Raw genomic sequence first — 57,671 nt, 5'->3', positions numbered from 1 at the left:
TGTATCGTAATAGTAGATGAATAATAGATATACGGGTTGGTCGCAGTCGTCGAACTGCTGATGCCAATCAGTGAAATCCCACCTGCAGCATGAACAACACCCGTACCAAGCGGCAGCAATGTTGTTACCAGCAGCAAGAAAGAAAGAACAGCTGGGATCCAGGACATCTTGCGGAAAATGTTTCTAGGCACTGATTTCACCTCTCCTAAAAATATGTCTGAAACTTTCGGTTAAACGCCCCTTTTATGTTATCGGTAGATACTGAACGGAAGTTGAGGGGAATCCTCCGAAAAGGGGGAAAAAAGAACCCCCCGGTTTCCTTTTAACCGGAGGGTTGCTACTAATGACTGCGTCTTGTTTCGTAATACTTCAGTTTCAACTTCCTGTACGCATTGATAAGCGGGCGATGGCGGCGGCTTACCAGGCCGATCACTTCGGTCGCCATGTGAATGATGAAGAGCAGCGCCACAATCAGAATAATGGTCGTCCACAACCCGCTCGTCTTCGACAGGACGATGGCAATCGTCCCGAAGAAGATGCTGATCAAGTAGATGGTAATCACCGTCGCGCGATGGGAAAGACCCATCTTCAGCAGACAGTGATGCAGGTGCCCCTTGTCCGGGCTGGAGATCGGCTTCTTGTTGACGATGCGGCGCACGATCGCAAAGAAGGTATCCCACAGCGGCACGCCCAGCACCACGATGGGAATGATAAAGGAGACGAACACCGCTTCCTTGAAGCCCATGATCGACAGGGCCGCCAGGTTGAAGCCCAGGAACAGGGAACCGGTATCGCCCATGAAGATGCTTGCCGGATGAAAGTTGAAATACAGGAACCCGATGATCGCCCCGAGCAGCACGAAGCAATAGCTCGCCACGATCATGTCGTTCATCTGAATCGCCATGATGGCCATGGTTGCGGTGGCGATGGCGGATACCCCCGCCGACAAGCCGTCCAAGCCATCAATCAGGTTGATGGCGTTGGTCACGCCTACGATCCAGACCATCGTAATCGGAATGGCCAGCCAGAACAGCCAGCCGCTGGTGAAATCAATGTAGCCGCTGTAGGGGAGGTTGACGATCCCCACCTTCAGGCCGAAGGGAATGACGACGACCGCCGTGGCGATCAGCTGGCCCAGCAACTTCCACTTCGGCGAAAGCTGCATCTTGTCATCCAGCATCCCCACCAGCATGATGATGGTGCCGCCAATCAAAATCCCCAGCATTTCCGGCTTGCTCGTAAAGGGAACAAACAGGAAAAAGGAAACCACATAACCGATATAGATGGCCAATCCGCCCAACCGGGGCATGATGCGCGTGTGCACCTTGCGCTGGTTGGGCGCATCGACCGCTCCGATCTTTTCGGCAAGCTTTTTCACATATGGTGTTGCAATAAACGCTATCATCATCGCTGTTACGAGCCCATAGATCAGATTGGACATGAAAGGTTCTCCTCTCTCCTCAGGCACGAAAACATTCATGCTCTCCATTTTTCCCGCCAGACGGTCCACACAAACAGCGGAATGGCCAACTGCCTTCTCCATCGGGACGGCTGCTGCAACAGCCGGTACAACCATTCCAGATGCAGCCGCTGCCAGATCATGGGAGCCCGCTTGACAAGCCCGGCGATCACATCAAAGCTGCCGCCCACTCCCATCATCAGGGGAATGCCCAGTTCCTCTTGATGGGCCGCGATCCATTCCTCCTGCCTCGGCGCTCCCAGCGCGACAAACAGCAAGTCCGGGCGCAGACGGCCAATCTCTTTGACAATCTCCCGTTCTTCCTCCGGGCGGAAATAGCCGTCCCGCCGGCCGACGATCCGTGCGCGGGGATAACGCTCCTGCAGCCGCTCCGCCGCCAGACGGTTCGCTTCCGGCGACGCCCCCAGGAGGTACACCTTCCATCCGCGGGCATCCGCCTGCTCCATCATCGCTTCCAACAATTCAACCCCGGTAATTCGCTCGGTGATCGGTTGGTTTGTCCATTTCGCCGCATACACGATCCCGATCCCGTCCGGTACGACATAGGCTTGGTCCAAAAGCTTTCGAAAAGCAGGTTTTTCTTGTGCGATCATGACGATTTCCGGATTGGCGGTTACGACATGCGTCAATTGTCCCGCTTCCATCCGGTTGACAAGATCGGATACTGTTTCCTGAAAGCCGCGTGTCGAAAACGGCACACCCAGTATCGTCGCAACTTTATTGCCCAAATGGTTTCACCTTCGTTATTTAATAGACGTCATTTGGCAAGAGATTGTTGCACATTAGCCATTCTACTCGAAAAGAAGGGCACATACAAGATCAAATCATGTATGTGCCGCTGTGTTGGGAGCCAACGCGAACAGAATGTCGCCCTCCGCCACGATCTTGTCATTCACTTTTGCCACGCCATGCCCTTTGCCAATGGAGCCGCGAACGCGCGTCAGCTCCACTTCCAGGATCAAGGTATCCCCCGGTTTCACCTGTTCCTTGAAACGGAATTCGTCAATGCCGGCCAACAGCCCGATCTTGTTTTTGTTTTCTTCCAGGCTCAACACAGCCACAGCCCCTACCTGCGCAAGGGCCTCCACGATCAGAACGCCGGGCATTACCGGATAGCCGGGAAAATGCCCTTGAAAAAACGGCTCGTTGATGGTGACGTTTTTGACGCCGACCGCTTTTTTGCCTGCTTCCAGGCCAATGATCCGGTCAACCAGCAGAAACGGATACCGATGCGGCAAAATCGCTTGTACTTGGGTCACGTCCAGGATGTCGGTTACTTCCATGAGATCATCTCCATTTCCATCAATTTATCAGACGCTGTCTGCATGAAGGTCCTACCGCGTACTTAGACTAAAGACAACTCCCTTTCCTCTTGGGGGAACGGGGTTACGATAAAGGGGCACTTCCCGTCTGCGGAAAGTGCTCTTGTCTCGTCCCCCCGCTACATCAGCTTGTTCAGCAGGCGAACTTTGACCAGATAAACGGCGCTCGTCACAATGGAAAACCCGATCACCGTCCACAACACCTCTTCCCCGTAAGCATGCTGGAACATGACCAGCGTAAAGGCGATATAGAACAGCACCGTGGTTACCTTGCCGAACGCATTGGCCGGTACGGTTTTTTTGCCGCGCAAGTGAAAGACGGCGGAGGTTACGATCATGGCGAGATCGCGCATGAAAAACACGATTGTCGCCCATACGCTGATGCGGGATGTCAGGAACAGGGAGGCGATGACCGCCATCATCATCAGCTTGTCGGCGAGCGGGTCCATCATGGTGCCAAACGGGGTGACCAGCTTGTATTTTCGGGCGATATAGCCGTCAACGATATCGGTGATGCCCGCGATGATCAGGATCGCGTAGGCGATTTCCACATGGTACGGAAACGGATTGAAGAATATGTACAGGTAAGCAGGGATGAGTGCGATGCGAACAACCGTTAGCGCATTCGGAACGTTCACCGAATATCCCTCCGTATAGCCCCCTGCCCTACGCAAAAAGCAGGTGCCGTCATAGATCATGTAACGACCGACACTCCATCGCCAAAGACCGCTTTTCTCATTATACTCTCTCGATGGAAAAAACAGCAACTGACATGCAGCTATCTGCGAAAAAACCCCTCGCTGCCTTCTTGCCGGCAGGAGGGGTGTCATACGGGTAAATCATCTCAGGTTCCGGAAAAAATCAGATCGTACATGTGTTTGTACGTATTGAAATCGAACACTTCGGCCACAGGCAGCTTGCCGATGACGCTGTAGCCGATGATGAGGCCGATGACCAGGGAGAAAAACAGCAGGAAAGGAACCAGCAGCAGTTTGGACAGAAGCCTGAGCCACGGTTTGCCCGCCCGCCTCGGTTTTGCCTGTTCCTTCCCTGCGATCTCGCGGGTATAGCTCCGCCCTTTTACCTGATCCATGAAAGGGTTCCTCCGACTCCGACAAAATTAGCGGCTGCGCAGCGAATTGGCGATTCCCATCATCTGGTCGCTGATGGCGATCGCTCTCGCATTAAACTGATACGCCCGCTGGATTCCGATCAATTGGGTCATTTCCCTGGTCATGTCCACGTTGGATGCCTCGAGCGCGCCTTGGCGGATGGTTGCTGTTGAGAATGCAAAATTTGTTATAGGTTGGTTGGCCGGAACCAAAAATTCATTTTCGCCAACCTGCTGGTACTGGTCAGGGTTGTCCACCTTCCATACGCCAATGCGGGCAATTTCTTCTCCGTCATTTAACACGCGGCCTTCCGGTGTGATTGTAAGCTCTCCTACTTTGTCCATCAGTATGGGAATGCCATTTTCGTCAACGAGATAATCCCCGTTTGGTGTAGTCAAGGCATATTGGTTGTATTCAGGAGAAAGTTTGATCTGAAACCCGCCGTTGCGCGTGAGACGGAATTCTTCTCTCAGTCTGTTTGTGTCAGGATCCCGCGTTATCCGGCTGACAGCAAAATAGCCGTCCCCTTCGATCATCAGATCGGTCGGGATATCGGTAATCTTCACGCTTCCCTGCGACATGTCCAGCCGGGTCATTCCCACTCTCACGCCGCTGCCGATCCGCAGGCCGGGCGGAGAGGTGCGCTGCTTGTCCGTAAAGGGCTGCTCGCCCATGGTGTCCACAAGCAGTTCGGAGAAGGCGACGCCACGGCGCTTGTACCCGACTGTGTCCACATTGGCGAGATTGTTGGCCGTCGTATCGAGCGCATACTGAATGCTGCGCAAAGCCGCTGTCGATATGTTTAGCGATTGCATTCATCCCTCTCCTCTCTAGCCGGTGACACGGCCGATCTCGTTTGCCGCTTTTTCCAGCGTGCCATCCAGCGTGCTGATCACCCGCTGATTGGCTTCGTACGCACGGACGACCGTCATCATATCCGTCATCGCCTGCGTGGCGTTGACGTTGGAGCGTTCCACCCATCCCTGCTTGACGCCATAGAAGCCGTTGAGCTGCGGATCATCCGCCGCATTGGCCGGCTGATCCTGCCCTTGCTGGCCCGCCCAGCGGTACAGGTTGTTTCCTTCCCGCACCAGCTGGTTCGGATCGGTCACGACCTTCAGTCCCAGCCGGGTTTGTCCCGCCCCCAGCGACTGATAGGTGCCGTCCGGCTCGTTCGGGACAGGTGCCAGCAGTTCGCCCGTCTCGGAAATTTTCAGCTTCTGGCCGACGCTGGCTTCCGGATCTTGGGGATCATTTACCCGGATCGCGCTGTTGTTGCTGTCCAGCACATAATAGCCGTCGGACGTAACCAGATACCCCTTGGCATTGACCTGCCACTGGCCGTTGCGGGTATACCGGATCTCTTCCGGATTGGCGACCGGCTGGTTGTCCGGATCTGCCAGGCGCGCCACGCTGAAAAACAGGCGGCGTTCGGTCTGTTTGCCGTCCGGCTCCACTCTCGGCGGAATGTTGTCCAACAGCGCCACATCATACGGATTGTCCGTCTGTTCGATATCCCCCTGCCGGAAATTGGGCAGCGCTTCCGGCATGTAGACCCCGGTATGCAGCCTGCCGATCATGACGGGTTGTCCACCCAGCACAGGATAACCGTTTACCGATATTCCCTCTTTATCGCGTATGCGCGCGATCAGCTGTTCCGGAAAGGCGCGCAGTACGCCTTCGTCTTCCTTGTAACCCGGCGTATTGATGTTGGCGATATTGTTGGCCAGCGTCTCCTGGCGCCGCTGCAAGGCGAGCATGCCGGATGCGGCCGTGTACAGTCCCCTGATCAAGCGCGTCTGCCCCCTTCTTGTTTGGCGTCGATCCCATTCGGTCCTACACGTTGAATCGTTTTTTCCGTGACGCCGGCACCTTGTCCAAATACTCGAGCATGATCCCCGTCCCTTTGGCCACGCACATCATCGGATCTTCGGCCACCAGCACCGGCACCTTCAGTTCTTCGGCCAGCAGGTCATCCAGCCCATGCAAAAGCGCACCGCCGCCTGTCAGCGAAACGCCCTTATCTATGATATCGGCAGAAAGCTCCGGAGGTGTACGCTCCAATACGCTTTTGGCAGCTTGTACAATTGCGCTAACCGACTCTGCCAGGGCTTCCTGGACTTCGCGGGAGTGGATCGTGACGGTTTGCGGCAGCCCGCTTACCATGTCTCTTCCCCGAATGTCCATCTCGTCCTGGCGTCCGCCGGATACGGTTCCAATGTGAATCTTGATATCTTCAGCCGTACGCTCACCTATCAGGAGCTTATACTTGTTCTTTATGTACCGCATGATGGCAAGGTCAAACTTGTCGCCAGCCACTTTGATCGAAGAGGCGGTGACGATATCCCCCATGGAGAGAACCGCAACATCCGTTGTCCCTCCGCCAATATCGACCACCATGTTGCCGGAAGGTTGGAAAATATCCATTCCCGCCCCAATCGCCGCTACTTTCGGTTCTTCCTCAATAAATACTTCACGAGCGCCACCGCTGCGTTCAGCTGCCTCGCGGATGGCCTTTTGTTCCACTGGGGTAATGTTGGTCGGGCAGCAGATGAGGATGCGCGGCCGCGCAAACAGGTTCTTGCCCCCGATTTTTGCCAGAAAATGCTTCAACATGGATTCCGTTATCTCAAAATCAGCGATGACCCCCTCACGTAACGGGCGAATGGCCACAATGTTGCCGGGTGTCCGTCCCACCATACGGCGGGCTTCGTCGCCCACTGCCAAAACTTTCTTGGTCTGGTTATCGATTGCGACAACGGAAGGTTCATCCAGGACAATGCCTTTGCCTTTTACATAGATCAGGACATTGGCCGTGCCCAGATCGATCCCGATATCTTTCGTAAACATGAGAGGTCCTCCCTGCGATAAATACATACTCCTTCTCTTATCATAGGACTTATTTCGTGAGAGGACAAGGAAATCCTTTTGATATTTCCCAATTATTTCTTATACGCTTTCTTCCTGTTCGATGCGGACCTTTTTGTTTTTCCGTTTGTATTTGATCTTCGTCGCTTCCCCACCTCTCAAATGTCTGATGGCCTTGTGATATTCGAGAATCTCCTTTACCTGATTCGCCAACTCGGGATTTATCTCAGGCAGCCGCTCAGTCAAGTCTTTGTGCACTGTGCTTTTGGATACTCCGAACTCTTTGGCGATCATGCGAACCGTATTGCGTGTTTCCACTATATAACGCCCGATTTTGATGGTTCGCTCCTTGATGTAATCGTGCACACTCCTCGCCTCCTGTATCGAAATTGTCTGATACAATATATGGGTGGGGGAGGACACATATTCTACGTTTCCAAGCCTGACAAGCCAGCCAGACCACATCTTTTTTTCAGGGCGTGTACCAAAATAACCCCGCCGACTTAAGCTATGCTCAACCTCCAAAAGTGACGTTGACCTTCGATGTTTAATCCGAGTACTTTTTGGGGACCCCTGAATAAACAGTGTCGGCGGGGGCCTTTAAACATTAAAAAGAAACCTGTCGCATAGACAGGTTTCCCGTTTCTCTTGCGGTTATTGCGTTTTGGCTTCGGCAGACGTCAGGTATTGTTCCGGATTGACGGAGTTGCCGTCCACCCGCACCTCGAAGTGGAGGTGAATGCCGGCGTCTTTTTCATATTCGTTGCGTCCTGCGGTCCCGATCTTTTGACCCTGTGTCACTTCGTCACCGGGCTTGACCAGCACCTTGTCGAGGCTTTGATAGACCGTCACCATCTTGTCGGTGTGTTCGATCTCCACCAGGTACCCCGCGAGCGGATCGTTTTCCACCGTGAGCACCTTGCCGGAGAGGGCAGCGGTCACGTCAAACGCCTTGCCGTCTGTGGAGACGATGTCGATTCCTGTGTGCGGAATGAACGTGTTGTCATACTTGACCAGCGCTTTTTGCTGCTCTTCCTTGGGGAGCTGGTCGTCGAAGAAGGCCATTCCCTTCTGGTAGGTTACCCCCTGGGCCACCGGCCATGCGAGCTGCGGCGTCGTGCCGCTTGCCGGCACCGCTTCTTCCTTGTCCGTCTCGGGCGCTGGTGTTTCCGGACCCGGCTGAGTCACGGTGACGTCATTGGTCGTCTGCGACGGATCAACAGCGGTGTTCATCAAGCTGTTTTGGTACCACATCACGATTGCCAGAATGATTGCCGCAGTGCCGATGTAGATCGCCGGGAACGCCCATTTTTTTCCCAAAAAGCTTTTCCAGGCATTGGTTTTCCGAAATGGAATCGGTTGATTGGAATTTTTGTTTTCTTCCATTTTTTTCATCACCTCATCCCTCAGTATCACCAGTTTTTTACCGGTTAAACCTGAGGGAAGAGGAAAAATGATAAAATTTTGCAAATGGCGGCGCGGTTATCCGTGAATGATCCTGCCGTAATTTTGCAGCGAAATGCCTTGATAGAAGTACTTCACGATCTGTTCCGCCTTCTTGCCGCTCTTGGCCATGCCGTTGGCTCCCCACTGGCTCATCCCGACGCCGTGACCGTAGCCAAACGTCGTGATGATCACCTGATGCTGCGAAAGACGCATGGTAAAGGCGGATGAGTTCAAGCCCAGGCGTTCGCGTACCTCCTTGCCGGTAAATTCCTTGCTGCCGATCCGGATGCGGCCGATCCGGTTGCCGGTCGTTTTGTCCAGCACCTGATACCAGGCGCCTTTGCTCATGGCCTGCGCATCCAGCCGAACCCCCAGCTTCTGCTCTAGCTGCTCAACCGGCATGCTCACCTGTTCTTCAAAACGGGGCGATTCCACGTCCCAGGGGCTGGCGACGCTGCGCAGATAGGGAATCGATTTTTCCCAATATTCATTAGCGTTTTCGGTAAAGCCGTTGCTGGTGGAAAAGAACGTGGCGTCAATCGGCTCCCCCTGGTAGGTCAGCACGATCCCCGCCGTTGCACTGACCGCTTGGTGGATCTTGCTGTTTTTCCAGTCAAAATCCTCTCCCCACCGCTCTCTCCGCTGCTGTTCGTCCAGGTATGCCTGATGCTTGACGGTATCCAGAACCTGCGCACCTTGGGGCACATCATCGAATCGGCCGTCCCGCAGACGCTTGATGATATACGTGCGGGCTGCCAGCGCCTGGGCCTTCAGCGCTTCCAGTTCAAATTCGGCCGGCATTTCCGCCGCAACCACCCCTTCGACATACTGCTCCAGCGGGATGGATTCGATGACCTGTTTCTGCGTCCGGTAAACCTTTACCGTCATCTGCCGGGCCTGGCTGCCCTGGCTCTCCCCCTGGCCCAGCGGCTTTTTTTCCCCGCCATCGTGTGGAGAAAAATAAACCACAAGGGCGGCCGGAACCACCACCAGAAAAAGGGGCAGCACAAAGAGCAGTACGGTGAGATAACGCTTCATGACGATTCCTCCTCCAACCTGACCATGACGGTTTCCATGACTGTTACAATGTATGTCCGGCAATAGAGGAATAGAACGCATAGAATACGAGAGTCATAGAGATTCCGCCGCCGGCTGGCAAACGCTGTGACGAGGCCGGACGGAGCCTAAAAAACCCCGCCGACTTAAGCTTTGCTCAACCCCAAAAAGTGACGTCGGCCTTCGAAGATTAATCCGATTACTTTTCGAGGACCCCTGAAAAGTTGTCGGCGGGGGCCCCCAACTTTTCTCCGTCACTTTATCACTTGAAAGAACGTAAGCTTTCTTCTCTGATTAGAAAACTCGGCGAGCGCCGAGCCTTTGGCGATGGCGGAGCCGTAGTTGTGCTTATGCAGATAGGACAAAATTTTTAAATTCCTATCTGCCAAAAAAGGGACCTCCCTGGGGGAAGTCCCTTGCCTGTACTTTACGCGAAATTCGGCGATAAATTGATGCTTACGGTAGAGGGTTTGCTTTCCTTTTCCTGCACCGACTGCTCCTGCTGGCTGACGCGCTCCACTTGCGCCCCAAGGGCCTGGAGCTTTTCCGTGAAGTTGACGTAGCCCCTGTCCAGATGGTGCAGTCCGTATACTTCCGTTTCTCCTTCCGCGATCAATCCTGCCAGAATCAACGCCGCGCCTGCGCGCAGATCGGTCGCCGAGACCTTGCAGCCGGTCAGCTTGGCGCCGCCTTCCACAATCGCGCTGCGGCCCTCGATCTTGATATTGGCGTTCATCCGCCGGAATTCTTCCACATGCATGAAGCGGTTCTCGAAGACCGTTTCGGTCACGATGCTTGTCCCTTCGGACGCAAGCAGCAGCGCCATCATCTGCGACTGCATGTCCGTCGGGAAGCCCGGATACGGCAGGGTTTTGACGTCAACGGCTTTCAGCGTCCCGCTGCGCCGCACGCGCACGCCGTTTTCCTGTTCTTCCACTTCGACCCCCATCTCCCGCAGCTTGGCGGTGATGGATTTCAGGTGATCGTAAATGGCTCCTTCCACAAAGACATCTCCGCCGGTGATGGCGGCCGCGATCATGAACGTCCCGGCTTCGATCCGGTCGGGGATAACCGTATGCGTGCATCCCGTCAGCCGCTCCACGCCTTCAATGCGGATCGAACCGGTTCCCGCTCCCCGGATCTTCGCCCCCATCCCGTTGAGGAAGTTGGCCAGATCCACGATTTCGGGCTCTTCGGCCGCATTCTCGATGACGGTGATCCCTTCCGCGAGGGCGGCCGCCATCATGATATTTTCCGTCGCGCCCACACTGGCGACATCCAGATAAATCTTGGCGCCCTTCAAACGGCCGTCTACTTCCGCTTCGATGAAGCCCTGGCCGATCTCGATGTTGGCGCCCATCGCCTCAAAGCCTTTCAGGTGCTGATCGATGGCACGGGTGCCGATCGCGCAGCCGCCCGGGAGCGGAACCCGCGCCCGCCCTTTGCGCGCCAGCAGCGGACCGGTTACCAAAAAAGAGGCCCGCATCTTCCGGACCAACTCGTATGGAGCTTCCACCGTTGCGAGCGTGGAAGCATCGATTGTCAGCGTTTCACGTTCGTATGTAGTCGAAATCCCTAATGTATGAAGCAAATCGCAAAATGTGTGAACGTCAGCCAGCCCGGGTACATCGTGAATCACGCTTGTCCCTTCTTCTGCCAAGATTGACGCCGCAATAATCGGAAGAACCGCATTTTTTGCGCCGGATACTTTAACACTTCCCGCTAATGCCCTACCACCGCGGACAACGATCTTATCCAACATTTACCCCTCCGCGTGCTTAGTATTCCGCTGTGATGATTGGTGTCCCTACGGTGATCCACGTTCCCCCTGAAACGGTATCCTGATGTGTTGCCACCTGTAGATTCATTTTTTGGCCGTTCAGCTGAATGGACGGCTCCCACAGCCGGGTATAGCCCGAAATGCTTACCACCGTGTCATCCGCCAGACGCTCCAATTCATGGGCATGGAGTGCATGAAAAATCGACAAAATTTTGCCTCCCTGCTGATCAACACTCAGTTTATCACTGTACATTCCACGAATACAAGTGCTAAATTGCGGATTCGTGCCTGCCTGCTGCAAGGCCTTGGCGATCATCTGTTGCAGGGTTTCAAGATGTTGTATCTGCGCAGGTTTTCCATTCAGGGAAAACACTACATGTGCGGCATAATGGCCTTGCTCCGGTACACCGATCAATCGAAACAAAAGTCGAATTCCTTGAAAATCTGTCACATTTTGGTGAGCATACAACCCGTTTTCCCACTGGCCGGATTGAACCGTTTGGGGCAGACCCAAGCTGCTTTCCAAACCGGAGGCGAGGGACGCTAGTTCTTTCGCACCAGCCACATTCGCAAGCTTGACGCTCGTCCGCACTTCCACTTCAGTGGCTTCGGCGCCTGTGCCGTTCATCACCTGCAGCAGCCGGACTGCTGTGTTCGGCTGTTCGCTGGACGCGAGTGCCGGCAGATACCAGGCAGCCAGCATGGCCAGCAACAATCCGAATGACAAAAGAACCGCTGATTTCCCCCACACACAAAACCCCTCCAAACATTCCGTTCTCTATGTATCCCCTAGTTTGGACGGAATGCTGGAGGGATATACCCGTACTTGCAGCTTATTCTTGTTTAGGAAAACAGTCTTCCCAACAGCAGCGATGAGGAGAGATACTCCATGAAAAAGCGAGCGACGCCGCTGCCGAGGAAGATCGACAGCAGCACCTGCAGGAGCTTGGCCTGGGGACTGTCCGCTTTTTTCAGGAACAGATCAAAGCGGAACGCCTGCAGGCCCCACCAGCTCACCGCAATGCAGATGATGGTTATCACGATGTTGATGAGGGGATACGCATCGATCATCCGAAACTCCTCCTTCGTTAGGAAAAAAGGGCGGCTGTCCAAAAGCCGTCCCTTTTTTCTGCTTATCCGCGCTATTTGCTTGAACTGGTCATGCCGCCGAAATCAAACGACGGATTGAAATGGGCCTGCACAAAATCGAAGACCGCGCCCGGAACAATCCCCACCACAAATGTGGCAAGCGCCGTCAGCACGATGACAAAGGCGACGCCTTTCGGAAGCGGCAGCGGTGCCTCTGTCGCGCCGGGACGCATATACATCTGGCGGATGATCCCGAAATAGTAGTAGTACGAGATGACGCTGGTTGCGATCATCACGGCCGACAGCCAGTAATGATGCTGCAGAATGGCGCTCACAAACAGATAGAACTTGCCGATGAATCCGGCCGTTACCGGAATCCCCGCCATCGACAGCAGGAAGATGGTCATCGCCACCGCGACGAGCGGCGAACGGTGATACAGTCCGGCAAACGACTTCAACTCTTCCGACTGCTGATCGCGGAACACCAGCATCAGTACAGCAAACGCGCCGAAGCTGGCCAGCAGGTAAGCGAAGAGATAAAAGACGCTTTGCTCAAAAAAGAGGCTGGTCAGCGTGGCAAACGGAACGAGAATATACCCGGCCTGGGCAATCCCGGAGTAGGCCATCATGCGCTTCACATTGGTCTGGCGCAGCGCCATCGTATTGCCGATGATCATCGACGCCGCCGCGATGACGCTGATGTACGGGCTCAGATTTTCCATCAGCACGCTTCCTCCGGCCGGAGAAGCCAATCCGATGAAAGCGCCGAAGAGCAGGCGGAATACCATGGCAAATCCCGCCGTCTTGGAGACGACCGCCAGAAAAGCGGTGATCGGCGTCGGTGCTCCCTGATAGACATCGGGCGCCCACATGTGATTGGGCACGGCAGAGATCTTGAAGCTGAGGCCGATAACAACAAACGCGAAGGCCAGCAGCACCAGGAACGCATAGCCGCCCGCATACGCTTCGCTCAGCCGGTCGGCCAGCAGATACAGATTGGTCGTGCCCCCCAGACCGTACATGTAGGACATGCCGAACAGCGTAAAGGCTGTCGCAATCCCGCCCGACACGACGTATTTGAACGAGGATTCATTGGCGTTCAGCGATTTCTTCCGCAGTCCGACCAGAACGTACGACGAAAGGGAAAGCAGCTCCAGGCCCACGAACAGGGTGATGAGATCGGCCGACGAGGCCATCACCATCGCCCCGAGCAGCGCGGTAAGCAGCAGATAGTAATACTCGCCCTGATGGGTAATCTCCCCTTGCTTCATATAACAGACGGACAGGATCAGGGTAAAGGCCACCCCGCTCAGGAACAGCAGCTTGAACGCATTGCCGTAACCATCCACGCGCAGCATATCCGCCATATACGAGTATGGGGCATTGAGGGTGACCATGTTCACCACGACAAAAATGCCGGAGAGAAGGACGCCTGCAAGCGCCAGCCATGCCAACACCGCCCGATTGGTCCGCTTGCCCATCGCCAGATCCAGGAGGGACAGGGCCGTCGCGAATCCCAGGATGATCAGCTCGGGCAGAAGGTAGCTCCAATTATATGAAAATATATCCTTTACGTCCATGGCTTACCCCCCCATCCCCGGAACGATCGGCACAATGTTTTTCAATGTCTCCTGCAGCGGCTCGCTCAACACGGCCGGGTAGATCCCGATCAGGATGATGAAGCCGAGCAGCACCACCATGGGAATCACTTCGATCGGCTGTGCGTCCGCAGCCCCCTGATAACGATCCGGCATCGGGCCGAAGGTGGTGCGCAGGACTGCCCGCAGCAGGTAAACAGCGGTGAGAATGATCCCGAGCGTCCCCACGGCGGCCATGACGGGCTTCACGCCGAACAATCCCAGGAAGGCGAGAAATTCGCTGATGAAGCCCGACATCCCCGGCAATCCGAGGGAAGCCATGGCGGCCGCCAGCAGCACGCCGCTGATAAACGGCATCGATTTGGCCAAGCCGCCCAGCTCGCTGATCATCGAGGTCTCGGTTCTCTCCCAGATGACGCCGATCAGGAAGAACATCAGCGCGGAGATAAAGCCGTGGGAGATCACCTGGAAAATCGCCCCCTGGAAGCCGATCGAGTTCATCGCGGCGAAGCCGAGAAGCACGATACCCATATGGCTGATACTGGAGTAGGCCAGCACCATTTTCAAATCCTTTTGGACAAAGGCAAGCACGGCTCCGTACAGCACATTGATAAGGCCAAGAACCGCCATCCAGGTGGCGAATTGATAGGCCTGCTCCGGGAAAAAGCCGATCCCGATGCGCAGGAGACCATACGCCCCCATCTTCAGGAGAATCCCGGAGTGGATCATGACGATGGACGGCGGTGCCTGCACGTGCACTTTCAGCATCCACGTATGGAACGGAAAGACCGGCAGCTTGATGCCAAAGGCGATAAACAATGCCAGAAACAAACCGAACAACAGCGACGGCGATACATGCTGGAGCATCGGATTATTGGGGGTCGACAGCGCCGCAGCCAGCTCCCCGAAGTTCATCGTCGGATTGCCGTTTACTCCCGGAATCGTCAGATAGATGATCAAAAACGCGATCAGCATGATGGCCGAGCCCACCCCGTTGTACAGGAGGAACGTGTTGGCGGCCCGCTCCCGATCGGAATAGCCCCAGATGCCGATGAGGAAATACATGGGCACCAGCGTCAGTTCAAAGAAGATAAAGAACAAGAGCAGGTTCTGCGCGGCGAAGACGCCAAACATGCCGATCAGCAAGAGATGAAACAGGATGAAGTATTCCTTTAACCGCTTCTTGATCTGCCAGGAGGCGACAGCGGCCAGGGTGCCGATGATCGCCGTCAGCACGATCAGCGGCATGGAGACACCGTCTACCCCCATTTCATAGTTGATGGTAAAGGAGAACACTTCCCCCATCTGCGGATTGCCCACGGGGATGGAGATCCAGTTCACCTTTTCGACGAACTGCATGTGCGGATCGCCATAGTTGAAGTTGGCGAACAGCAGGAAAGAGAGAACCAGCGGCAGCAGCGTTCCGAGAATCCCGATCTGCTTCAGTATCCCGCCCTGATTCTTCGGCACAAAGGCCAGAATCACAATGGCCACCAACGGCGAAAGAGTAATGAGCGACAACAAGTAGCTATTTGGCAAACGGAACACCTCCTTGCACCGTCAGGGAATAGCCGATCAGGATCAGGACCATTCCGAGCAGCACGACAACCCCATAGGTTTGGACCTGTCCGTTCTGCAGGCGGGCGTGCAGCCAGCCGATGAAATTGGCGATTTTGGCGGTTAGCCCCACCAACCCGTCCACGACGAAACGGTCAAAGAACTGCAAGCCGTACCCGATCCACCCCAGCGGTCGGACAAACACAGCATGATAGATTTCGTCGATGTAATACTTGCGATAAGACAATTGATAGAGCCATGGCAGCGGCCGGACGATGGCTTCCGGCGCCACCGAGCGCTTGGCATACATCAGATAGGCAAGACCAATCCCCAGCAGGGAGACCAGAATCGCCGCAACCTGAACCCAGGCGGCCGCATGTTCCCCGGTCTCCTTGAAAAGAGCGCCGATGCTGCCATCCAGCAGCCACTCTCCCAGCACGGGCGCATACGGCGTGTTGACGAAACCGGCGATGACGGCCGGAACCGCCAGCAGCACCAGCGGTACGGTCATGACGGCCGGAGACTCGTGCACCTCATGATGCCCTTCGCCCCGCGGCTGTCCGACAAAGGTCAGGAAGAAGAGACGGAACATGTAGAAGGCGGTAAAGAAGGCCGCAATGATGCCGACCCACAACAGATCATAGCGATGAGCCGCATAGACGGCCCCCAGAATCTCTTCCTTGGACCAGTAGCCCGAGAATGGCGGTACGCCGGCAATCGCGAGACAGCCGATGAGAAAGACCCAGCCCGTAACCGGCATCTTTTTCCACAGACCGCCCATCTCGAACACATCCTGGGTGTGGACGGCGTGGATGACGCTGCCGGCTGCCAGGAACAGCAGCGCTTTGAAGAACGCATGGGTCATCAGATGGAACGTGCCTGCCACATAGCCGGCCGCCCCGGCCGCTCCCAGCGCCAGCATCATGTAGCCGAGCTGGCTTACCGTGGAATAGGCCAGAACCCGCTTGATATCCCGCTGGGTCAGCCCGATGGAGGCGGCAAAGATCGCGGTAAACCCGCCCACATAGGCAACGACGTTCAGCGCTGTTTCCGAAGCGAGGAACAGCGGATAGGCAGCCGCCACCAGGTACACCCCTGCCGCCACCATCGTCGCGGCGTGGATCAAGGCGGATACCGGCGTCGGGCCTTCCATCGCGTCCGGCAGCCAGGTATGCAGCGGGAATTGACCCGATTTGCCCACCGCGCCGATGAAGATCAGCACGGCCGTCAGCGTGATCATCCACGGCTCCAGTCTGCCCAGAGCGATCGCATTGAAGATGTCGGCGTAATCAAAGCTGCCGGTGCCCCAGAACAGCAGGGCGATCCCGATAAACAGGCCCACATCGCCGATCCGGGTGACGATGAACGCCTTTTTGGCGGCAGCCTTCGCTTCCGGTTTGAAGTAGTAGTAGCCGACGAGCAGGAAGGAGCAAACCCCCACCAGCTCCCAGAAAATATAGACCTGCAGCAGGTTGGGCGAGATCACAAGGCCCAGCATCGAGAAGGTGAAGAGCGACAGGTATTGGTAGAAAACCGGGAAACGCTCGTCACCATGCATGTAGCCTTTGGAGTAGATCTGCACCAGCAGGCTGACAAAGGTGACGATAACCAGCATCATCGCATTGAGCTGATTCACTTCAAAGCCCATGCGGACAACCTTGTCGAGCATTTCCAGCCAATCCACGGTCGTTTTCACATCGGTGGCACCCGGCTGGAAACGCGCCCAGAAGGTCATGGCCGCCAATACGAAGGAAATCCCCGTACAGAGAATTCCCACGTAGGCCGCTCCTTCTTTCAACTGACGACCAAAGGAAACGATCACGATGAAAGCAAAGAGCGGGAAAAGCGGGATTAGCCAAGCGTACTGCATTATCGAATCCATTTGTTCACCCATCCTTTTTGGAAAGCTCTTCCTAGTGTTTCATCGTGTCCATCTCGTCGATATTCACCGTCGCGCGGTTGCGGTACAGCGCGATCAGGATCGCCAGTCCGACTGCGACCTCGGCCGCCGCCACCGTCATCGAAAAGAGCGTGAAAATCTGCCCCGTGATGGCGGCATGCAGGCCATACTTGGCGAAGGCGACCAGATTGATATTGGCCGCGTTGAGCATCAGCTCGATCGACAGCAAAACGATAACGGCGTTGCGCTTCGTCAGCGCCCCGTACAAACCGACGGAAAAGAGGATCAGTGCGACCAGCAGAAACGAAGGCAGTTGTAAGGTCATCACTCGTTGTCCCCCTCCTTTTTCGCCATGATAATGGCACCGACCAATGCCACCAGCAGCAGGACGGAAACCAACTCAAACGGAATGACGTATTTGGTAAATACTTCCATACCGATCTGTTTCGCGTTGCTTACATCCGGCTGGGAAATTGGCGCGGGTCCCGGCCAGGTCGTCCTCTGGATCGCCCAGAAGCAAATGGCGAAGAACACCGCCACGATCAGGAAGCCGACGATGCGGTTCACCCCGCGGCTGCCGCCGTCCTCGATCGCATCGTGCTTGGTCAGCATGATGCCGAACAGCATCAGGATCGAAATCGCGCCGGAGTAAACAAGCACCTGGGAGACGGCCACAAACTCCGCCTCCAGGAGAATGAACAGCCCGGCGATGCTGAGAAACGTGACGCCAAGCGAGATCACCATATGTACCACCCGGGTGAAGCTGATCATGAAGACCGCTCCCCCGATCGTCAGGAGAGAAAGGATGAAAAACGCCGCAAATGAGCCGCTCATGGTCAATTCTCCTCCCTGACGTTGGTATTGTTGTCATCCAGCCACTGCAGATTCTTGAACAATTCGTCGCGGCTGTATGCGGCCAACTCGAAGTTGTTGGTCATGACGATCGCTTCGGTCGGGCATACTTCCGTACACAGATCGCACAGAATGCAGATTTCGAAATTGATATCGTACGTATCGATAATTTTTCCCTTTTTCTCCGGATCCGGATGCGGTTTTCCTGTCAATTGGATGCACTCGGTCGGACAGATGCGGGCGCATTGGTTGCAGACGATGCATTTCTCCGGAGAGAAGTGCTGGATCCCCCGAAAGCGGGGCGGCATCGGAAACGGCACGTCCGGGTAGAAGTGGGTTACTTTTTTGGCGGACAGCTGTTTGAAGGTGTATCCGAGCCCTTTAGCAAAGCCGAGCATGTGTTTCACCCCTCTTGGTAATGGCTGTCATGGCAAGGATTACGAGTGGAACGACCCGTTCTGCACGGAGATGACGACAGCCGTGATCAGGATATTGAGCAGCGCGACCGGCAGCAGCCCCTTCCACGCAAAGGACATCAGCTGATCTGCCCGCAGGCGCGGCATGGTCGCGCGAAGCCAGAACTGGAAGAAAACGTAGAGGGAAAACTTCAGGATAAACCAGACAATTCCCGGAATGAACGACAGCCCCGGAATCGGCAGCCACCCGCCCAGGAACAGGATGGTGACGAGCGCCCCCATGCCAAACATATAAACGTATTCCGCGAGCATGAACATCGCAAAGCGGAAACCGGAATACTCGACGTGATAACCGGCCACCAGCTCGGACTCCGCTTCGGGCAGGTCAAACGGCGTACGGTTCAGCTCTGCCTGCGCCGCCACGAGAAAGACGAGGAAGCCGAGAAACTGGGGAACGATGTTCCAGACGTCTTTTTGCGCTTCCACGATCTCACGCAGATTCATGCTGCCGGTCATCAACACCACGCCCACGACCGACATGACCAGCGGTACTTCATAGCTGATCATCTGCGCCGCCGAACGCAGGCCGCCGATCAACGAGTATTTGTTGTTCGACGCCCAGCCTGCGGTGATGACGCCCAGGACGGTAATGCCGGAGAGAGCAATGTAGTAAAGCACCCCGATGCCCAGATCGGCAAACTGAATGCTGTCGGTAAACGGAATCACCGCCAGTACCCCGAACGCCGGCGCATAGGCAAGGACCGGCGCCAGCGCAAACAGGGCTTTATCCGCATTTTGCGGACGGGTATCCTCTTTCATCAGGAGTTTTGCCACATCCGCTACGGTCTGCAGCAGGCCGAGCGGACCCACACGGTTGGGGCCGATGCGCAGCTGCATCCAACCGATTACCTTCCGTTCAAAGTAGATGGCGTAGGTGACAAAGCCCAGCACGACCAGCAGCAGCACCACCGCTGCCAACGCAAACATCGTGACATTCCACAGAGAGGTTGTCTGTTGCAGGAGATTTGCCATTACGCGTCAACCTCCCCGAGAACAATGTCGATACTGCCCAGGATCGCCACCATGTTGGCGATGTTTTCCCCTTCCAACAGCTTCGGCAGCACTTGCAGGTTATTAAACGAAGGGCGGCGGAACTTCAGGCGCCACGGCTTATCTTTTCCCTGGCTGGCGATATAACAGCCGATCTCCCCGCGCGGCGATTCAATGCGCACGAAGGTTTCCCCCACCGGCGGACGAATCACCTTGGGCACCTTGCCCATGATCTCGCCCCCCTCGGGGAACTGGGCAACCGCCTGTTCCACAATGCGCAGCGACTGCTCGATCTCCGCCATGCGAAGCTGATAACGCGCCAAGCAGTCCCCTTCGGTTGATGTCGGAACGTCAAATTCAAACCGGTTATAAATCGAATACGGCTCATCCTTGCGCAGATCCCACTTGATGCCGGTGGAACGCAGCATGACGCCGGACATGGAGTAGTCCAGGGCCGTTTTGGCATCAAACTTGCCGATCCCTTTCAAGCGATTGAGAAAAATCTCGTTGCCGGAGACAAGCGCGTGATAGTTGCCCACCTCTTTTTTCATGTATTGGACGAACTCTCCCACCTTGTCGATCCATCCCGGCGGCGCATCCCACTTGACGCCGCCGATCCGCATGTAGTTGTAGGTCAGGCGGGCGCCGCACAGCTCGTTGAACAGATCAAGAATCGTTTCCCTGTCGCGGAACGCAAACAGGAACGGGCTCATGGCCCCGATATCGAGGAGATAGGTTCCCCACCAGACCAGGTGGCTGGCAATGCGGTTCAATTCCATCGCGATGACGCGCAAAAATTCAGCACGTTCCGGCACCTCTATGCCCATCATCGTTTCCACCGCGTGGCAGATCACATAGTTGTTGGTCATGGCGGACAGATAATCCATGCGATCCGTATAGGGAATAATCTGGGTATAATTCAGATTCTCGGCCAGCTTTTCCGTCCCGCGGTGCAGGTAGCCGATAACCGGAGTGGATTCTTTGATGGTTTCGCCGTCAATTTTGACGATCAGGCGAAATACACCGTGCGTACTGGGGTGTTGAGGCCCGACGTTCAGCAGCATTTCCTCGGTGCGCAGACCAGTTTCGGTGCTCTTTTCCGAATGAACGGTTGTCAGTTCCGGGCTCATGCTCTACACCTCCTCGTCGTATGGCACGTAATCTTTGCGCAGCGGATGACCTACCCAGTCATCCGGCAGCATGATTCGACGCAAATCGCTATGTCCCGGGAAATAAATGCCGAGCAGGTCGTATGTTTCCCGTTCGTTCCAGTTGGCGCCGCTCCAGATATCCATGACGGAAGCGACTGTCGGCTCTTCCCGACTCGTTTTTACCTTGACGGCCAGGCTTTGTCGATTCTTGTACGAATAGAAGTGATAATACACTTCCATCCGGTCTTCGTAATCGACACCGTGCAGATTGGATAGATAGTCAAAGGCCAGCTGCTCGTCTTCTTTCAAAAAGCGGGCGACATCATGCCACGCTTCGTTTTTGATGATCAGCGTCGGCACTTCTTTCGCCAGTTCATTAATATAGGAAGCTTCGATCACGTCGGCACCAAATTTCTCCGTGATCCGCTTCACATACAGATCCAGATATGGCTGGTTCTTGGACGGAGCTTTCGGGGCTGCGTCGGCTTCGGCCGCTTCACCGCCTGCCGCCTTGGCTTTCGCTGCCGCTGCGGCGGCGGCTGCGGCTTTCGCTTTTGCTGCGGCTGCGGCTTTCGCCTTGGCGTCCGCATCGTCACCGCCTGCTTCGGCGGCTCCCCCTTCCGCCGCTTCTCTGGCCGCCTTGGCTTTTGCTGCCGCTGCGGCGGCTGCTGCAGCTTTCGCTTTGGCTGCGGCTTTCGCCTTGGCGTCCGCATCGTCACCGCCTGCTTCGGCGGCTCCCCCTTCCGCCGCTTCTCTGGCCGCCTTGGCTTTTGCTGCCGCTGCGGCAGCTGCTGCAGCTTTCGCTTTTGCCGCAGCTGCGGCTTTCGCCTTGGCATCTGCATCGTCACCGCCTGCAGCCGGAGTCGTCCCGGCGGCTGGTGCCGCACCGGCTTCCGCTGCTTCTCGTGCGGCTTTAGCTTTTGCAGCCGCTGCCGCCGCTGCTGCCGCCTTTGCCTTGGCCGCTGCTTCGGCCTTCGCTTTCGCCAGATCATCCGGTGTCGGGGCCGGTTTGCTCTCCTCCGTGTTCTCACCAGCGGAAGAAGCGACTGCTTCGGAAGCACTCGCCTGCAAGGTTTGCCCTTCTTCTTTCATTTTGCGCAGAGCTTCCGCTTTCGCTTTCGCTTCTGCGGCCGCCCGAGCCTTCTCCTCGGGGGTAGGCTTGCGTTTTTCCTCAGTCACTGACTGGTCACCCGCTTTCCAGTCTTCGCCTCGTAGCGAATCTTCTCTTGCAGTTTGTTGATCCCGTAGATCAGCGCAGCCGGATTGGGGGGGCATCCCGGAATATATACGTCAACAGGGACGATCTGGTCCACCCCTTTGACCACGCTGTACGATTTGATATAGGGGCCGCCCGCTGTCGCACAGGATCCCATGGCGATCACCCATTTCGGCTCCGCCATCTGATCGTACAGGCGGCGCAGCAGGGGCGCCATCTTTTTCGTAACCGTCCCGGATACGATCATCAGGTCGGACTGCCGTGGCGACGCCCGGAAGATGACGCCAAAGCGGTCCAGGTCAAACCGGGAACCGCCCGTTCCCATCATTTCGATGGCGCAGCATGCCAAACCAAAGGTAAGCGGCCAGAGGGAGTTGCTGCGCACCCAGCCTTTCACTGTCTCCAATGTCGTGAAGAGGACATTGCGGTTCAGCTCTTCTTGCAGTTCAGGTGCGATGCTTTGCAGATCTAGTTCCATTCCAGCACCTTCTTTCTCCAGGCATAGATGAGTCCAATCACCAGCAGCACGATGAAAATCACCATTTCCACCAAGGCAAAGAGCCCCAGCTTGTTGTAGGCGACAGCCCACGGATACAGGAACAATGTTTCCACATCAAAAATGACGAACAACAGCGCAAAGATGTAATACTTTACGTTAAAACGAACCCAACTGTCGCCAACCGGAATGTTACCGCTCTCATAAGTGGTCAGTTTCTCCGGCGTGGGATTGTTGGGCCGTACCAATGGACCAATGATGCTTACCGTAACGACCGGAAGCAGCACGCCAAGGAATAAAAAAATGGCAACAATGACATAGTTGTTGGCATAGATGGCACTCACAACTGTTTCCCCTCCGCCTACGCTGGAATGAGTTCAAAAATACCTTCATTATTATAACAAACCGGATATAGCGGTGTCTAACGAAAGCAGTTCCTTTCCCATGAGCTGTCAAAATTTTTTTGCACGAAAAAAACTTAGGAAAGAGGTTCCTAAGTTTCCGTGCAGACAAAGTCCTTCCTGTCATGGCTGATGGCTCCTGCTCGCTCTCTTGACGCCCCGCGAAGAAGCTGGTTTTTGTCCGCTCCGAAACGCGACGCGGGCAGGGGGCTCAACATCTGGGTGTTCCAGGGATGTGAGACTCACGCCCCCTGTGGCCCCCGCGTCTTCGTTTCTCCGCTGGGTTGGTCGTCAAGGAGCTCGCCTGGCCCCATCACGCCATGCCTCAAACAGAAGTTTGTCATCAGTCTAACTCTTAGGAGACGTTCCTAAGTTTTTTCGATTCGGTTCTTTTTACTGCACTGTCTGTGCATATTGGTCGCCCAGGAAATCTTCGTAAATCCGCTCCCATACGACCGTAAACTCCATCTTCTGATCATCCGGGATGTCGAGCATGTTCTCGATCGGCTCCTGCAGATACGGCGTCAGCTTGATCAGCACTTCTGCCAGCATGGCATCGTTGGTTTTCAGCAATTCCTTCATCTCTGCCTTGGACATGCGGAAGGTGTTGTCATCCTTCTCGTGCAGCGCCAGTACCAGACGGCTGAACACCGGATGAACGAGGGTTTCCAGCTTGATATGATTCAAGGCGAACTTCTCGGCGTCGCTCAGCACAAACAAGTCCTGGACATCCGGGAACGGTTCGATCGGCACATCCCACACCTCTCCCTTGTCCAGCACAAGCCCCCATTTTTCAAACAGCTGGATGGCTTCCTCGCGGCTCGCCGGATAGGTATAGTTGGAACGCTCCAGAAACGCTTTGTGCTTCTCCAGCAATTTTTTATAGGCTTCCAGGTCTGCTTCCGATTTGAACATCGACTTTTTGGGTTTGGCAAAAGTTCCCTTCAGTCCTTTGATGCCATCCAGCGCTTTTGTCATTTCTTCCTTGGAATCATATTGGGAAACAACATAGCACATGGATTGGAACAGAACCTTCATCTCATGTGACAGGATGCTGGACCAGCCGTTTGCCGTAAAACCGGTGGGAATCACGGTTTCTTCCTTATTCTTTCTTACATCGCGAATGGTTTGCATGAATTCACTCTCCTTTTCCCGCGCACACTGCCTGCCCAAGGCACCGCCATGTGGGACATCTCATGGCGCATCAGGTTTATTATATACATAACCGCACGCCAATTACCAATGCATATGCGGAAAAATCCCCGCCACCCAAACGGTGCGGGGATTTCTGCTTACCGGTTATCGGCCACATCGAGACGCGCCATAGCCCGTTGGAGGGCCAACTCGGCACGGCGAACGTCGAGATCCGGATGTCTTTCGCTCAGACGCTGCTCCGCGCGGGCTTTCGCCGCCTTGGCACGGGCAACATCGATATCCTCCGGCCGTTCAGCCGTCTCGGCGATGATCGTGACTTTGTCGCCGCGAACTTCCATGAAGCCGCCGCTAACCGCCATCTTGATCTCTTTGTCACCTTCTGTTTTGATCCGAACAGGCGCAATCTTCAGCGGAGTTACGAGCGGCATGTGGTTCGGCAGGATGCCGAGGTCCCCCTCCACGCCGCGAGCGATCACCATGCTGGCTTCGCCGCTGTAGACAACCCGTTCAGGAGTAACAACTTCCACTGTCATTGTACTCACTTGCTTGTCTCCCCTTTCCAGGGTTGTCTTACATCATGGTTTTTGCTTTTTCAACGGCTTCTTCGATCGTACCTACATAGAGGAATGCGGCTTCCGGCAGATGATCGTGCTTGCCTTCCAGAATCTCCTTGAAGCTGCGAACCGTATCCTTAAGCGGCACGTATTTGCCCGGGTTGCCTGTAAACTGCTCCGCAACGTGGAACGGTTGAGACAGGAAGCGCTCGATGCGGCGTGCGCGTGCCACGATTTGCTTGTCCTCGTCGCTCAATTCGTCCATACCCAGGATCGCGATGATATCTTGCAACTCTTTGTAACGCTGCAGGATTTTTTGCACCCCGCGGGCTACTTCGTAGTGTTCTTGTCCCACGATATCCGGGGAGAGGGCACGCGACGTGGAAGCAAGCGGGTCTACCGCAGGGAAGATCCCTTTCTCGGCGATGGAACGCTCCAGGTTGGTGGTGGCGTCCAAGTGCGCGAACGTGGTAGCCGGTGCCGGGTCGGTATAGTCGTCCGCCGGAACGTAAATCGCCTGGATCGAGGTAACGGAACCTTTTTTGGTCGAGGTAATGCGCTCTTGCAGCTGACCCATTTCCGTTGCCAGGGTTGGCTGGTAACCTACCGCGGACGGCATGCGGCCCAGCAGCGCGGATACCTCGGAACCTGCCTGCGTGAAACGGAAGATGTTGTCGATAAAGAGAAGCACGTCGCGGCCTTCTTCATCACGGAAATACTCCGCCATGGTCAGACCGGTCAGCGCCACGCGAAGACGTGCGCCCGGCGGTTCGTTCATCTGGCCGAACACCATCGCGGTTTTCGGCAGAACGCCCGCATCTTTCATCTCATGGTACAGGTCGTTCCCTTCACGGGTACGCTCCCCTACGCCGGCGAATACAGAGATACCGCCGTGCTCCTGCGCGATGTTGTTGATCAGCTCTTGAATGGTGACGGTTTTTCCTACACCAGCACCACCGAACAGACCGATCTTGCCCCCCTTGATGTATGGAGCAAGCAGGTCAATCACCTTGATCCCGGTTTCCAGAATTTCCACCTGGGTGGCTTGTTCCACAAACTCAGGCGCCTTGCGGTGAATCGGGTCGCGGCGTTCCACTTCGCCCAGTTCCTTCAGGTCGATCGGTTCTCCCAGCACGTTGAATACGCGCCCCAGCGTGACAGGTCCAACCGGAACGGAGATCGGGCTGCCTGTATCAACGGCTTCCATCCCGCGAACAAGACCGTCAGTAGATGCCATCGCAACCGTACGCACCAAGTTGTCGCCCAGATGAACCGCAACTTCAACGGTCAAGTCGATGTCGCGTTCTCCAGCGTTTTGCGCTTTATGTTGAATTTTGATCGCATTGTAAATGGCAGGCAGGTATCCACGTTCGAACTCAATGTCGACAACAGGACCCATTACCTGTACCACGCGTCCTTTCGCCATCTTACTTCTTCCCTCCTATGAAAGCTGATATGGAAGTTACGCTTGTGCGTTGGCACCGGCAACAATCTCAGAAATCTCTTGTGTAATGGCCGCTTGACGGGCACGGTTGTATTCCAGGGTATAACGGTCGATCATCTCGGATGCGTTATCCGTTGCGTTGCCCATCGCTGTCATTTGCGCTCCCCACTGGGATGCCTTGGCATCCAGAAGCGCGCTGTACACGAGTGTTTCCGCATATTTGGGCAGCAGAACGGCGAGTACTTCTTCCGCAGACGGCTCATACTCGTAATTTACCTTGCGATCCGCATTTCCTCCGACAGCGTCCAAAGGCAGCAAGCGGGTTATGGTCGGGATTTGGGAAATCGCGCTGCGGAACTCGTTGTAGCAAATATAGAGCTCATCGATCTGCCCTGTTGCAAACAACTCGACCGCACCGCTGGCGATTTTCTTGATGTCGGCAAAGGTTGGGGTCTCCGGGAGACCGACGACTTCCTCAATCACCGGATAGTTGCGCTTGCGGAAATAATCGCGGCCTTTCCGCCCGATCACAAAGATCGCATATTCGTCTTTTGACTTGTGCTTCTCATCGATGGTCTGCAGCACCTTGCGGATCATGTTCGCGTTGTATCCGCCGACAAGACCGCGATCGGAGGTGATGACAATATACCCGGTTTTCTTCACAGGCCGGGACTGCAGCATGGGATGCTTCACGGCTGTCGTACCGCTCGCGATGCTGGCAATGATCTCCTGGATCTTGTTGGCGTACGGGCGTGCTGCTTCCGCCTTCTCCTGCGCACGGCGCAGTTTGGCGGCCGCTACCATCTTCATCGCCTTCGTGATCTGACGCGTATTCTTTACGCTTTTGATACGCCGGCGCAATTCGCGTGTTCCTTTCGCCACTCGTTTTTCACCACCTTGGGGACGCCCGCCAAGCCGCAGGGCCGGCGGGCATCAGATGTCTATCTCCTCACGATTCCTTCGTTCTTACTTCGTTACCGCAAAACCTTTTTTGAACTCTTCAACCGCCGCATTCAGTTCCTTTTCATCCGGCAGGTCTTTCGTCGTACGGATGTGCTCCAGCAGCTGCGGCTTGTTGGACTCCACGAAAGCGAGCCATTCTTTCTCGAAGCGGCGTACATCCTCGACCGGAATATCATCCAGGTAGCCTTTCACCGCTACATAGATGGAAACTACCTGCTTCTCCACCGGCATCGGTTCGAATTGGCCCTGTTTCAGGATTTCCATCAGGCGCTGACCACGGGTCAAACGGGCCTGGGTTGCTTTGTCCAGATCGGAACCGAACTGGGCAAAGGCAGCCAGTTCACGGTACTGCGCCAGTTCAAGCTTCAGCGAACCTGCAACCTTTTTCATCGCCTTGATCTGCGCATTACCACCCACGCGGGAAACGGAAATACCCGAGTTTACCGCAGGACGTTGACCGGCGTTGAACAGGTCGGTCTCCAGGAAGATCTGGCCGTCGGTAATGGAGATCACGTTGGTTGGAATGTAAGCAGACACGTCGCCTGCCTGCGTTTCGATAAACGGCAGGGCGGTAATGGAGCCCGCGCCCAGTTCATCGGACAGTTTCGCCGCGCGCTCCAGCAGACGGGAGTGCAGATAGAATACGTCACCCGGATAAGCTTCGCGGCCCGGAGGACGGCGGAGCAGCAGGGACATTTCGCGGTAAGCCGCCGCCTGCTTGGACAGGTCATCGTACACGCAGAGGACATGTTGTCCCTTGTACATGAAGTATTCCGCCATGGTTACACCCGCGTACGGAGCCAGGTAAAGCAGCGGTGCCGGATCGGATGCCGTCGCGGATACGACGATGGTGTAATCAAGCGCCCCGTATTTGCGCAGGGTTTCGACCACACCGGCAACGGTCGATTGCTTCTGACCGATCGCCACGTAGATACAAATCATGCCGTTGCCTTTTTGGTTGATGATCGTGTCCAGCGCCACCGCGGTTTTCCCGGTTTGACGGTCACCGATGATCAGCTCGCGCTGGCCGCGACCGATCGGAATCATGGCGTCGATCGCCTTGATCCCCGTTTGCAGCGGCTCATGAACGGATTTCCGCGCCATGACGCCGGGAGCCGGGCTTTCAACCGGACGGAATTGCGTCGTGTTGATCGGGCCAAGACCATCGAGCGGTTGGCCGAGCGGGTTTACAACGCGGCCGATCAGCGCTTCGCCGACCGGAACTTCCATAATGCGGCCCGTGCGCTTCACGGTGTCGCCCTCTTTAATATCACGGAACGGTCCGAGAATCACGACACCCACGTTGTCTTCTTCCAAGTTGAGTACCATACCCATTACGCCATTTTGGAACTCGAGGAGCTCACCCTGCATGGCTTTTTCCAAACCGTGTACACGTGCGATACCGTCACCGACCTGGATAACGGAACCTACGTCTACCACTTCGATTTCAGCTTTATAATTAGCAATCCGCTCTTTCAGGAGGGAGCTAATCTCTTCAGGTCTGATTGCACTCACTTTCATTCACCCCATTCTTACCCACAATTAGAGTTGATGCGCAAATTGCTCCAGCCTTGTCTTGATGCTGCCGTCATAAAGCCGGTCGCCGATTTTCACCACGATGCCGCCCAGAATCGACGGATCCACCACGGTGTGGATGCGCAGTTTCTTATTCAGCACGTTGCCGAACCTTTCCGCGATCTGTGCCTTCTCCTCTTCGGACAATGCTTTGGCGGTGGTCACCACCGCATCGGCGATGCCGCGCTCCGCATTGGCCAGCTGGACATAGGCATAGGCGATGAGGGAAAGATCGGACTCGCGACCATTTTCGATCAGGATGTTCAGGAAGTTCATCGTCTCTTCCGCCAGATGCGCCTGGAAGAGGTCTTTCACCAACTCTTTTTTCGCGGTTGACGAAATGTGCGGGTGCATCAGCAGCTTTTCCAGATCGGCATTCTGTTTCACGGCATCGACGACGCTGTTCAATTCCGCTTCAATACGATCAATCAGCCCACGCTCTTTCGCCACCTCGTACAGGGCGCGAGCGTACCGTTTGCTTACACCGCCGCTCATAGGCGCTCTCCCACTTGTGCAAGAAACTTGTCAACGGCCTCTTTTTGCGCTGCTTCATCCAGCTCTTTTTCGATGATCTTGGACGCAAGCAGGACGGACAGGCCGGCCATTTGATCACGCAGTTCCGCTTTTGCCTTTTCCACTTCACGCGCGATGTCTGCGCTTGCATCCGCTTTCAGGCGTTCAGCGGTCGCCTGCGCTTCCGCGATGATGCGGGCCGCTTCATCGCTCGCTTGCTTGGCTGCACGATCCAGAATCGCTTTGGATTCGCTGCGCGCTTCATCGAGGACGCGACGCTGTTCAGCCAGGAGCGCTTCTGCCTCTTGACGGCTGCGCTCAGCGGTAGCAATTTCGTTTTCGATATGCTGGCGGCGTTTTTCCATCACGGCCATGATCGGACCCATGGCGAATTTGCGTACGGCCAGCAGCAAGATGATGAATACGATCAACTGGGTCAGCATCGTTCCCAATTCCAGGGAGATAGCCCCGTAATCGAGCATGTTGTTCACTCCTTCCTAACGCACAGGAGAATTAAATAATAGTACAAAGATAGAGGCGAAGGTCAAACCCCCGCCCATTTCCTACTGTTCAACTGCTCGCTTAGCCCAGGCGACCGAAGAGCATGAAACCGATCGCAACCGCGATAATCGGAACCGCCTCGACGAGACCCAGACCCAGGAACATCAGACCCATCAGGTTACCGCGCGCTTCAGGCTGACGAGCAACGCCTTCAATTGTACGGGAAATTACCACGGAGTTACCGATCGCTGCACCCAGAGCAGCGAGACCGAAAACGATACCAATTGCAAGTGCCAGATTGTCCATTGAAAAAATACCTCCTTAGGATTGTAAAAGAAATTTGGATTAGATTAATGGTGGTCATTCACTTTTTGGGAGATGTACACCATCGTAAGCGTTACGAAGATAAAGGCTTGGACAGAGCCGACGAAGACCGAGTAGCCCAGCCAGACAAAGAGCGGTACGGTACCAACGAGACCGACCCCCAGCAGGAAGGCAATCAGCACCTCGCCCGCAAAAATGTTACCGAATAGACGCAGCGGGAGTGTAAGCGGTTTAATGACGAAGTCCTCAAGGATATGAATCGGATTGAGGAACGTGCTCTTAAACCACTCGCCCGGATTTTTGCGGATTCCCAGGATATGCGCGTAAATCAGCACCAGCAGGGCCAGCGTGAAGGTCACACTCGCGGTCGCGGTCGGCGACTTCCACCAGGCCACCACCACGCCATGCGGGCTGTGCAGTTCTTCCTCAATGATCTTGGCCTTTTCCGCTGCCGCCTCAGGTGTGCCGGAGACAGTCAGCATGTCCTTGAAACTTGGGCTCAATTCGTGATGAACTGTATTGACATTAAACACGAGTCCCAACTGGTTCCCCAGGAAGATATACAGGAACAGGGTTAACCCGAGGGTAACAAACTTGGCGGCTGTTTTGGGCTCCATGAAGTTTTGGGTGATGCCGCTGACGAAGTCAACCACCCACTCCATCACGTTCTGCCCACCGCCCGGTACACCGGCGGTCAGCCTGCGTGTCAAACCTACCACCAGCAGAAAGACAAGCAGGGAGGTTACCACCATCATGATGATCGTCGGGATGTCAAACACCATGCCCATCCATTCTACACGCGGAGAAAAATGACCCATTCTCATTCACCCCTTTCTACCAAGCAAATAGTGTGTGCAAGAAAACGGAAATGACGAGTTCGAATTGGCTAAAACTCTATTTAAAGGAGCGGTACACAAAGTAAAATCCCAGCGCCTGAAACAGGAAAAGCCCGATCAATACGCCTGTCAAGGCAAAAAGGTGGGGAAAGCGAATGGTCAGGAACACAGCAAATGCAGCGATCAACAGCCGCTGCGCCATCCCGGTTCCACGCGGGCGGACAGCAGGATTTTCGGCCATCTGACCGATCCGCCATGTCTTATTGAGGAGAATGGAACCATTCAGGAGACTTCCCGCCATACCCAGCAGCAGCCCTTGTAAAAACAAGCGTTCTTGAGGCAACAGAGCCCAGAGTATCGCGGTCAAGGCGATACAGATCATCGCATAGCGAAAGGTCTTGCGCATCGCTTCGGCAAAATTGTGCATCTTCCGTCTCCCTAGAGGTACGTGCGGATCAAACGGTATACGCTGTAGACGCCGACACCAAGCCCCACAAGGAGACCCAGCATCAGAAACCACGGGCCGGTCGCATACATCCGGTCGATGTATTTCCCCAGCCAAACGCCTGCCACTACACACACAGCCAAATCGACGCCGATCAGACTGACCAATCCGATGGCCTGCCATGGTTTATCGAGCTTCGACAAGCGCTCATTCCCCTTTCAACATAAGGAGAGGGCAGGCGGCATAGCCCCTTTGCCCTCATCCATATTATCGAAGTTGTAACAGCTTTGTCAACTTGACCACCCTACAATACACAAAGCGTTCACAATTGCGTAAATCCGCTCGCTGTTACAGCTTTTCGACAATCGTCGCGACCCCTTGCCCCCCGCCGATGCAGAGGGTGGCCAGCCCGTACCTTGCCCCTTCCCGCTTCTGCAGCTCATGCACCAGCGTGACAAGGATGCGGGCGCCGCTTGCGCCGATCGGGTGACCCAGCGCGATCGCCCCGCCGTTGACATTCAGCTTGCTGCGATCGAAGCCAAGCTCCTTGCCGACGGCGAGAGATTGCGCGGCAAACGCCTCGTTCGCCTCGATCAGGTCGATCTGGTCAAGCGTCAGTCCCGCCTTTTCGAGAACGCGTTTGGTGGCGGGAACCGGTCCGATGCCCATGATGCTCGGATCAACGCCGGCGCTCGCGTTGGCAACGATCCGTGCCAGCGGCTTGAGCCCCAGTTCGTCTGCCTTTTCGCGCGACATGATCAGGAGGGCGGCTGCGCCATCGTTGATGCCCGATGCGTTGCCCGCCGTCACGGTTCCGTCTTTCTTGAAGGCGGGACGGAGCTTCGCGAGCGATTCGACCGTCACGCCCGCACGCGGGAACTCATCCTTGTCAAAAATGACCGGATCCCCTTTTTTCTGCGGGATGGTTACGGGGACGATCTCCTCCGCAAATCGTCCTTCCGCGATGGCCCGCTGCGCCTTCTCCTGGCTCCAGGCGGCGAACTCATCCTGTTCCTCGCGGGTCAGCCCGTAGCGGGTGCAGAGATTCTCCGCCGTGATGCCCATGTGGTAGTCGTTGAACGCACACCACAAACCGTCCCGGATCATCGAGTCCACCACCTTCTGATCCCCCATCCGGTACCCGCTGCGCGCCCCTTCCAGCAGGTAGGGCGCCTGGCTCATATTTTCCATGCCGCCGGCCAGCACCACGTCGGAATCGCCCGCGACAATCGCCTGCGCGGCGAGGTGGACGGCTTTCAGACCGGAACCGCACACCTTGTTGATGGTCATCGCCGGGATTTCCTGGGCCAATCCGGCCTGGATCGCCGCCTGACGGGCGGGATTTTGTCCGAGACCCGCCTGCAGGACATTGCCCATAATGACTTCGCTGACGGCTTCCTTGGCGACGCCCGCCTTTTCCAGCGCGCCTTCCAAGGCGATGGCCCCCAGCTTGGTAGCGCTTACATCCGCAAGCGACCCTTGAAAGCTTCCAATAGCGGTGCGCACCGCACTGACGATCACAACTTCTTTATGACTCATGATCAGCACTCCTCCTAAAATGAAGCAAAACTCTTCCCTTTATTCATTCGTCCCGGGCGGATGTTATTCCTGCCTCGTACCGCATGGAAAAAACCGCCTTCCCTCCGCTGAGGAAAGGCGGTCTTACTCTTACTGCTTCTCCAGGATGCGATACAGCGCCACCACGCAGACGGCGCGCGTCATCGGTTGGTTCGGGTTGAACCTGCCCGCTTCCGGATCGATCAGGCCGAGTCCCACCATGTTGGCAATGGCGGGGGCGGCCCATTTCGGCAGGCTTTTCTGGTCCGCCAGCGGCTTGGACGGCTGCGCCTTCTTGTTCAGGATGCGATCCAGAATCAAGGCGGCTTCCGCGCGGGTCACCGATTGGTTCGGACGGAATGTCTTATCCGGATAGCCTTTGACCAGTCCCTTGGACAGAGCAACCTGGACAGCCCCCTGCGCATAGGCCGGGATGGCATCCTTAAAGTTCAGCTTCGGTTTGTCCGGCAGCTTCCATTGGAAAGCGCGGGCAAGCAGCGTCACGAATTGGGCACGCGTCAGCGGCACTTCCGGTCCGAACAGATTGGTGTCCAATCCTTTAACCAATCCTTTTTTCGCGAGCGCCGTGATCTCTTCGCGGGCCGGATGGTTGATGATGTCGACGAACGGCACACCGGCAGGCGGATCCAGGTAATACGGGACATAGGTTCCGTAGGCGTTGAGCTGATACACCCAATTGCCGTTTGCATCCACTTCCCCGAGCAGCGGGTCAAGCGTATGGTTCGCTTCGTTGATATAGAGGAGGCCAACCCCTTTGCCCTTGATCCACTTCTTCGGTTTCAGCGTTACGGTGACAGGCTTCGTTGACAATTGATCCGGCTGTCCCGGTTTCAACACAGCCCCCTGCAGCGTAAAGGCATAATCGGCCGGTACATACCCGGGCAGCGGCTGCGGCACGATCGATTTGACATCCAGGCGCGCCTTTTGCAAGAAGGAGGCCGTCTGCTGCAGGGAGTAGCCGAGATCAAGCTCCTGGCCGAGCGAGAGGGTTCCCGGCGCCCCAGGCGTCACCTCTCTGCCCTTGGGTTCTGTCGCGGCATTGGACGGCAGGAGGAGCGAAACCTCATCAAAGTACAGGACGCCCTGATCGTGCGGATCATTGCTGCTTTCCGCCGGTGCCACAATGTAGATGCTCTTCAGCTGAAGCGGATAGGTGAGGCCGGCCGGGAAGTAGCCTTTGACCTGCTTCCACCCTGTCCAGTCGATCTCCTTGGCCAGATCGACATAGACCAGCTTGCCTTTCGCATCCACGATCTCCGAACGCAGCCAATGCTTGCTGTTATCCCCGTAGACCCAGAGGCCGATGCCGATCGGCTTGCCCGGGATCGTCTCGGGCTTCGCCCCTACACGGCCATAGGCAATGCGGACATCGGTTTCCGGCGCTCCGGACAGATTGTACGTCAGCTTCGCCGATTTCCGCGTGCGGAAAACGGGTTCTCCTCCCCCGGCGCTTACTGCCGTAAACGAACCGTAGTTGCTGAGGGAAGCCGGATATCCCACGTGGCTCATCGACGTCTGATTGTCAAAGGTCAGCCACGGAATTTCCACCTGGCCCACGATGATCGGAACGGTCGTGCTTACGCCATCGTAGGTGACGGTCAGGTTGGCCGTCCCCGCCTGTTCACCCGCGATCAGCTGCAGCTGATCGTTGGTGGTGACCACCGGCGAATCGGTATAAAGCTGGACGCTCCGTGGAGTGGCCGCGATCAGCTGTCCTTTTTTGGTCTTCACTTTGATGTCCAGCGTCAACACCTGACCCTGGGCCAGGTTGATGGGAGACGGGGAAACCAGCAGTTGGGCCACCTCTTGGCCGGAAATCACATGAATGTCACGCTGCTGCCTGATGCCGGCCGCTTCCGCGATGATGGTCGCGGTTCCCGAACGGGTCGCGGTGAAGCTCTCCTGCTCAAACGAACCGGAGTCGGACTGCCCCGCCTGCCATGTCACATCGGAAGCTTTCAGGGAGTATGGCAAATAGTGATTGTCCCAAGCCTTCACATCATATTTCACGGTCTGTCCGATCAGCACTTCCGCAGGACCGACGATGTTGAAGCCGGCCAGCACTCCCGGAGGAGCCGTGTTGTAGACAGCGATCCCTGTCGGTACGCGCCGCTCCGCCCCTCCGCTCGGCTGGTTGATCAGCTTCGCTTCGGTCTCCCCCAGCATGCGGGCCGCATGGGTGGTGGAACCGCCGCCGTCCAGGTTGATCGCCCGCCAGGAGCCGAGCTCCGCCATGATATCGGCCATTTCATCCAAATAAACCGGCTTGCTGCCGTCAACCGTCACGAGAAAGAGCGTTTTCCCGTCCTGGGTCACCCCCACCGCCGTGCGGGCATTGATCTGCTTGATATAGCTGTCTGTCGCAAACGAGGTAAGCGCCCGCCCCTGGTCGACCAGCAGCACGCTGCCCCCGACCGCCTGCGTCCAGTCCTTGTTGGTCGGCGTGGTCTGGTAGCTGATCTGGGCTGCTGCTCCGACCGGGAAGTTTTGCAGCAGGAAGGTGGCGGCCGGACCGTGTCCCCAGAGCACATACCCGTTCTCCGGAATCACGGCGCCCGGCTGATTGACGCGCACTTCCGTGGCCACGTTGTTGACAAACACCACTTCGACGACGTTCTGGTAGCCCGGGATCGCGCCAAGGCTGGTTTTTCCGAACCTCGGCGTGTAAAGGTTGAGCTGATTCAGGTGGCTCTTGCGTCCTTCACTCGGATTGTACTCCTCCTTGTTTACCCCCTGCAGCGGAAAAGAGGTGCCGTTCGGCGCGGTTACCTGCCCGCTGAAGCCGAAATGCTCGATCAAGGCCGTCTTGTCCGAGGTCAGCCCCAGGCTGTACCAGTACGAGATGAGACCCATGGAAGAGACCAGTTCCCTGTCCCGCATGACGATGCCAAACGGCGCTCCCCGCTTGGACATGTTGAAGAAGTCGGCATTGACCGCCGCGATGGCCCCCGTTTCTCTCGCCATCTGGGTGACGGTCTGCCGTTCCGTCAATTTTTGATTGGTGCCGTAGACCGGCTTTACTTCCACATACGGATTGTTCAGATCCACCTTGGTGACCATGATGGAAACTTGCTGGTCGCCGTAAGATTTCGTATATTTTTGCAGCATGGTGCCTTCCCCGATGGGCGTCTGCCAGGAAAGCGCCAATGCGCTGGTTTCCATTCGCGCGTACGCCACGTTGGCGGCCGCAGGAAAAAACGCCCCCCATGCCAACACGGAGGCCGTAATGAGCGACAGCGCTCTGCGTCTGCTGTTCATGTTGTCTTCTCCTCTCCCCTATCAACCTGTTCTCTGTTCTCTCAGTCTACCATCTAGTTAGACGCTGCTTGTAACCGGGAAGTTTCAAGGAATGAGAAAAAAAAGAGGCGTCCATGAAACGCCTCAGCGTGCAGACAAAGTCCTTTTTTGCATGGGGAATGGTTCCTGCTCGCTCTCTTGACGACCCGCGAAGAAGCTGGCTTTTGTCCGCTCCGAAACGCGACGCGGGCAGGGGGCTCAACATCTGGGTGTTGCAAGGATGTGAGACTCACGCCCCCTGTGACCCCGCGTCTTTGTTTCTCTGCTGAGTCGGTCGTCAAAGGAGCTCGCTTGGCCCCCATTCCTCCATGCCTCAAACAGCCGTTTGCATCAGTCTGTAGCGTCCCTCGAAACGCCTCCGAATCGTTGTTGTCCGACTACGCTCTGCCTGGCCGGAAAGGAGCCGGCCGCTCTTCGCGCAGGCCAAAATGGTGCAGGATGGCCTCCACAATCCGCCTGGATGCCTGGCCGTCGCCGTACGGATTGGCCGCCCTGGCCATCGCCTCATAGGCGGACGAATCCCGCAGCAACTGGTCGGAGAGGCGATACACCTCTTCTTCATTCGTTCCGGCCAGCTTCAAGGTGCCTGCCTCAATCCCTTCCGGACGCTCGGTGGTGTCCCGCAGCACAAGCACCGGAACGCCGAGCGACGGCGCTTCTTCCTGCACGCCGCCGGAATCGGTGAGGATCAGGTAAGCCCGGCGCGCGAAATTATGGAAATCGAAGGCGTCGAGCGGATCGATCAGATGGATGCGCTCATGATCGCCCAATACCTCCCGCGCCACTTCCTGCACGGCCGGATTCAAATGGACGGGGTATACCACGGCGATATCCGCATGCTCTTCCACCAAGCGGCGAACTGCGCGGAAGATGCGCCGCATGGGCTCCCCGAGATTTTCCCGGCGATGGGCGGTCATCAGCACCATCCGCTTGCCCGCCACTTTTTCCAGCACCGGGTGCTCGTAATCGTCCCGCACGGTTGTCTGCAGGGCATCAATCGCCGTATTGCCGGTAATGTAGATCGCCTCTTCCGGCTTGTTCTCCCGACGCAGGTTTTCCGCGGAACCCTCTGTCGGAGCGAAATGAAGATCGGCCATGACGCCGGTCAGCTGCCGGTTCATCTCTTCAGGGAACGGCGAATATTTGTCCCACGTGCGCAGGCCCGCTTCCACGTGCCCGACGGCCACCTGGTTATAAAACGCGGCCAGACTGGCAACAAACGTAGTCGTGGTATCGCCGTGGACCAACACGATGTCCGGCTTCGACGCTTTCATGACCTGATCCAGGCTTTCCAGCGCACGGGTCGTAATTTGAACCAGCGTCTGCCGTTCCTGCATGATGTTCAAATCGATATCGGGCTGGATCTGGAAAATCTCCAGCACCTGGTCGAGCATTTGACGGTGCTGGGCCGTCACGCACACAATCGGTTCGATGAGGTCGGGATGCTTTTTCAATTCATGGACAAGCGGAGCCATTTTGATGGCTTCCGGCCTGGTCCCAAATACCGTCATCACTTTCAGCTTTTTCATCGTCTGCACCTACTTCGTTCCAAACAGGCGATCGCCCGCGTCTCCCAAGCCGGGTACGATATAGCCATGATCATTCAATTTTTCGTCCACAGCCGCCACATAAATATCCACATCCGGGTGGTCTTCCTGCACGACCTTGATGCCTTCAGGGGCCGCGATCAGGCACATCAGCTTCAGGTTTTTCGCTCCGCGCTGTTTCAACGCCGTCAAGGCCGCCGAAGCGGATCCGCCGGTCGCCAGCATCGGGTCGATCACGATCAGATCCCGCTCCTCGATGTCGGTCGGCAGCTTGACGTAATACTCCACCGGCTGCAGGGTTTCCGGATCGCGATACAGGCCGATGTGGCCCACCTTCGCCGCCGGGATCAGCTTCAGGATGCCGTCCACCATCCCCAGGCCGGCGCGCAGGATCGGGATCAGGCCCACTTTTTTGCCGGAGATCACGCGGGCCCTGCAGGTAGAGACAGGCGTCTCAATCACGGTGTCCTCCAGCGGCAGATCGCGGGTAATCTCGTAAGCCATCAGGGTTGCCACTTCGTCCACCAGCTCGCGGAATTCCTTGGTGCCCGTGTTCTTGTCACGAATAAACGTCAATTTATGCTGAATCAATGGATGATCAAACACGTATACGCGGCTCATCATTTTCCCTCCGTTTTCCGCATCCATACATCCTTTTCATCATAATGGAGGAGTCCGCCAACGTCAATTTTATAGAAATGTCAGTCGTTTATCCGCCGGCTGGCAAAGACGCTTCGCCAGCAAAAACGGCCTCCTTAAGCAAATGCAGCCTGCTTCAGAAGAAACAAGGCTGCATGCTGTTGATGCCGTCAGCATCATGTATGGATGCTCTTTTCAGCTTAGATCTCAAGCCCTTCGTACATCGGGAATCGTTTGCACAGCGCTGCGACGCGGGCACGGGCCTCTTCATGCTTGGCGGCGTCTTCCGGATTCTTCAGCGTCAGCGCGATAATGGCAGCCACTTCCCGCATCGCCTCCTCATCGAAGCCGCGGGTGGTAACCGCCGGTGTCCCCATGCGGATGCCGCTGGTGACAAACGGGCTCTCCGGATCGTACGGGATCGTGTTCTTGTTGGTGGTGATGTTCACTTCGTCCAGCAGATGCTCCGCCACCTTGCCGGTCAGGCCGAGGTTGCGGACGTCAACCAGGACGAGGTGGTTGTCGGTACCGCCCGAAACCAGCTTCAAGCCTTCCGCCTGCAGCGCCGCCGCGAACGCGCGGGCATTGTTCACGATCCGCTGCGCATACTCCTTGAACGCCGGCTGCAGCGCCTCGCCGAACGCCACCGCCTTGGCCGCGATCACGTGCATCAGCGGGCCGCCCTGCACACCGGGGAAGACGGATTTGTCGATGGCTTTGGCGAACTCTTCCTTGCACAGGATCAATCCGCCGCGCGGGCCGCGCAGGGTCTTGTGCGTGGTGGAGGTGACAAAATGGGCGTACGGTACCGGATTGGGATGCAGACCCGCTGCGACCAGTCCCGCGATATGGGCCATATCCACCATGAAGTACGCGCCCACTTCATCCGCAATCTCGCGGAACTTGGCGAAATCGATCGTCCGCGGGTATGCGCTGGCACCTGCCACAATCAGCTTCGGCTTGTGCTCCAGCGCTTTGGCCCGGACATCCTCATAATTGATCAAATGGGTTTCCGGGTCCACCCCGTACTCCACGAAGTTGTACAGCGTGCCGGAGAAGTTGACCGGGCTGCCGTGGGTCAGGTGGCCGCCGTGGGAGAGGTTCATCCCCAGCACCGTGTCGCCCGGCTTCAGGACCGTAAAGTAAACCGCCATGTTGGCCTGCGCCCCGGAGTGCGGCTGCACATTGGCATGCTCGGCCCCAAAGATTTCTTTCACGCGGTCGCGCGCGATATTTTCGGCAATATCGACATACTCACAGCCGCCATAGTAACGGCGGCCCGGATAGCCCTCCGCGTACTTGTTGGTCAGCACGGTGCCCATGGCTTCCATCACGGCGCGGCTGACGAAGTTCTCCGAAGCGATCAGCTCGATTTTGTCCCGCTGTCTGCCCAGCTCGAGGTTAATCGCGTCCGCGATCTGCGGATCCTGTTTACGCAAAAAATCCAACATCTCCAACTCCTCCTAGCTTTTATGTGAAGGTTAGGTGCAACGGTTGTTCGCCGGGCTGCGTTCGTAAACGGCCCGGGCCCCGCCGATCAGCTTCGGACGCGTACGGGCGGCTGTCACGTGGGCATGCCCGATCTGCTTGAGGCTCGGCCGAATCGGCACCGCCACGTGGCGCAGATGCATGCCGATCAGGGTGTCGCCGATATCGATGCCGGCATGGGCTTTGATCGATTCCACCACGACAGGTGATGCCATCCGCTCAAACGCGTGGGCGGCCATGGATCCTCCCGCCGACGGAACCGGAACCACGCTGACTTCCTCCAAACCGAACGCTTCCATCACGGCCCTTTCCACCACCAGGGCCCGATTGAGATGCTCGCAGCATTGAAAGGCCAAGGCAAAGCCATGCTGCTCGCGGATTGCTTCCATCGCCCGATAAAGGACGGCAGCCACCTCCTGACTGCCCGCCTTGCCGATATGCTTGCCGAGCACTTCGCTGGTGCTGCAGCCGACGACCAGGATGGTGCCTGGACGAAGTTGGGCCTGTTCCGCCACTTCCGCCACGATGGTTCGTGCCTGCTGCTCAACGAGTTCGAGGTCCACTTACCTCACTCCCAGGTGTTTCGCTTCGATCGCCTTTACTTTTTCCACGCGCCGCTCGTGGCGGCCGCCCAAAAACTCCGTTTCCAGCCAGATCTTGACGATATCCAGCGCCAAGCCGGGGCCAATCACGCGTTCACCCATGGCCAGGATATTGGAATCGTTGTGCTCGCGCGTCGCTTTTGCCGAAAACGTATCGTGCACCAGCGCGCAGCGAACGCCGGGAACCTTGTTTGCCGCGATCGACATCCCGATGCCTGTCCCACAAACCAGAATGCCGCGGTCAAATTCCCCGTTCGCCACCTTTTCCGCCACCGGAAGCGCATAGTCGGGATAATCGACCGAATCCTCGCAGGTGCAGCCAAAATCTTCATGCTCGATGTGCATCGACTCAAGCAGTTTCTTGATCTCTTCTTTGAGCCGGTAACCGCCATGGTCGGCGGCGATCGCCACTCTCATCGCGTCTCCTCCGCTTCCTGATATTCGTTTGTATTATACCTTATTTGACAGGCCGGCAACAGGTTCATGTTGAAATACCCTGCCGACGGAAGCCAACGCTCTACCCACTCGGCGATAGCTAACGCTCTACCCACTCGGCGATAGCTATCGCTGCGCCGAGTGGGGTCCCTCTCTGTGCCGAGTGGGATCCCTCTCTGTGCCGGGCGGGGTGACCGCAAAAAACAGGTCCTGGTTGACAAACCAGCACCCGCCCTGCGTTAGTGGGAACCTGCCAATTTCTGCCGCAGTCGTTCCAGCACCTGTTCCATTTCATCCGCACACTGTTTGTAGACGCCCAATCCCCCGCCAAACGGATCGGCAATATCCTTCGACCGGCCATCCACATACTCGCTCAGCGTAAAGACTTTGTCGGCCGCCTGCGGAAAAAACGACTGAACGAGCGCTTTATGGCTGCCGGTCATGGTCAGGACGAGATCTGCCCAGGAAATCAGCTCTTCGGTCAAGCGGCGCGACGTATGGTTATGGGTGATGCCTCGCTCGCGCAGCACCTGGATCGCATGTTCCGATGCTTTTTGTCCGTCATAGGCGGCAACCCCTGCTGATTTCACTTCGATGTCCAGGCCGTCCGCCTTTTGGCGAAACAGCGCTTCCGCCATCGGACTTCGGCAGGTATTCCCCGTACATACAAAGAGAATATGGCGCAACGCTTCTCACCTCCGCGTTATCCTACCCTTACTAAAACATAAATTTCAGGCCAAAGACAAACAGGATGAGCCCGCCCAATATCTCGCTGTACTCCCCCAACCAGCCGGCCATGCTGCGGCCCAGCAGCAAACCGAAGCCGGTCAACAAACACCCCATCATGCCAAACAGGCAGACCGCCAGGAGTTTATTGACCGCGATCAACCCCAGGGAAAAGCCGACCGTCAGGGAATCGACGCTCACGCTGAAGGCGAAGAGAAACAGGCCCACACTTTGCGTATACAGGATGCTGCGTTCCTCGGTCCGAAACCCGTTCCACAGCATATGCATCCCGATGGCCATCATGATCACGCCGCTGATAAAAATGGCCGCATTGCCGATCAATTCCGACAAGTACATCCCCACCAATATGCCAACCAGCGGCATGCCGAGGTGAAACAGCCCGATCGTGACGCTTACCTTCAGCACGTCCCGCAGACGAATGCCGACCATGCCGACTCCGACGCTCAACGAGAAAGCATCCATGCCAAGCGCGAAGGCGACCATCAGCAAGGTGATAAACTGGCCCCACTCGAACAACGAGATATCCAAGCTTCTTCCCCTCCTGTCTCTTCACCATATGCGGACAAGAGGGGAAACATGCGAATCAAACCGAGAGGAAACGGCCGCCCGCCGCTTTTTCCAACCGGTTCATGACCGCCATCCCCATGCCTGTGCGGGGAAATGCTTCGGCCACGATATACTGGATGCCCAGATCGTCAAACTGCCGCAAACAGCCGTATAGTTCACGGGCGACGCTGTGCAGGTCATGGCGCGATCCGCAGGCGAGCGCCACATCCACGGACGGATGCTCCCGCCAGAACCGGACGCTTTCCGCCGTCCCCAACACCCCGGTGGAAAGCCCGCTCTGCCGGGCTTGTTCCAGCATGGCTGCCATTTTGGCGCGCACGCGTTCCTCCTCGCCCGCAACCAGCCACATCTCTCCCTGCGGCGCATAGTGGGTATATTTCATCCCCGGGGAACGGGGGGTTTCCTTCCCGGCTTCAAACGCCGGGTCGACGGCCACCTCGCCGATCACCTCCTGCAGCTGCTCACGGGTAACGCCGCCGGGGCGCAGAATCATCGGCGGCTGGACCGTAAGATCAAGGACGGTCGATTCCACGCCCACCCCGGTGCTCCCGCCATCGAGGATCGCGGCGATCCGTCCCTCGAGATCCACGCGGACGTGTTCCGCTGTCGTCGGACTCGGCCTGCCCGAACGATTGGCGCTGGGGGCCGCAATCGGCACGCCAGCCGCGCGGATCAGCGCCAATGCCACTGGGTTGTCGGGCATGCGCACCCCAACCGTATCCAACCCGGCCGTAACGAGAGAAGCCACCTGATCGGTCTTCGGCAGCACCAACGTCAGCGGCCCCGGCCAAAACGCTTCGATCAACTGCTGCGCCGGGCCGGGGACTTCTCGGGCAACCATGGACAATTGCGCCATCTCGCCGATATGCACAATCAACGGGTTGTCGCCAGGTCTGCCTTTCGCTTTATATATCTTTTCCACAGCCTCATCGGACAATGCATTTGCGCCAAGGCCGTAGACGGTTTCCGTCGGGAATGCGACCACCTCCCCGGCTTGAATCAGCCGGGCTGCATCCACAATCTGTGAACAACTCTGAAAATCCTCCACATTTTTATCCACAACAAATACTTTGGTTTCTCCCGTTTTATCCATTCTGCTAGCCCTTTCTTTCCGTGGTTTGACAACGGTTCGTGTCCCTAGTATAAATTTTGCCCCCAAAGTTTTCAACAGCTTGTGGGTAACCTGTGAATAACTTCGCCGAGTGGGGTCCCATGCTGGTGTCGGCGGGGTCCCAGCAAAAAAAGCCTACCCGTTACGGGCAGGCAGGAGGGGAGCATTGTCAGAACCACGCAGCCAGCTTGTCCAGCAGATAGAAGCGCACTTCGACAGCGGGTGTGGGCCGCGTGGCTGTCACCATATTGTTATTCACAGCATCATCCACAGATTCCACCGCTTTTTCTTTCCAGCGATGCAGCTGGAGCTGTTCTGCGCGTACATTGTCGATCTCTTCCTCGATGATGTCGGGGTGGTCGGCTGCAGCGTTGTTCGCTTCCGGTCTTTCGGCTGTCGGGGAAGCTGTCACCGGCCTGACGGCGTCTCCGTTCGACATGTCGATGAAGCAGAGCGGCGGAAACAGCACGCACCACCAGTTTTGGCCCTTTGCTTCACCGATGCGGACCCGCACCGCTTCATAATCGCCGGCGGGATATACATAGGAGCCGTAGAGCTTGGTCGGGAACGGCACCTTTCCAAAATCCACAACGGCCCGGTAGGAAAAGCCCCTGTCGCGAATCGTTTGATCGACCAGCGCTTGCAGTTCGGGAACTTTCGCAGAGACCAGCTTGACGGCTTCGTCGTAGCTGTTGATCTCTTTCACCCAGCCGTTCATCTCTTCGACGATCGCGTCCCTGACTTCCCGTTTGAGCCATTGATCCTGGATGGAGTCACTGTTCGCGATAATGCGCAGACGGATCGATTCTTTCGGGATCGGACCCTGGTCCATCACATCGCCTGATGCCCGCTGTCCTTCCCAGCTCATCATCGCCACCACCAAAGCAACCAGCAGAAAAACGAACCGCTTCATATCCTGTCTCCCCTCAACATACCGATTCTCGTAATCTCTCTTTGTCTGTCAGTATGGACGGGAAAGGTGGCAAATATACGGGAGAAAATATTGAAAAGGTGCGCTTGTTGCTCCATTCTTTTGGAATAAAATAGAAAAAAGAGGATGTGAGCACATCCAATCATGGGAGGGATCAGGTATGATGACAACGCCCGCTTCACCATACGGCTACCACGTCTGGGCAACCAGGCAGGTTATCGAGCATTTGAAGAAGCTGCCCCGCAGCTTGTTCGACCAACTGGTAGAGAGCGTGTTCCCCTCGATTTCCAAAGCGCTGGGTCATATTTACAGGGTCGATTGCGTATGGCTGGCTGTCATGTCAGGCGACTCTTTCGAACAGGTGAGCCCCTCGATTGCCCGCTGGGATGCCGAAGTGCAGGGAATTTCCCTGGAAGAAATGGAGGAAAAACTGCAAGGGGTCTTTGCCCGCTATTTCGCCTTCCTTTCCGAACAGGAAGATCTGGAAAAAGAGATTCAGGTGAGCCATCCTTCTTACGGAAACCATACCGTCCGCCTGTCCGATATCATCCAGCATGTGGTCAACCACGGTACCTATCATCGGGGGAACATCACCGCCATGCTGCGTCAGATGGGTCATCCCGGTGTACCGACCGACTATATCTTCTATCTACTTTCGCTGAACGGAAAATCCTAGGGAATCCTCAGCCCCATCACAACCCTCTCGATCCCGGCGAGGTCCGGAACAATCGCCGTTTCGGAAATCACCCCGGACGCCATCAACAGCGCCGCTACGTCCCGGGCCTGATGAATCCCCACTTCAAAACCGACAAGGGCTTGTTCATTCAGCAATCGCGGCAGTTCGGCACAGATCCGCCGGTAGCAATCCAGGCCGTCATCCCCGCCGTCCAGAGCAAGGCGCGGCTCGTAACCCCGCACCTCTCGATCGAGTTGATCGACATCGGGACTGGGGATATACGGCGGATTGGAGGCCAGGATATCCAGCTTGAGACCGCGTTCCTTCAGCGGTTCCAGCAGGTCGCCCTGCAGAAAGGTGACGCGCTCCGACACGCCCAGCCGCTGCGCATTCCGTCCGGCAATCGCCAGGGCGTCGTCGGAGATGTCAACGGTCACAACGCGCCAATGCGGCCGCTCGCTAGCCAGCGTCAGGGAAATCGCACCGCTGCCTGTCCCGATGTCCGCCACAGCGAGCGGCGGGCTGTCCGGCCACAACCGTTCGGCATGCAGCAGAATCTGTTCGACCAGAATCTCCGTCTCCGGCCGGGGGATCAGCACACCCGGCCCCACCTCGAATTCACGACCGTAAAACGCCTGCGTGCCCAGAACGTATTGAATCGGCTCATGCGCCATCCGCCGCTGCAGCAGCCCTTCCAGTTTTACCATGTCACCGCCCGCAACGGGATCCTGCAGCGAAGCGAGAAAGCGGGTGCGATCCATGCCCAGGCAGTGGCGAAGCAGCAGCTCCGCTTCAAAGCGCGGATCTTTCGTCCCCGCCTCTTGTAAACAGGAAGAAGCCCACAAGAGGGCTTCCCGTACCGTTCGGCATGCGTCCATCTTACGCGGAGGTCGCATGGCTTTTCAACAGCTCCGTCTGTTCATGCATGATCAAGTGATCGATGATCTCGTCCAGATCGCCGTCCAGAATGGATTCCAGACGGTGCAGCGTGAGCCCGATGCGGTGGTCGGTCACGCGGCTTTGCGGGAAGTTGTAGGTGCGGATGCGCTCGCTGCGGTCACCCGTCCCGACCAGACTCTTCCGCTGGGCATCCTGCTCCGCCATCGCCTGCTGCTGATAGTAATCGTACAGGCGGGCGCGGAGAACCCGCAGCGCCTTTTCCTTGTTGGAGTTCTGCGACTTCTCATCTTGGCAGGAGACGACGATCCCGGTCGGCAAGTGCGTCACACGAACGGCCGATTTGGTGGTGTTGACGCTCTGGCCGCCGGCGCCGCTGGAACAGAACGTATCCACCCGGATATCCTTCTCGTTCAGTTCCACCTCCAGCTCTTCCACTTCCGGCAGCACGATCACGGTTGCCGTGGAGGTATGGATGCGTCCCCCGGACTCGGTGGCCGGGATGCGCTGCACGCGGTGGGCGCCGCTCTCGAACTTCAGCTTGCTGTACGCCCCATGGCCGCTGACGGAGAAAATGATCTCCTTATACCCGCCGATATCGGTGGGGTTTACTTCCATCACTTCCACCCGGAACCCGTGACGCTCGGCAAAGCGGGTATACATCCGGTACAGATCGGCTGCGAACAGCGCCGCCTCATCGCCGCCGGCCGCGCCGCGAATCTCCACGATCACGTTCTTGTCATCGTTCGGATCCTTGGGCAACAGCAGGATCTTCAGGCGCTCTTCCAGCTGCTCCCTGCGCTTCGTCAGGTCGGCGATCTCCGCTTTGACCATCTCCCGCATCTCATCGTCCAGTTTCTCCTCGAACATGGCTTTGGCATCTTCCAGCTGCGTTTGGACGGATTTATATTCTCGATAAGCCGCAACCGTTTCTTCCAGAGACGCCTGTTCCTTGGAAAGGTCGCGCAATCGTTTCGTGTCGCTGATGACGTCGGGGTCACAGAGAAGATTATTCAATTCTTCATAACGCTCTTCCACAGCAGACAAGCGTGCAAACACTGCTTTTCACCCCATCTTACAGTATGCCTTATAACAGTAAAAGTATAGGGGAATTCCGGCGAAAAGTAAAGGAAAAAGCCCGGCCTGGACCGGGCATGGCGCCAATTCCCTCAACGGTGGTAGCGATCATTGGACGTGATATGAAAATCATAGCGGGGCACCTTTTGGCGCAGGGCGGCGATCACCTGGCTCTCGATGGCGCGGGCCTGGCCCGCCGTCACGTTCGGCACCAAATCCAGGGTAACATACGCATTCGCACCGCTCAAGGTGATGCGGGCATGCTCTACCCCCGGCACGCTTTTGGCCATCATCGTCATGTTGTTGATGTCCACCTGCTGATTGCGTACCGCCGCATGGCCCATGAGCAGGTGCGGATTCTGATTGCGGCCCATGTAGGCGTCCCTGTCTTCGATCCGGGGGGCCTGCCGGTCGATGGTATCCTGATTGCGGTCACTGACAAACGGCGTGCGCTGATGAGGATCGGTCGTGCGTACGCCCATACTCCGCTCCTGCGGATTGGTGGGTGCCGAGCAGCCGGCGGCCGCGACAAGGGCTGCCGCACAGAGCGGGAGAAACAACTGCCGCTGCAAAAACCGTCGCATAGAAAAGCCTCCTTGCGTTTTTGCCTAGTTTGCGCAGCAAACGGGTCCTGCATGCAAAAACGAAAAGAGGCGTGCCGTCCGCATCCTATAGCGGCGGATTGGCGTGACACTTGCGGCATACCGGATAGTAGCGGTCATTGCCGCCGATCTGGATCTGCTCCCCGGTGTAGACGGGCTTGTTGTTCTCGTCAACGCGCAGGGCCATGGTGGCTTTCCGCTCACAGAACCAGCAGATCGTTTTCATCTCCTCGATCTTGTCGGCATACAACAGCATGTATTTGCTTCCTTCGAACAGTTCGTTCTGAAAATCGTTTTTCAATCCGAAGCCCATGACGGGGATGTTCAATTCGTCGACGATCTTCACCATCTGCAGAATGTGTTTCTTGCTCAGGAACTGAACCTCGTCGACAAGCACACAGCTGACCGGCGGCTCATGGTCTTTAACGATGGCAAACAGGTCCGTATCGTCGTAAATCGGGATCGCCTTTCTCCTGAGACCGATGCGGGAAGAGACGTATCCGACTTCGTCGCGGGTATCGATCGCCGAGGTAAAAATCAGGACGTGTTTGTTCTGTTCCTCATAGTTGTGCGCTACCTTCAGGATTTCGATCGATTTGCCGCTGTTCATGGCGCCGTATCGGAAAAACAACTGTGCCACAACCTTGATCCTCCTTCAAGCATGTCCCTTCCTATGATCAGGATATCAGGAACCGGCCGAAAAACAACTCTTGAATTAGAAAAACTCGGCTTGTCGCCCAATCCTAATGGCGAAAGCCGGAGTTTTTCTTATACTTTCAACCTTTATCGCGTTAGGTAACTTAAACTTTTTGAAAGTAAAAATAAAACCAGGCGGTTCGAGCCACCTGGTTCTCCCATCCCTTAGGAAAGATTGTATTTGCGTTTGAATTTGTCAACACGGCCGCCGGCATCCACAAATTTTTGCTTGCCGGTGAAGAACGGGTGGCAGTTGGAGCAAATCTCTACGCGAAGCGCCTGCTTGACGGAGCCGGACTCGAACTCATTGCCGCAAGCACACGTAACTTTCACAATGTTGTAGTTCGGATGAATCCCTTGTTTCATGATCTTAGCACCTCTTTTCCGCCCTGAATCGTCTGCCGAAACAGAGTTATAATAAAACACACATACCTGATAGTAGCATGAAAAAACCGTGAATGCAACCTTTATCTTCCCTGCGGCACCTGCTTCCGGCGGCGCAGCTCCTGGGGAGGAACATGCGTAAATGAGCCGATCACGACATCGGGCAGCTCCTCCTGATAAATCTCGATGGCCTGCTTCATCCCGAAAATCTCTCCCTTGGCCTTGGGGATCATCGCCAGGTAGCTCTCGGGATCAATGTTGAGGTTGCGCAGTTGAATCAGCTTGATGCCGGTACGGCGAATGAAGGCAATCATCGCTTCCATCTCTTCCTCGCGGTCGAACACACCCGGGAAGCAGAGATAGTTGATCGAGGTGTAAACCCCCTTGGACGATGCATACTCCGCCGAGCGGGCAACATGTTCCAGCGTGTAGTGGCGCGGGCGGTAGTAGGCGTTGTAGTGCTCGTCAATCGCGCTGATGATGCTGATCCGCATCAGATCGAGACCGGCATCGACAATCCCCTTGATATGATCCGTCAGCCCGGCATTGGTGTTGATGTTGATGTAGCCCATGTCGGTCTCGGCACGGACGCGCCGGATCGCCGGCACAATCAGATGAGCCATGGTGGATGGCTCCCCTTCACACCCCTGTCCAAAGCTGATGATGCTGTCCGGGGTCTGCAGGTGATGAAGCATGACCTGCACCAGCTCGTCCTCCGTCGGTTTAAAGTTCATCCGCGTCTGCGGCGACGGGAAGCCGCTGTCGTCGGGCTGCTCGGAAATGCAGCCATAGCAGCCGGCATTGCAGGTATACGAGACCGGCAGCGCCCCTTCCCAGCGGTGGAAAAAGTTGTTCGCCGCCGTCAAACACTCATACTCCAGGGCACAGTGGGACAGATGCTGCAAGATCCGGTTGTCGGGATACAGTGCCAGCGTCCGCTCCACTCGTTGGCGCAGCTCGTCCATCGGAGCATTCAGCGGGTTCCATTGATGAGGATCGTCGCTTTGGCGGCCGGCAATCCAGAAGGCGTCATCTTTCCACACCACCGCGGTATACCCGAATAACGGCAGCTTGCTTTTTTTATCGGTCTTCACATAGCCGGGAAGCAGCAAGCGGGTGTATCCCTGCGGAATGAGCGCCCCCACGGCGGTATAGCCGTCCAGCTTCACCATCTCGCCGGTATCCGGGTCCATGCCCACCGGCGCAGTACCGGGCAGGCTGACCAGGGTGGCGCCGTCCGGGAGCGGGATCAGCTCTTCTTCCAGGATTTCCGTCAACATCTCGCCGTTTCGGCCTACAGCAAACAGGTCGGGGTGGTCAAATACCCGTCCCTTCTGATCCGCATATACCAGGAACATCGTATAAATCCGCCTCTCTTCTTTGCTGTAGCCCATTGTAGCGCAACCGGGGGGCAATGTAAATGCGAGGGGTTATCTTCCCAGGTAGCGCAGCGGGTTGATCGGAATATTATCCTGCCTCACTTCAAAATGAAGGTGATAGCCGGTGGAATCGCCGGTTTTTCCCATATACCCCAGGATCTCGCCCTGGTTGACGATCTGGCCGACGTTGACGATGATCTTCCGCAAGTGCGCATAGTAGGTCTGCAGGCCGTTTCCATGATCCAGGATCACAATGTAGCCGTAGCCGCCATGGTTGGCCCCCGCTTCGACCACCGTGCCTTCCTTCGCCGCATAGATCGGCGTCTTGCCCTCGTCTTTGTTCCACAGATCCACGCCCTTGTGCATTTGCCCCCAGCGCACGCCAAAACCGCTGGTAATCGTCGCCCCTTTCACCGGCCAGTCCATCAAGCGGCTTCTGGTCGCTTTGCGGCTTGCCGCCTGGGCCAACTGCCGGCGCAGCCCGGTATCGCCTGCCAGCGCTTGCTTGCTTGGGGGAACGGGTACATACAAAATTTGGCCGACATACAAATTGTCGGGCAGATAGGCCAACAGCGGGTTGCGCCCGATCAGCACTTCCTTTCTGACATCGTAGCGCTTGGCGATCTGGTCCAGCGTCTCCCCCCGCTCGACCACATGCGTGATCTCGTCCCGTTTGATCTGCAGCTTCATCCCGATGCCCACCAGGTCGGGGGTATGAATCTTGTTTTCGTCTATCAGGTCCTGCAGGCTGATCCCGTATTTGTAGGCAATTTCCGAGAGCGTATCCCCCTTTTGTACCGTATAGGTGACAACGGAGCCGCGCGCGGCTTTCGGCATCTTCTCCCTGCCCAAGGAGGAAAACGGATTGAACGCCTTCAGTAGGGTCTCTTCCACAACGGCGCGCTTTGCTTCCTCCCGCGAGCTCCAGTTGGGCGGCACCTGCGTGTAGTCGACACCCATTGCCTATCCCTCCCTTATTACTCTATGCATACTACCTTATGCAACAAGAAAGAAAAAATGACGGTAAGCTTAACTTACCGTCACACCGGATTGCTTGGCAGAGCTGCGCGCCGGTTTGGCTTCGATGGATTGGAAAAACTCGGCGTTGGTCTTGGTCTCCGCCAGCTTTTTGATAAACGACTCCACATAATCGTGGCTTTCATTCATGTTCTTGCGGATTGTCCACAGTTTATCCAGCTCGTCCTTGGTAAGCAGCAGTTCCTCCCGCCGGGTGCCGGAACGGCGAATATCGATCGCCGGGAAGATGCGCCGCTCGGCCAGTTTGCGGTCGAGATGCAGCTCCATGTTGCCGGTTCCTTTAAACTCTTCATAAATCACATCGTCCATCCGCGAGCCGGTCTCAATCAACGAGGTGGCCAGAATGGTCAGGCTGCCGCCTTCTTCCACGTTGCGCGCGGAGCCGAAGAACCGCTTCGGCCGGTGGAACGCCGCCGGGTCAATCCCCCCGGACAACGTTCGTCCGCTTGGCGGAATCACCAGGTTGTACGCCCGTGCCAGGCGCGTGATGGAGTCGAGCAGAATGACCACGTCTTTTTTATGCTCCACCAGGCGTTTCGCCCGCTCCAGGACAAGCTCGGCCACCTTGATGTGGTTTTCCGGCAGCTCATCGAAAGTGGAGGCGATCACTTCCCCTTTGACCGAACGCTGCATGTCGGTCACTTCCTCCGGCCGTTCATCGATCAACAGCACGAACAGCTGAATATCCGGATAATTCTCGGTAATGCTGTTGGCAATCTCTTTTAACAGCACGGTTTTCCCGGCCTTCGGCGGCGCGACGATCAAGCCGCGCTGGCCCAGTCCAACAGGGGCTATCATGTCGATCAAACGAACGGAAATACGGTCGGGCGTTGTTTCCAGCACAAGCTTCTGTTGGGGGTAAAGCGGTGTGAGGGCGGGGAAATGAAGGCGTTCGGAAGCCAGTTCCGGATCTTCTCCGTTCACGGCCTCCACCTGCAGCAGTCCGAAGTAACGTTCGTTTTCTTTCGGCGGGCGAACCTTCCCGGATACCAGATCCCCATTGCGGAGATCAAAGCGCCTGATCTGCGACTGGGAGATGTAGATGTCCTCCGAGCTGGGGAGGTAGTTGATCGGCCTTAGGAAACCGTATCCTTCCGGCAGGATCTCCAGCACTCCCTCCATGAACATCAAGCCGTCGCGTTCCGCCTGCGCGCGCAGGATGGCAAAAATGAGCTCTTTCTTTTTCATTTGCGAGTAATACGGTATTTGAAACTCCTTCGCCAGTTTATACAGGTCCGTCAGTTTCTTTTCTTCCAATTCTGAGAGCAACACGTATAAATCCACCACTTTTCATTGAACTCTAATTCCTATTCTCGTCCGATCCAGGCGTTACAATACGAGGCGGGGCTTGCGCTCCAAGCGATGGTTTCCTTCAATGAAACGAACCGTGCCCGTTTTGGCCCGCATCACGACGGAATGCGTGGTCGCCCGCGTTCCCTGAAAACGGACGCCGCGCAACAGCTCCCCGTCCGTCACGCCGGTCGCGGCAAAAATCGCATCGTCCCCTTTGACCAGATCGTCCATGTACAGGACCTGCTGCGGATTGGACAGCCCCATGAGCCGACAGCGTTCCCATTCCGCTTCATTCTGCGGCAGCAGCCTTCCCTGAATCTCGCCGCCGAGACATTTCAAGGCAACCGCCGCCAGCACCCCTTCCGGAGCACCGCCGCTCCCAAACAGGATATCCACCCCGGTCTCGGGGAAGCAGGTGTTGATGGCCGCTGCCACATCGCCGTCCGGAATCAGCTTGATGCGGGCCCCTGCCTGGCGAATCTCATGAATGATCTGCTGATGGCGGTCCCGGTCAAGGACGATCGCGACCAGATCGCTCATATCTTTGCCGACGGCTTGAGCAACCGCTTTCAGATTATCCTCGATGGGAGCATTGATGTCTACCTTGCCCACCGCTTTGGGTCCAACGGCAATCTTCTGCATGTACATGTCCGGCGCGTGCAGCAGGTTGCCGCGGTCCGCGATGGCGATGACGGAGATGGCGTTCCAGGTGCCTTTTGCCACGATGTTGGTGCCTTCCAGCGGGTCAACCGCCACGTCCACCATCGGCGCGACCCCCTGGCCCAGCTTCTCCCCGATATAAAGCATGGGAGCCTCGTCCATCTCTCCCTCGCCGATCACGACGACGCCATCCATCGGCACGTTTTCAAATTCCTTGCGCATGGCCGTAGTGGCTGCCTCGTCGGCTTCATCCTTTTTGCCCAGACCCATCCAGCGTGCGGATGCCAGGGCAGCTGCTTCCGTAACGCGTACCAGTTCAAGCGTCAAACTGCGTTCCATCCAGACAGCCTCCTTCAGCGCGTATTCGTTTCGTTCCGCCCCGTATCGCGGGTGACCTTCCGCAGCACCTCTGCGCCCAGGCTTGTCAGCTTGCCCACCAGATTCTCATACCCGCGATCGATATGTTCCAAACCCTCCAGTTCGGTCAGGCCGTTTGCTACAAGTCCGGCCACGATCAAGGCTGCGCCGGCGCGCAGATCGCTCGCCACCACCTTGGTGCCGTGCAGCCGGGCGCCCCCGTCCACAACGGCCGAGCGGCCCTCCACCTTGATGGAGGCCCCCATGCGCCGAAGCTCATCCACGTGGCGGAACCGGGCGGAATAGATATTGTCGGTCAGGATGCTTGTACCTTTCGCCTGGGTCAAGAGCACCGTGATCGGCTGCTGCAGGTCGGTCGGAAAACCCGGATAGGGACTCGTCTTCACATCGACCGCCCGGTATTTCTCCTGTCCCACCACACGAATCGTATCGTCGGCTTCCTCCACCACCACTCCGATCTCCCGGAGCTTGGCCGTTACGGATTCGAGATGCTTGGGGATGACGTTTTCCAGGGTCACATCGCCCCGCGTCGCCGCTGCGGCAATCATATAGGTGCCCGCCTCGATCCGGTCGGGAATAATGGTGTGACGGCAGCCGCTCAGCTTATCCACGCCCTTGATGCGGATCACATCGGTGCCCGCTCCCTTGATATTGGCTCCCATGTTGTTCAGCAGCGTTGCCACATCCACGATCTCCGGTTCACGCGCGGCATTCTCGATGATCGTGGTGCCTTCCGCCCGGGTTGCCGCCAGCATGATGTTGATCGTTGCCCCGACGCTTACCAGATCCAGATAGATGCGGGCTCCTTTCAGCTTCTTCGCTTTCAGGACCAGCATGCCATTCTGGTTCTCCACCTTGGCCCCCAATGCCTGAAACCCCTTGATGTGCAGGTCAACCGGGCGCGGTCCCAGGTCGCAGCCCCCCGGCATGCCCACCCGCGCCTCGCCAAATTTCCCCAGCAGCGCCCCCCACAGGTAATAGGAAGCCCTAAGCTTTTTCACCTTGCCGTTGGGCATCTGCACCGGGTTCAGCGGGCGTCCGTCGATTTCCATCCAATCGTCTTCATACAAGACATCGGCCCCCATCTCTTTCAGCAGTTCCGCATAAATCCCGACATCCTGGATATGGGGCAGATTCTCGATCACAACCGGACCATCCGCCAGCAAAGCGGCCGGAATCAACGCAACCGCGCTGTTCTTGGCCCCGCTGACGGAAACCGTCCCTTGCAGAGGTTTCCCTCCTTTGATGATCAGCTTCTCCATGTTCCGTTCTCCTCAGGCATTCAGTCTTGTTCTCGTCTCTGCGTTCCGATTACGGGTCAGTCTTGTTCGGGAAAGAAGCACCTTCTCCCGTGGAAAAGGTGCCTCACTGCTACGTACGGGTTTGTTTACTTTTGCATGCTAGCCCAATCAGCCAGGAATTTCTCCAGCCCGCTGTCCGTCAGCGGATGCTTCAACAGCTGCTTGAACACTTTGTAGGGAATCGTCGCATACTCGGCTCCGCGGCGCGCCGCCTCTGTCACATGGACAGGGTGACGGATGCTGGCTGCGATGATTTCCGTTTCAATGCCGTGAACGGCGAAAATCTCGGAAATATCGGCGATCAGCTGCATGCCATCGTGACTGATGTCATCCAGCCTTCCCAAAAACGGGGAGACGTAGGTGGCGCCGGCGCGGGCGGCAAGCAGGGCCTGATTCGCCGTAAAAATCAACGTGACATTGGTACGGATTTTCCGTTTGGCAAAATATTTGACGGCTTTCAACCCTTCTTCCGTCATCGGGACTTTGATCACGATATTTTTCGACAGGGATGCCAGCTTTTCGCCTTCCTCGATCATGCCTTTCGCGTCCGTGCTGATCACTTCCGCACTGATCGGACCATCCACGATATCGATGATCTCTTTCAGCGTCTCAATAAAGTCGCGCCCTTCCTTGGCGACCAGGGACGGATTGGTGGTAACTCCCGCCACGACGCCCCATTCGTGAATTTCGCGAATCTCGTCAACATTGGCTGTATCGATAAAAAATCGCATCGCTACCCTCCTGCTTATGCGCGGTTGCTGCTGCCGAACAGACGCATTTTACCGATGACCACTTCCTTGATCGCCTCACGTGCCGGCCCGAGGTATTTGCGCGGGTCGATCTCGTTCGGCTTGGCGGCCAGGATTTTGCGGATGGTTTCCGTACAAGCCACTTGGTTTTCGGTATTCACATTGATTTTGCCCACGCCTGCGGCAATGGCTTTCCGGATCGATTCGTCCGGCACACCCGAGCCCCCGTGCAGAACGATGGGAGCCCCGATGTTGCTTGCAACCTCTTCAATGATGTCGAAGCGGATCTTCGGTTCTCCTTTGTACATGCCATGGGCGGTCCCCACCGCAATCGCCAGATAGTCCACCTGAGTCTCTTCCCAGAAGCGGATGGCTTCCGCCGGGTTGGCCAGCGCCGCGTCTTCCTCATCAACGGAGAGATCATCCTCCACGCCACCGATGGTACCGAGCTCGCCTTCCACGGAGACGCCCACCGCATGTGCCGCTTCAACCACCTTTTTGGTCAGGCGGATGTTTTCCTCCAGCGGGTAGTGGGATCCGTCAAACATGACGGAAGAGAATCCGGCGCGGATGCATTTCATCACGACGTCGAAGCTGCTTCCATGATCAAGGTGCAGGGCCACCGGAACACCTGCGCGTTCCGCTGCCGCTTTGGCGATGGCAACGGTATAATCAAGCCCCATGTATTTCAACGCGCCTTCGGATACGCCGAAGATCACCGGCGACTTCTCTTCCTTCGCCGCTTCCGTGATGGCTTGGGTAAACTCGAGGTTGTTCAGGTTAAATTGGCCAACTGCATACTTGTGTTTCTTTACGTCTTCCAAAAAAGCAGTCATCGGTACGAGTGGCATAATCTGATCCTCCCATTTCTGTACTCTACGGTCCAATGAGCATAATTATACCACAAGCACGACGCCGTTAACAGGTATGCTAGCAGGCAAGCTGCTGGCTGACGGCCTGGCGCAGTTCGTCAATGTCAAACGGTTTGGTGAAGTGGGTAAGCGCTCCCAATTGGGTGGCTTCCTTGATCATGTCCAGCTCCCCGTAGGCCGTCATCATGATCACTTTGATGTCCTTGTTGATCTTCTTGATGTGTTTCAGGATTTCAATCCCGTCCATCCCGGGAATTTTCATGTCGAGGATGACCAAATGCGGTGACTCTTTCTCCACTATTTCCAGCGCGATTTTGCCGTTGGCTGCCTGAAAAGTGGTGTAGCCTTCCTTGCCAAGCACCTCGTACAACAGGATGCGAATGCCATATTGGTCGTCAACTATCAGCACTTTTTTATCCCGCATTTCCATCATCCTCCTGAACCGTCAATTTCCTAATGATTTCATTCGCGTTCCGGCAGGAAAATCCTCCCTTCTTTCTTATTTTTTCGCTTTCCGTCCCGCAGCGCGATATAATTATTCCAACTCTTGGCACAAGGGAGGATGGCCGTTTGGTTACCCAGATGATGCTGATCCTGCTGTTTACGTTCATTATTCATATGACCGAGACGCTTTCCTATGCCGTTCGGCTGGCAGGCGTGCGCACCGGCAAGCTGGCGGTCGCCCTCTCGCTGACGGGCATCATTCTGTTGATCTCCCGCACGTCCAATCTTTTTCTCGCGCCCTTAAACGGGGGATTAATCGGTTACGCCCAGCGGATGCATGTGGATGTGGAACCCCAGTTTCGCCTGATGATCAGCGCCGCTTCTCTGGGAACAGCGGCCGCCATCCTGCTCATGCCCACGTGCGTCCGGCTGGCGTCGCGGGCCATCGCCCATCTGGAAGTGGCCGGCTCCATTCCGCAGCTGTTAAAAACCTCTGTTACCGTCTCGCGCATCAAACAGGTATCCCATCACATCCGGCTGCCCAATCGCGGGATGCTCTCCGCATTTCGCCTCGCCGGGATTCCCAAGCGGCTGCTCCTGCTCAACGGACTGGTCACCGCCATCTATACCATCGGGGTCCTGTCCGCCTTGTACGCCGCCCTTCTCTACCCGGAGTACCGCGAAGTCGCGATGAATTCGTCCGGCCTGATCAACGGCATCGCCACGATTATTTTCACGGTGCTGGTGGACCCGCAGGTTGCGCTGATCACGGACCGGACCATGAAAGGGGGCGGAGATGGGGATCTTCTGGCGCGGATGTTTGTCTACTTGATGCTGTCCCGTTTTGCCGGCACGATGCTCTCCCAACTGTTGTTTCTGCCCGCCGCCCATTGGATCGCCTGGATCAGCCCTTTCTTCTCCGTCAAGTAGTCATAACCACCGGCTTAGCCGGTGGCTTCCATTAGCCCTATAAGGGCATGTTGCAAGCAAGCGCCTCAAAGGCGCGCTGAAAGTCTGCCAACCGCGTGTTGCCTCGGGCCGGCCCCTAAAGGGGCCACTTTACCTGCCCTTTTTCACCGACTCACCCGTAAACGGGTCGATCAGTTCTTTCATCGTTAATTGCTCATAATTTTTGTCCTCCACTAACTGGTTACGGATATATTCCTCAATTACCTTTTTATTT

63 protein-coding genes and 1 pseudogene (1 of these 64 running past the window's edge) are annotated in these 57,671 nt (G+C 56.5%); 2 read left to right on the top strand and 62 right to left on the bottom strand.

The annotated features are described in order from the left end of the window. From G3578_RS10530 to spoIIR, 48 genes are all read right to left on the bottom strand, one after another. On the bottom strand, positions 1–191 hold the 5' portion of the coding sequence (locus tag G3578_RS10530) for an Ig-like domain-containing protein (RefSeq protein ID WP_165212398.1). The gene continues 5,020 nt to the left of window position 1, outside the view; only the first 191 of its 5,211 coding nucleotides appear in the window; the start codon lies at positions 189–191; the stop codon falls past the left edge of the window. A gap of 149 nt (positions 192–340) precedes the next feature. Then, positions 341–1,441, bottom strand: coding sequence for a glycosyltransferase family 4 protein (locus G3578_RS10525; protein WP_165212396.1), 1,101 nt, complete (start codon positions 1,439–1,441; stop codon positions 341–343). 35 nt (positions 1,442–1,476) lie between these two features. Further along, positions 1,477–2,208, bottom strand: coding sequence for a WecB/TagA/CpsF family glycosyltransferase (locus tag G3578_RS10520; RefSeq protein ID WP_206529616.1), 732 nt, complete (start codon positions 2,206–2,208; stop codon positions 1,477–1,479). A gap of 96 nt (positions 2,209–2,304) precedes the next feature. Further along, positions 2,305–2,763: a 3-hydroxyacyl-ACP dehydratase FabZ gene (fabZ, locus tag G3578_RS10515; protein WP_165212394.1), complete on the bottom strand. Its 459-nt coding sequence runs from the start codon at positions 2,761–2,763 to the stop codon at positions 2,305–2,307. A gap of 158 nt (positions 2,764–2,921) precedes the next feature. Beyond that, positions 2,922–3,440, bottom strand: coding sequence for a CDP-diacylglycerol--glycerol-3-phosphate 3-phosphatidyltransferase (gene pgsA / locus G3578_RS10510; protein WP_346773996.1), 519 nt, complete (start codon positions 3,438–3,440; stop codon positions 2,922–2,924). A 206-nt stretch (positions 3,441–3,646) separates the two neighbouring features. Continuing rightward, positions 3,647–3,895, bottom strand: a complete 249-nt coding sequence (locus tag G3578_RS10505) for a DNA-directed RNA polymerase subunit beta (RefSeq protein ID WP_165212391.1) — start codon at positions 3,893–3,895, stop codon at positions 3,647–3,649. Between the two features lie 27 nt (positions 3,896–3,922). Continuing rightward, positions 3,923–4,729, bottom strand: coding sequence for a flagellar hook-basal body protein (locus G3578_RS10500; protein WP_165212390.1), 807 nt, complete (start codon positions 4,727–4,729; stop codon positions 3,923–3,925). Between the two features lie 15 nt (positions 4,730–4,744). After that, the gene (locus G3578_RS10495; RefSeq protein WP_165212389.1) at positions 4,745–5,707 is read right to left on the bottom strand and encodes a flagellar hook-basal body protein; all 963 of its coding nucleotides are present in this window, start codon (positions 5,705–5,707) and stop codon (positions 4,745–4,747) included. 43 nt (positions 5,708–5,750) lie between these two features. Further along, a complete protein-coding gene (gene mreB, locus G3578_RS10490) occupies positions 5,751–6,764 on the bottom strand; it encodes a rod shape-determining protein (RefSeq protein ID WP_165212388.1) in 1,014 nt (337 codons plus the stop codon). 99 nt (positions 6,765–6,863) lie between these two features. Then, positions 6,864–7,148 (bottom strand): sporulation transcriptional regulator SpoIIID, encoded by a 285-nt coding sequence (gene spoIIID / locus G3578_RS10485; protein WP_165212387.1) that lies wholly within the window; start codon positions 7,146–7,148, stop codon positions 6,864–6,866. A gap of 288 nt (positions 7,149–7,436) precedes the next feature. Further along, complete coding sequence (locus G3578_RS10480; protein ID WP_165212386.1) at positions 7,437–8,168, bottom strand: M23 family metallopeptidase; 732 nt, start codon at positions 8,166–8,168, stop codon at positions 7,437–7,439. Positions 8,169–8,264: 96 nt separating this feature from the next. Then, the gene (gene spoIID / locus G3578_RS10475; protein WP_165212385.1) at positions 8,265–9,266 is read right to left on the bottom strand and encodes a stage II sporulation protein D; all 1,002 of its coding nucleotides are present in this window, start codon (positions 9,264–9,266) and stop codon (positions 8,265–8,267) included. Between the two features lie 445 nt (positions 9,267–9,711). Next, entirely contained in the window at positions 9,712–11,043 is a 1,332-nt protein-coding gene (murA, locus tag G3578_RS10470; RefSeq protein WP_165212622.1) for a UDP-N-acetylglucosamine 1-carboxyvinyltransferase, read from the bottom strand. A gap of 19 nt (positions 11,044–11,062) precedes the next feature. After that, positions 11,063–11,815 (bottom strand): YwmB family TATA-box binding protein, encoded by a 753-nt coding sequence (locus tag G3578_RS10465; RefSeq protein WP_165212384.1) that lies wholly within the window; start codon positions 11,813–11,815, stop codon positions 11,063–11,065. Between the two features lie 92 nt (positions 11,816–11,907). Further along, a complete protein-coding gene (locus tag G3578_RS10460) occupies positions 11,908–12,135 on the bottom strand; it encodes a DUF1146 family protein (RefSeq protein ID WP_165212382.1) in 228 nt (75 codons plus the stop codon). A gap of 71 nt (positions 12,136–12,206) precedes the next feature. After that, positions 12,207–13,733, bottom strand: a complete 1,527-nt coding sequence (nuoN, locus tag G3578_RS10455) for an NADH-quinone oxidoreductase subunit NuoN (RefSeq protein WP_165212380.1) — start codon at positions 13,731–13,733, stop codon at positions 12,207–12,209. A gap of 3 nt (positions 13,734–13,736) precedes the next feature. Continuing rightward, positions 13,737–15,290 (bottom strand): complex I subunit 4 family protein, encoded by a 1,554-nt coding sequence (locus tag G3578_RS10450; protein WP_165212378.1) that lies wholly within the window; start codon positions 15,288–15,290, stop codon positions 13,737–13,739. Beyond that, a complete protein-coding gene (gene nuoL, locus G3578_RS10445) occupies positions 15,280–17,190 on the bottom strand; it encodes an NADH-quinone oxidoreductase subunit L (RefSeq protein WP_165212376.1) in 1,911 nt (636 codons plus the stop codon). The genes G3578_RS10450 and nuoL overlap by 11 nt, the downstream gene beginning before the upstream one ends. Before the next feature lie 31 nt (positions 17,191–17,221). Continuing rightward, a complete protein-coding gene (nuoK, locus tag G3578_RS10440) occupies positions 17,222–17,533 on the bottom strand; it encodes an NADH-quinone oxidoreductase subunit NuoK (protein WP_165212620.1) in 312 nt (103 codons plus the stop codon). After that, complete coding sequence (locus G3578_RS10435) at positions 17,533–18,042, bottom strand: NADH-quinone oxidoreductase subunit J (protein ID WP_165212374.1); 510 nt, start codon at positions 18,040–18,042, stop codon at positions 17,533–17,535. The genes nuoK and G3578_RS10435 overlap by 1 nt, the downstream gene beginning before the upstream one ends. Positions 18,043–18,044: 2 nt before the next feature. Next, positions 18,045–18,458: an NADH-quinone oxidoreductase subunit NuoI gene (gene nuoI, locus G3578_RS10430; RefSeq protein ID WP_165212372.1), complete on the bottom strand. Its 414-nt coding sequence runs from the start codon at positions 18,456–18,458 to the stop codon at positions 18,045–18,047. 39 nt (positions 18,459–18,497) lie between these two features. Then, entirely contained in the window at positions 18,498–19,508 is a 1,011-nt protein-coding gene (gene nuoH, locus G3578_RS10425) for an NADH-quinone oxidoreductase subunit NuoH (RefSeq protein ID WP_165212370.1), read from the bottom strand. Then, the gene (locus G3578_RS10420; RefSeq protein WP_165212368.1) at positions 19,508–20,656 is read right to left on the bottom strand and encodes an NADH-quinone oxidoreductase subunit D; all 1,149 of its coding nucleotides are present in this window, start codon (positions 20,654–20,656) and stop codon (positions 19,508–19,510) included. The genes nuoH and G3578_RS10420 overlap by 1 nt, the downstream gene beginning before the upstream one ends. Positions 20,657–20,659: 3 nt before the next feature. Continuing rightward, positions 20,660–21,856 (bottom strand): NADH-quinone oxidoreductase subunit C, encoded by a 1,197-nt coding sequence (locus G3578_RS10415; protein WP_346773995.1) that lies wholly within the window; start codon positions 21,854–21,856, stop codon positions 20,660–20,662. Next, entirely contained in the window at positions 21,853–22,371 is a 519-nt protein-coding gene (locus G3578_RS10410) for a NuoB/complex I 20 kDa subunit family protein (protein ID WP_165212364.1), read from the bottom strand. The genes G3578_RS10415 and G3578_RS10410 overlap by 4 nt, the downstream gene beginning before the upstream one ends. Next, positions 22,362–22,733 carry an NADH-quinone oxidoreductase subunit A gene (locus G3578_RS10405; RefSeq protein WP_165212362.1) on the bottom strand — a complete coding sequence of 124 codons (372 nt, stop codon included), beginning with the start codon at positions 22,731–22,733 and terminating at the stop codon, positions 22,362–22,364. Before G3578_RS10405 ends, G3578_RS10410 begins: the two co-directional genes overlap by 10 nt. 450 nt (positions 22,734–23,183) lie before the next feature. Next, a complete protein-coding gene (locus tag G3578_RS10400) occupies positions 23,184–23,924 on the bottom strand; it encodes a DUF6042 family protein (RefSeq protein WP_165212360.1) in 741 nt (246 codons plus the stop codon). Between the two features lie 158 nt (positions 23,925–24,082). After that, complete coding sequence (locus tag G3578_RS10395) at positions 24,083–24,487, bottom strand: F0F1 ATP synthase subunit epsilon (RefSeq protein ID WP_165212358.1); 405 nt, start codon at positions 24,485–24,487, stop codon at positions 24,083–24,085. 28 nt (positions 24,488–24,515) lie between these two features. Beyond that, positions 24,516–25,925 (bottom strand): F0F1 ATP synthase subunit beta, encoded by a 1,410-nt coding sequence (gene atpD / locus G3578_RS10390; RefSeq protein WP_165212356.1) that lies wholly within the window; start codon positions 25,923–25,925, stop codon positions 24,516–24,518. Between the two features lie 36 nt (positions 25,926–25,961). Next, positions 25,962–26,825 carry an ATP synthase F1 subunit gamma gene (atpG, locus tag G3578_RS10385; RefSeq protein ID WP_165212354.1) on the bottom strand — a complete coding sequence of 288 codons (864 nt, stop codon included), beginning with the start codon at positions 26,823–26,825 and terminating at the stop codon, positions 25,962–25,964. Between the two features lie 84 nt (positions 26,826–26,909). Further along, positions 26,910–28,421, bottom strand: a complete 1,512-nt coding sequence (gene atpA / locus G3578_RS10380; protein ID WP_165212352.1) for a F0F1 ATP synthase subunit alpha — start codon at positions 28,419–28,421, stop codon at positions 26,910–26,912. 27 nt (positions 28,422–28,448) lie between these two features. Next, positions 28,449–28,976 carry a F0F1 ATP synthase subunit delta gene (locus G3578_RS10375; RefSeq protein ID WP_165212350.1) on the bottom strand — a complete coding sequence of 176 codons (528 nt, stop codon included), beginning with the start codon at positions 28,974–28,976 and terminating at the stop codon, positions 28,449–28,451. Further along, on the bottom strand, positions 28,973–29,476 hold the full coding sequence (gene atpF / locus G3578_RS10370) for a F0F1 ATP synthase subunit B (protein ID WP_165212348.1): 504 nt from the start codon (positions 29,474–29,476) through the stop codon (positions 28,973–28,975). The genes G3578_RS10375 and atpF overlap by 4 nt, the downstream gene beginning before the upstream one ends. 100 nt (positions 29,477–29,576) lie before the next feature. Then, positions 29,577–29,801: a F0F1 ATP synthase subunit C gene (gene atpE / locus G3578_RS10365; protein ID WP_165212346.1), complete on the bottom strand. Its 225-nt coding sequence runs from the start codon at positions 29,799–29,801 to the stop codon at positions 29,577–29,579. Positions 29,802–29,845: 44 nt separating this feature from the next. Continuing rightward, positions 29,846–30,637: a F0F1 ATP synthase subunit A gene (atpB, locus tag G3578_RS10360; RefSeq protein WP_165212344.1), complete on the bottom strand. Its 792-nt coding sequence runs from the start codon at positions 30,635–30,637 to the stop codon at positions 29,846–29,848. 76 nt (positions 30,638–30,713) lie between these two features. Beyond that, positions 30,714–31,082, bottom strand: a complete 369-nt coding sequence (locus tag G3578_RS10355) for an ATP synthase subunit I (RefSeq protein ID WP_165212342.1) — start codon at positions 31,080–31,082, stop codon at positions 30,714–30,716. Between the two features lie 11 nt (positions 31,083–31,093). Further along, positions 31,094–31,303: an AtpZ/AtpI family protein gene (locus G3578_RS10350; RefSeq protein WP_165212340.1), complete on the bottom strand. Its 210-nt coding sequence runs from the start codon at positions 31,301–31,303 to the stop codon at positions 31,094–31,096. Positions 31,304–31,448: 145 nt separating this feature from the next. After that, positions 31,449–32,639: an acetyl-CoA C-acetyltransferase gene (locus G3578_RS10345; protein ID WP_165212338.1), complete on the bottom strand. Its 1,191-nt coding sequence runs from the start codon at positions 32,637–32,639 to the stop codon at positions 31,449–31,451. A gap of 129 nt (positions 32,640–32,768) precedes the next feature. After that, entirely contained in the window at positions 32,769–35,936 is a 3,168-nt protein-coding gene (locus G3578_RS10340; RefSeq protein WP_165212336.1) for a phosphodiester glycosidase family protein, read from the bottom strand. A 416-nt stretch (positions 35,937–36,352) separates the two neighbouring features. Beyond that, entirely contained in the window at positions 36,353–37,504 is a 1,152-nt protein-coding gene (gene wecB / locus G3578_RS10335; protein WP_165212334.1) for a non-hydrolyzing UDP-N-acetylglucosamine 2-epimerase, read from the bottom strand. A 9-nt stretch (positions 37,505–37,513) separates the two neighbouring features. After that, entirely contained in the window at positions 37,514–38,143 is a 630-nt protein-coding gene (upp, locus tag G3578_RS10330; RefSeq protein WP_165212332.1) for a uracil phosphoribosyltransferase, read from the bottom strand. A gap of 218 nt (positions 38,144–38,361) precedes the next feature. Further along, positions 38,362–39,609: a serine hydroxymethyltransferase gene (gene glyA / locus G3578_RS10325; RefSeq protein WP_346773999.1), complete on the bottom strand. Its 1,248-nt coding sequence runs from the start codon at positions 39,607–39,609 to the stop codon at positions 38,362–38,364. Between the two features lie 33 nt (positions 39,610–39,642). After that, positions 39,643–40,212: a TIGR01440 family protein gene (locus G3578_RS10320; protein ID WP_165212328.1), complete on the bottom strand. Its 570-nt coding sequence runs from the start codon at positions 40,210–40,212 to the stop codon at positions 39,643–39,645. Next, complete coding sequence (rpiB, locus tag G3578_RS10315) at positions 40,213–40,668, bottom strand: ribose 5-phosphate isomerase B (protein ID WP_165212326.1); 456 nt, start codon at positions 40,666–40,668, stop codon at positions 40,213–40,215. A 257-nt stretch (positions 40,669–40,925) separates the two neighbouring features. Then, positions 40,926–41,372, bottom strand: a complete 447-nt coding sequence (locus tag G3578_RS10310) for a low molecular weight protein arginine phosphatase (RefSeq protein WP_165212324.1) — start codon at positions 41,370–41,372, stop codon at positions 40,926–40,928. Positions 41,373–41,403: 31 nt separating this feature from the next. Further along, positions 41,404–41,961: a manganese efflux pump MntP gene (locus tag G3578_RS10305; protein ID WP_165212322.1), complete on the bottom strand. Its 558-nt coding sequence runs from the start codon at positions 41,959–41,961 to the stop codon at positions 41,404–41,406. Between the two features lie 55 nt (positions 41,962–42,016). Continuing rightward, positions 42,017–43,093 carry an L-threonylcarbamoyladenylate synthase gene (locus G3578_RS10300; protein ID WP_165212320.1) on the bottom strand — a complete coding sequence of 359 codons (1,077 nt, stop codon included), beginning with the start codon at positions 43,091–43,093 and terminating at the stop codon, positions 42,017–42,019. A gap of 187 nt (positions 43,094–43,280) precedes the next feature. Then, a complete protein-coding gene (spoIIR, locus tag G3578_RS10295) occupies positions 43,281–44,024 on the bottom strand; it encodes a stage II sporulation protein R (protein ID WP_165212318.1) in 744 nt (247 codons plus the stop codon). A gap of 178 nt (positions 44,025–44,202) precedes the next feature. On the opposite strand from spoIIR, the gene G3578_RS10290 reads away from it, so the two are divergent. Continuing rightward, positions 44,203–44,718, top strand: coding sequence for a DinB family protein (locus tag G3578_RS10290; protein WP_165212316.1), 516 nt, complete (start codon positions 44,203–44,205; stop codon positions 44,716–44,718). Here G3578_RS10290 and prmC read toward each other — a convergent pair. The 13 genes from prmC to G3578_RS10225 form a co-directional block, all read right to left on the bottom strand. Beyond that, the gene (prmC, locus tag G3578_RS10285; protein WP_165212314.1) at positions 44,715–45,614 is read right to left on the bottom strand and encodes a peptide chain release factor N(5)-glutamine methyltransferase; all 900 of its coding nucleotides are present in this window, start codon (positions 45,612–45,614) and stop codon (positions 44,715–44,717) included. The two genes, G3578_RS10290 and prmC, sit on opposite strands and share 4 nt — an antisense overlap. Then, entirely contained in the window at positions 45,598–46,674 is a 1,077-nt protein-coding gene (gene prfA, locus G3578_RS10280) for a peptide chain release factor 1 (protein WP_165212312.1), read from the bottom strand. The genes prmC and prfA overlap by 17 nt, the downstream gene beginning before the upstream one ends. Positions 46,675–46,784: 110 nt before the next feature. After that, a complete protein-coding gene (locus tag G3578_RS10275) occupies positions 46,785–47,276 on the bottom strand; it encodes a sporulation protein (RefSeq protein WP_165212310.1) in 492 nt (163 codons plus the stop codon). A gap of 85 nt (positions 47,277–47,361) precedes the next feature. Next, complete coding sequence (locus tag G3578_RS10270) at positions 47,362–47,934, bottom strand: thymidine kinase (protein ID WP_165212308.1); 573 nt, start codon at positions 47,932–47,934, stop codon at positions 47,362–47,364. 221 nt (positions 47,935–48,155) lie between these two features. Then, a complete protein-coding gene (rpmE, locus tag G3578_RS10265) occupies positions 48,156–48,356 on the bottom strand; it encodes a 50S ribosomal protein L31 (RefSeq protein WP_165212306.1) in 201 nt (66 codons plus the stop codon). A 101-nt stretch (positions 48,357–48,457) separates the two neighbouring features. After that, positions 48,458–49,732 (bottom strand): radical SAM family protein, encoded by a 1,275-nt coding sequence (locus G3578_RS10260; protein WP_165212618.1) that lies wholly within the window; start codon positions 49,730–49,732, stop codon positions 48,458–48,460. A 72-nt stretch (positions 49,733–49,804) separates the two neighbouring features. Further along, positions 49,805–50,713, bottom strand: coding sequence for a M23 family metallopeptidase (locus G3578_RS10255; protein ID WP_165212304.1), 909 nt, complete (start codon positions 50,711–50,713; stop codon positions 49,805–49,807). 69 nt (positions 50,714–50,782) lie between these two features. Beyond that, on the bottom strand, positions 50,783–52,063 hold the full coding sequence (rho, locus tag G3578_RS10250; RefSeq protein WP_165212302.1) for a transcription termination factor Rho: 1,281 nt from the start codon (positions 52,061–52,063) through the stop codon (positions 50,783–50,785). A gap of 57 nt (positions 52,064–52,120) precedes the next feature. Continuing rightward, positions 52,121–53,083 carry a class II fructose-bisphosphatase gene (gene glpX, locus G3578_RS10245; RefSeq protein ID WP_165212300.1) on the bottom strand — a complete coding sequence of 321 codons (963 nt, stop codon included), beginning with the start codon at positions 53,081–53,083 and terminating at the stop codon, positions 52,121–52,123. A gap of 14 nt (positions 53,084–53,097) precedes the next feature. Then, complete coding sequence (locus G3578_RS10240) at positions 53,098–54,384, bottom strand: UDP-N-acetylglucosamine 1-carboxyvinyltransferase (protein ID WP_165212298.1); 1,287 nt, start codon at positions 54,382–54,384, stop codon at positions 53,098–53,100. A 125-nt stretch (positions 54,385–54,509) separates the two neighbouring features. Beyond that, complete coding sequence (gene fsa / locus G3578_RS10235; RefSeq protein WP_165212296.1) at positions 54,510–55,154, bottom strand: fructose-6-phosphate aldolase; 645 nt, start codon at positions 55,152–55,154, stop codon at positions 54,510–54,512. A 14-nt stretch (positions 55,155–55,168) separates the two neighbouring features. Further along, on the bottom strand, positions 55,169–56,023 hold the full coding sequence (gene fba / locus G3578_RS10230) for a class II fructose-1,6-bisphosphate aldolase (protein ID WP_165212294.1): 855 nt from the start codon (positions 56,021–56,023) through the stop codon (positions 55,169–55,171). 79 nt (positions 56,024–56,102) lie between these two features. Continuing rightward, complete coding sequence (locus tag G3578_RS10225; RefSeq protein WP_165212292.1) at positions 56,103–56,468, bottom strand: response regulator; 366 nt, start codon at positions 56,466–56,468, stop codon at positions 56,103–56,105. A gap of 146 nt (positions 56,469–56,614) precedes the next feature. Between G3578_RS10225 and G3578_RS10220 the strand changes: the two genes are divergently transcribed. Continuing rightward, entirely contained in the window at positions 56,615–57,418 is an 804-nt protein-coding gene (locus tag G3578_RS10220; RefSeq protein ID WP_481752737.1) for a lipid II flippase Amj family protein, read from the top strand. 129 nt (positions 57,419–57,547) lie between these two features. Here G3578_RS10220 and G3578_RS20905 read toward each other — a convergent pair. Continuing rightward, a pseudogene (locus tag G3578_RS20905) lies at positions 57,548–57,671 on the bottom strand (IS200/IS605 family transposase); the annotation flags it as partial.

The sequence above is a fragment of the Brevibacillus sp. SYP-B805 genome (assembly GCF_011059135.1).
Classification (GTDB): Bacteria; Bacillota; Bacilli; order Brevibacillales; family Brevibacillaceae; genus Brevibacillus_F.
The sequence above is the reverse complement of the archived record's forward strand: the minus strand, read 5'-3'. Positions and strand labels throughout refer to the sequence as shown.

What these genes read in the sequence shown, in the direction of transcription:
- spoIIR (WP_165212318.1), bottom strand. Translation starts at nt 44,024, where the DNA reads ATGAAGCGGTTCGTTTTTCTGCTGGTTGCTTTGGTGGTGGCGATGATG.
- fsa (WP_165212296.1), bottom strand. Translation starts at nt 55,154, where the DNA reads ATGCGATTTTTTATCGATACAGCCAATGTTGACGAGATTCGCGAAATT.
- G3578_RS10375 (WP_165212350.1), bottom strand. Translation starts at nt 28,976, where the DNA reads ATGAGCGGCGGTGTAAGCAAACGGTACGCTCGCGCCCTGTACGAGGTG.
- spoIID (WP_165212385.1), bottom strand. Translation starts at nt 9,266, where the DNA reads ATGAAGCGTTATCTCACCGTACTGCTCTTTGTGCTGCCCCTTTTTCTG.
- G3578_RS10225 (WP_165212292.1), bottom strand. Translation starts at nt 56,468, where the DNA reads ATGCGGGATAAAAAAGTGCTGATAGTTGACGACCAATATGGCATTCGC.
- rpmE (WP_165212306.1), bottom strand. Translation starts at nt 48,356, where the DNA reads ATGAAACAAGGGATTCATCCGAACTACAACATTGTGAAAGTTACGTGT.
- G3578_RS10480 (WP_165212386.1), bottom strand. Translation starts at nt 8,168, where the DNA reads ATGGAAGAAAACAAAAATTCCAATCAACCGATTCCATTTCGGAAAACC.
- glpX (WP_165212300.1), bottom strand. Translation starts at nt 53,083, where the DNA reads ATGGAACGCAGTTTGACGCTTGAACTGGTACGCGTTACGGAAGCAGCT.
- rpiB (WP_165212326.1), bottom strand. Translation starts at nt 40,668, where the DNA reads ATGAGAGTGGCGATCGCCGCCGACCATGGCGGTTACCGGCTCAAAGAA.
- G3578_RS10400 (WP_165212360.1), bottom strand. Translation starts at nt 23,924, where the DNA reads ATGCAAACCATTCGCGATGTAAGAAAGAATAAGGAAGAAACCGTGATT.
- nuoL (WP_165212376.1), bottom strand. Translation starts at nt 17,190, where the DNA reads ATGGATTCGATAATGCAGTACGCTTGGCTAATCCCGCTTTTCCCGCTC.
- upp (WP_165212332.1), bottom strand. Translation starts at nt 38,143, where the DNA reads ATGAGCCGCGTATACGTGTTTGATCATCCATTGATTCAGCATAAATTG.
- G3578_RS10290 (WP_165212316.1), top strand. Translation starts at nt 44,203, where the DNA reads ATGATGACAACGCCCGCTTCACCATACGGCTACCACGTCTGGGCAACC.
- G3578_RS10345 (WP_165212338.1), bottom strand. Translation starts at nt 32,639, where the DNA reads ATGAGTCATAAAGAAGTTGTGATCGTCAGTGCGGTGCGCACCGCTATT.
- atpF (WP_165212348.1), bottom strand. Translation starts at nt 29,476, where the DNA reads ATGCTCGATTACGGGGCTATCTCCCTGGAATTGGGAACGATGCTGACC.
- prmC (WP_165212314.1), bottom strand. Translation starts at nt 45,614, where the DNA reads ATGCGACCTCCGCGTAAGATGGACGCATGCCGAACGGTACGGGAAGCC.
- atpE (WP_165212346.1), bottom strand. Translation starts at nt 29,801, where the DNA reads ATGGACAATCTGGCACTTGCAATTGGTATCGTTTTCGGTCTCGCTGCT.
- G3578_RS10500 (WP_165212390.1), bottom strand. Translation starts at nt 4,729, where the DNA reads ATGCAATCGCTAAACATATCGACAGCGGCTTTGCGCAGCATTCAGTAT.
- G3578_RS10255 (WP_165212304.1), bottom strand. Translation starts at nt 50,713, where the DNA reads ATGGGTGTCGACTACACGCAGGTGCCGCCCAACTGGAGCTCGCGGGAG.
- mreB (WP_165212388.1), bottom strand. Translation starts at nt 6,764, where the DNA reads ATGTTTACGAAAGATATCGGGATCGATCTGGGCACGGCCAATGTCCTG.
- nuoI (WP_165212372.1), bottom strand. Translation starts at nt 18,458, where the DNA reads ATGCTCGGCTTTGCTAAAGGGCTCGGATACACCTTCAAACAGCTGTCC.
- G3578_RS10240 (WP_165212298.1), bottom strand. Translation starts at nt 54,384, where the DNA reads ATGGAGAAGCTGATCATCAAAGGAGGGAAACCTCTGCAAGGGACGGTT.
- G3578_RS10355 (WP_165212342.1), bottom strand. Translation starts at nt 31,082, where the DNA reads ATGCACAATTTTGCCGAAGCGATGCGCAAGACCTTTCGCTATGCGATG.
- G3578_RS10260 (WP_165212618.1), bottom strand. Translation starts at nt 49,732, where the DNA reads ATGTTCCTGGTATATGCGGATCAGAAGGGACGGGTATTTGACCACCCC.
- G3578_RS10525 (WP_165212396.1), bottom strand. Translation starts at nt 1,441, where the DNA reads ATGTCCAATCTGATCTATGGGCTCGTAACAGCGATGATGATAGCGTTT.
- G3578_RS10420 (WP_165212368.1), bottom strand. Translation starts at nt 20,656, where the DNA reads ATGAGCCCGGAACTGACAACCGTTCATTCGGAAAAGAGCACCGAAACT.
- wecB (WP_165212334.1), bottom strand. Translation starts at nt 37,504, where the DNA reads ATGAAAAAGCTGAAAGTGATGACGGTATTTGGGACCAGGCCGGAAGCC.
- G3578_RS10410 (WP_165212364.1), bottom strand. Translation starts at nt 22,371, where the DNA reads ATGGAACTAGATCTGCAAAGCATCGCACCTGAACTGCAAGAAGAGCTG.
- atpB (WP_165212344.1), bottom strand. Translation starts at nt 30,637, where the DNA reads ATGGGTCATTTTTCTCCGCGTGTAGAATGGATGGGCATGGTGTTTGAC.
- atpD (WP_165212356.1), bottom strand. Translation starts at nt 25,925, where the DNA reads ATGGCGAAAGGACGCGTGGTACAGGTAATGGGTCCTGTTGTCGACATT.
- nuoK (WP_165212620.1), bottom strand. Translation starts at nt 17,533, where the DNA reads ATGACCTTACAACTGCCTTCGTTTCTGCTGGTCGCACTGATCCTCTTT.
- nuoN (WP_165212380.1), bottom strand. Translation starts at nt 13,733, where the DNA reads ATGGACGTAAAGGATATATTTTCATATAATTGGAGCTACCTTCTGCCC.
- G3578_RS10300 (WP_165212320.1), bottom strand. Translation starts at nt 43,093, where the DNA reads ATGGATAAAACGGGAGAAACCAAAGTATTTGTTGTGGATAAAAATGTG.
- G3578_RS10435 (WP_165212374.1), bottom strand. Translation starts at nt 18,042, where the DNA reads ATGAGCGGCTCATTTGCGGCGTTTTTCATCCTTTCTCTCCTGACGATC.
- G3578_RS10275 (WP_165212310.1), bottom strand. Translation starts at nt 47,276, where the DNA reads ATGCGACGGTTTTTGCAGCGGCAGTTGTTTCTCCCGCTCTGTGCGGCA.
- G3578_RS10505 (WP_165212391.1), bottom strand. Translation starts at nt 3,895, where the DNA reads ATGGATCAGGTAAAAGGGCGGAGCTATACCCGCGAGATCGCAGGGAAG.
- nuoH (WP_165212370.1), bottom strand. Translation starts at nt 19,508, where the DNA reads ATGGCAAATCTCCTGCAACAGACAACCTCTCTGTGGAATGTCACGATG.
- fabZ (WP_165212394.1), bottom strand. Translation starts at nt 2,763, where the DNA reads ATGGAAGTAACCGACATCCTGGACGTGACCCAAGTACAAGCGATTTTG.
- fba (WP_165212294.1), bottom strand. Translation starts at nt 56,023, where the DNA reads ATGCCACTCGTACCGATGACTGCTTTTTTGGAAGACGTAAAGAAACAC.
- G3578_RS10340 (WP_165212336.1), bottom strand. Translation starts at nt 35,936, where the DNA reads ATGAACAGCAGACGCAGAGCGCTGTCGCTCATTACGGCCTCCGTGTTG.
- G3578_RS10460 (WP_165212382.1), bottom strand. Translation starts at nt 12,135, where the DNA reads ATGATCGATGCGTATCCCCTCATCAACATCGTGATAACCATCATCTGC.